This window comes from Thauera sp. SDU_THAU2 (genome assembly GCF_038260575.1).
GTDB lineage: Bacteria > Pseudomonadota > Gammaproteobacteria > Burkholderiales > Rhodocyclaceae > Thauera.
Genome location: NZ_JBBWUN010000003.1, coordinates 4,460,056 through 4,515,311, shown reverse-complemented (window position 1 = coordinate 4,515,311; position 55,256 = coordinate 4,460,056). Strand labels below are relative to the sequence as shown.

Annotated in this window: 53 protein-coding genes, 3 tRNA genes, 2 pseudogenes and 1 riboswitch (1 of these 59 running past the window's edge); of the genes and pseudogenes, 36 read left to right on the top strand and 22 right to left on the bottom strand. The window is 67.0% G+C overall.

Annotated elements, in window-relative coordinates; all coding sequences use genetic code 11:
- Positions 1-5 precede the first annotated feature (5 nt).
- The 6 genes from AAFL97_RS22830 to AAFL97_RS22805 form a co-directional block, all read right to left on the bottom strand.
- Positions 6-1,829 carry a hypothetical protein gene (locus tag AAFL97_RS22830; RefSeq protein WP_341646872.1) on the bottom strand — a complete coding sequence of 608 codons (1,824 nt, stop codon included), beginning with the start codon at positions 1,827-1,829 and terminating at the stop codon, positions 6-8.
- Entirely contained in the window at positions 1,826-3,766 is a 1,941-nt protein-coding gene (locus AAFL97_RS22825) for a hypothetical protein (RefSeq protein ID WP_341646871.1), read from the bottom strand. Before AAFL97_RS22825 ends, AAFL97_RS22830 begins: the two co-directional genes overlap by 4 nt.
- On the bottom strand, positions 3,759-4,745 hold the full coding sequence (locus AAFL97_RS22820; RefSeq protein WP_341646870.1) for a glycosyltransferase family 2 protein: 987 nt from the start codon (positions 4,743-4,745) through the stop codon (positions 3,759-3,761). The genes AAFL97_RS22825 and AAFL97_RS22820 overlap by 8 nt, the downstream gene beginning before the upstream one ends.
- Positions 4,746-4,755: 10 nt before the next feature.
- Positions 4,756-5,106 carry an EamA family transporter gene (locus AAFL97_RS22815; RefSeq protein WP_341646869.1) on the bottom strand — a complete coding sequence of 117 codons (351 nt, stop codon included), beginning with the start codon at positions 5,104-5,106 and terminating at the stop codon, positions 4,756-4,758.
- Positions 5,107-5,174: 68 nt separating this feature from the next.
- Positions 5,175-5,393, bottom strand: a complete 219-nt coding sequence (locus tag AAFL97_RS22810; protein WP_068635754.1) for a hypothetical protein — start codon at positions 5,391-5,393, stop codon at positions 5,175-5,177.
- Entirely contained in the window at positions 5,390-8,662 is a 3,273-nt protein-coding gene (locus AAFL97_RS22805) for a glycosyltransferase (RefSeq protein ID WP_341646868.1), read from the bottom strand. Before AAFL97_RS22805 ends, AAFL97_RS22810 begins: the two co-directional genes overlap by 4 nt.
- A 3-nt stretch (positions 8,663-8,665) precedes the next feature.
- Between AAFL97_RS22805 and AAFL97_RS22800 the strand changes: the two genes are divergently transcribed.
- The 4 genes from AAFL97_RS22800 (at position 8,666) to AAFL97_RS22785 (ending at position 13,754) form a co-directional block, all read left to right on the top strand.
- Positions 8,666-9,649 (top strand): glycosyltransferase family 2 protein, encoded by a 984-nt coding sequence (locus tag AAFL97_RS22800; protein ID WP_341646867.1) that lies wholly within the window; start codon positions 8,666-8,668, stop codon positions 9,647-9,649.
- 150 nt (positions 9,650-9,799) lie between these two features.
- Positions 9,800-10,750 carry an NAD-dependent epimerase/dehydratase family protein gene (locus AAFL97_RS22795; RefSeq protein ID WP_341646866.1) on the top strand — a complete coding sequence of 317 codons (951 nt, stop codon included), beginning with the start codon at positions 9,800-9,802 and terminating at the stop codon, positions 10,748-10,750.
- On the top strand, positions 10,747-11,775 hold the full coding sequence (locus AAFL97_RS22790; protein ID WP_341646865.1) for an MraY family glycosyltransferase: 1,029 nt from the start codon (positions 10,747-10,749) through the stop codon (positions 11,773-11,775). The genes AAFL97_RS22795 and AAFL97_RS22790 overlap by 4 nt, the downstream gene beginning before the upstream one ends.
- A gap of 143 nt (positions 11,776-11,918) precedes the next feature.
- Positions 11,919-13,754, top strand: a complete 1,836-nt coding sequence (locus AAFL97_RS22785) for a polysaccharide biosynthesis protein (RefSeq protein WP_341646864.1) — start codon at positions 11,919-11,921, stop codon at positions 13,752-13,754.
- 45 nt (positions 13,755-13,799) lie between these two features.
- On the opposite strand, the gene rfaE2 is transcribed toward AAFL97_RS22785, so the two are convergent.
- Both rfaE2 and polA read right to left on the bottom strand, forming a co-directional pair.
- Complete coding sequence (gene rfaE2, locus AAFL97_RS22780; protein WP_341646863.1) at positions 13,800-14,855, bottom strand: D-glycero-beta-D-manno-heptose 1-phosphate adenylyltransferase; 1,056 nt, start codon at positions 14,853-14,855, stop codon at positions 13,800-13,802.
- A gap of 227 nt (positions 14,856-15,082) precedes the next feature.
- Positions 15,083-17,833, bottom strand: a complete 2,751-nt coding sequence (gene polA, locus AAFL97_RS22775) for a DNA polymerase I (protein WP_341646862.1) — start codon at positions 17,831-17,833, stop codon at positions 15,083-15,085.
- 66 nt (positions 17,834-17,899) lie between these two features.
- Here polA and AAFL97_RS22770 point away from each other — a divergent pair, with 66 nt between their 5' ends.
- From AAFL97_RS22770 to AAFL97_RS22710, 13 genes are all read left to right on the top strand, one after another.
- Positions 17,900-18,640, top strand: a complete 741-nt coding sequence (locus tag AAFL97_RS22770; protein ID WP_341646861.1) for an LOG family protein — start codon at positions 17,900-17,902, stop codon at positions 18,638-18,640.
- A 58-nt stretch (positions 18,641-18,698) separates the two neighbouring features.
- Entirely contained in the window at positions 18,699-19,019 is a 321-nt protein-coding gene (locus AAFL97_RS22765; RefSeq protein WP_263461540.1) for a DUF2782 domain-containing protein, read from the top strand.
- 70 nt (positions 19,020-19,089) lie between these two features.
- The gene (locus AAFL97_RS22760; protein ID WP_341647225.1) at positions 19,090-19,563 is read left to right on the top strand and encodes a DNA-deoxyinosine glycosylase; all 474 of its coding nucleotides are present in this window, start codon (positions 19,090-19,092) and stop codon (positions 19,561-19,563) included.
- A 39-nt stretch (positions 19,564-19,602) separates the two neighbouring features.
- Positions 19,603-20,559 carry a homoserine kinase gene (locus tag AAFL97_RS22755; protein ID WP_341646860.1) on the top strand — a complete coding sequence of 319 codons (957 nt, stop codon included), beginning with the start codon at positions 19,603-19,605 and terminating at the stop codon, positions 20,557-20,559.
- On the top strand, positions 20,556-21,374 hold the full coding sequence (locus AAFL97_RS22750; protein ID WP_341646859.1) for a BPSS1780 family membrane protein: 819 nt from the start codon (positions 20,556-20,558) through the stop codon (positions 21,372-21,374). Before AAFL97_RS22755 ends, AAFL97_RS22750 begins: the two co-directional genes overlap by 4 nt.
- 10 nt (positions 21,375-21,384) lie before the next feature.
- Positions 21,385-22,152 carry a BPSS1780 family membrane protein gene (locus AAFL97_RS22745; RefSeq protein WP_263461536.1) on the top strand — a complete coding sequence of 256 codons (768 nt, stop codon included), beginning with the start codon at positions 21,385-21,387 and terminating at the stop codon, positions 22,150-22,152.
- Complete coding sequence (gene nadD / locus AAFL97_RS22740; protein ID WP_341646858.1) at positions 22,149-22,850, top strand: nicotinate-nucleotide adenylyltransferase; 702 nt, start codon at positions 22,149-22,151, stop codon at positions 22,848-22,850. Before AAFL97_RS22745 ends, nadD begins: the two co-directional genes overlap by 4 nt.
- On the top strand, positions 22,850-23,212 hold the full coding sequence (rsfS, locus tag AAFL97_RS22735) for a ribosome silencing factor (RefSeq protein ID WP_341647224.1): 363 nt from the start codon (positions 22,850-22,852) through the stop codon (positions 23,210-23,212). The genes nadD and rsfS overlap by 1 nt, the downstream gene beginning before the upstream one ends.
- Complete coding sequence (rlmH, locus tag AAFL97_RS22730; RefSeq protein ID WP_341646857.1) at positions 23,213-23,683, top strand: 23S rRNA (pseudouridine(1915)-N(3))-methyltransferase RlmH; 471 nt, start codon at positions 23,213-23,215, stop codon at positions 23,681-23,683.
- Between the two features lie 4 nt (positions 23,684-23,687).
- Positions 23,688-24,299 carry a Maf family protein gene (locus AAFL97_RS22725; RefSeq protein WP_341646856.1) on the top strand — a complete coding sequence of 204 codons (612 nt, stop codon included), beginning with the start codon at positions 23,688-23,690 and terminating at the stop codon, positions 24,297-24,299.
- Positions 24,300-24,383: 84 nt separating this feature from the next.
- The gene (gene rng, locus AAFL97_RS22720) at positions 24,384-25,838 is read left to right on the top strand and encodes a ribonuclease G (protein WP_341646855.1); all 1,455 of its coding nucleotides are present in this window, start codon (positions 24,384-24,386) and stop codon (positions 25,836-25,838) included.
- An 8-nt stretch (positions 25,839-25,846) separates the two neighbouring features.
- Positions 25,847-26,791, top strand: a complete 945-nt coding sequence (locus tag AAFL97_RS22715; protein ID WP_341646854.1) for a prenyltransferase — start codon at positions 25,847-25,849, stop codon at positions 26,789-26,791.
- A gap of 70 nt (positions 26,792-26,861) precedes the next feature.
- Positions 26,862-27,782: a DUF4351 domain-containing protein gene (locus AAFL97_RS22710; RefSeq protein ID WP_341646853.1), complete on the top strand. Its 921-nt coding sequence runs from the start codon at positions 26,862-26,864 to the stop codon at positions 27,780-27,782.
- Positions 27,783-27,809: 27 nt separating this feature from the next.
- On the opposite strand, the gene AAFL97_RS22705 is transcribed toward AAFL97_RS22710, so the two are convergent.
- The 6 genes and pseudogenes from AAFL97_RS22705 to AAFL97_RS22680 form a co-directional block, all read right to left on the bottom strand.
- On the bottom strand, positions 27,810-28,523 hold the full coding sequence (locus AAFL97_RS22705) for an ABC transporter ATP-binding protein (RefSeq protein WP_341646852.1): 714 nt from the start codon (positions 28,521-28,523) through the stop codon (positions 27,810-27,812).
- Between the two features lie 69 nt (positions 28,524-28,592).
- Positions 28,593-29,240, bottom strand: a complete 648-nt coding sequence (locus AAFL97_RS22700; RefSeq protein WP_341647223.1) for an ABC transporter ATP-binding protein — start codon at positions 29,238-29,240, stop codon at positions 28,593-28,595.
- 97 nt (positions 29,241-29,337) lie between these two features.
- Positions 29,338-29,865 carry a branched-chain amino acid ABC transporter permease gene (locus tag AAFL97_RS22695; protein ID WP_341646851.1) on the bottom strand — a complete coding sequence of 176 codons (528 nt, stop codon included), beginning with the start codon at positions 29,863-29,865 and terminating at the stop codon, positions 29,338-29,340.
- Positions 29,866-29,963: 98 nt separating this feature from the next.
- Positions 29,964-30,206, bottom strand: a pseudogene (locus AAFL97_RS22690) (ABC transporter permease subunit); the annotation flags it as partial.
- 208 nt (positions 30,207-30,414) lie between these two features.
- The gene (locus AAFL97_RS22685; RefSeq protein WP_341646850.1) at positions 30,415-31,335 is read right to left on the bottom strand and encodes a branched-chain amino acid ABC transporter permease; all 921 of its coding nucleotides are present in this window, start codon (positions 31,333-31,335) and stop codon (positions 30,415-30,417) included.
- A gap of 111 nt (positions 31,336-31,446) precedes the next feature.
- A complete protein-coding gene (locus AAFL97_RS22680; protein ID WP_341646849.1) occupies positions 31,447-32,607 on the bottom strand; it encodes an ABC transporter substrate-binding protein in 1,161 nt (386 codons plus the stop codon).
- Positions 32,608-32,878: 271 nt separating this feature from the next.
- On the opposite strand from AAFL97_RS22680, the gene ruvA reads away from it, so the two are divergent.
- The 4 genes from ruvA (at position 32,879) to AAFL97_RS22660 (ending at position 35,963) form a co-directional block, all read left to right on the top strand.
- Entirely contained in the window at positions 32,879-33,478 is a 600-nt protein-coding gene (ruvA, locus tag AAFL97_RS22675; RefSeq protein WP_341646848.1) for a Holliday junction branch migration protein RuvA, read from the top strand.
- Positions 33,479-33,624: 146 nt separating this feature from the next.
- Positions 33,625-34,443: a THxN family PEP-CTERM protein gene (locus tag AAFL97_RS22670; protein ID WP_341646847.1), complete on the top strand. Its 819-nt coding sequence runs from the start codon at positions 33,625-33,627 to the stop codon at positions 34,441-34,443.
- A 92-nt stretch (positions 34,444-34,535) separates the two neighbouring features.
- Entirely contained in the window at positions 34,536-35,591 is a 1,056-nt protein-coding gene (gene ruvB, locus AAFL97_RS22665; protein WP_341646846.1) for a Holliday junction branch migration DNA helicase RuvB, read from the top strand.
- Between the two features lie 12 nt (positions 35,592-35,603).
- Positions 35,604-35,963, top strand: a complete 360-nt coding sequence (locus tag AAFL97_RS22660) for a hypothetical protein (protein ID WP_341646845.1) — start codon at positions 35,604-35,606, stop codon at positions 35,961-35,963.
- A 42-nt stretch (positions 35,964-36,005) separates the two neighbouring features.
- On the opposite strand, the gene AAFL97_RS22655 is transcribed toward AAFL97_RS22660, so the two are convergent.
- The 6 genes from AAFL97_RS22655 to AAFL97_RS22630 form a co-directional block, all read right to left on the bottom strand.
- Entirely contained in the window at positions 36,006-36,554 is a 549-nt protein-coding gene (locus tag AAFL97_RS22655; protein WP_445954549.1) for a hypothetical protein, read from the bottom strand.
- A gap of 189 nt (positions 36,555-36,743) precedes the next feature.
- Positions 36,744-37,685: a tyrosine recombinase XerC gene (gene xerC, locus AAFL97_RS22650; RefSeq protein ID WP_341646843.1), complete on the bottom strand. Its 942-nt coding sequence runs from the start codon at positions 37,683-37,685 to the stop codon at positions 36,744-36,746.
- Positions 37,686-37,706: 21 nt separating this feature from the next.
- Positions 37,707-38,345, bottom strand: a complete 639-nt coding sequence (locus tag AAFL97_RS22645) for a DUF484 family protein (RefSeq protein WP_341646842.1) — start codon at positions 38,343-38,345, stop codon at positions 37,707-37,709.
- A 114-nt stretch (positions 38,346-38,459) separates the two neighbouring features.
- Positions 38,460-39,293 (bottom strand): diaminopimelate epimerase, encoded by an 834-nt coding sequence (dapF, locus tag AAFL97_RS22640; RefSeq protein ID WP_341646841.1) that lies wholly within the window; start codon positions 39,291-39,293, stop codon positions 38,460-38,462.
- Positions 39,294-39,387: 94 nt separating this feature from the next.
- Positions 39,388-40,260: a lysophospholipid acyltransferase family protein gene (locus AAFL97_RS22635; protein WP_341646840.1), complete on the bottom strand. Its 873-nt coding sequence runs from the start codon at positions 40,258-40,260 to the stop codon at positions 39,388-39,390.
- The gene (locus AAFL97_RS22630) at positions 40,257-41,108 is read right to left on the bottom strand and encodes a lysophospholipid acyltransferase family protein (protein ID WP_341646839.1); all 852 of its coding nucleotides are present in this window, start codon (positions 41,106-41,108) and stop codon (positions 40,257-40,259) included. Before AAFL97_RS22630 ends, AAFL97_RS22635 begins: the two co-directional genes overlap by 4 nt.
- Before the next feature lie 314 nt (positions 41,109-41,422).
- On the opposite strand from AAFL97_RS22630, the gene metK reads away from it, so the two are divergent.
- Together metK and AAFL97_RS22620 are read left to right on the top strand one after the other, a co-directional pair.
- Positions 41,423-42,586, top strand: a complete 1,164-nt coding sequence (metK, locus tag AAFL97_RS22625) for a methionine adenosyltransferase (RefSeq protein WP_341646838.1) — start codon at positions 41,423-41,425, stop codon at positions 42,584-42,586.
- Between the two features lie 96 nt (positions 42,587-42,682).
- Positions 42,683-43,762, top strand: a complete 1,080-nt coding sequence (locus AAFL97_RS22620; protein WP_341646837.1) for a calcium/sodium antiporter — start codon at positions 42,683-42,685, stop codon at positions 43,760-43,762.
- Between the two features lie 28 nt (positions 43,763-43,790).
- Here AAFL97_RS22620 and AAFL97_RS22615 read toward each other — a convergent pair whose 3' ends face one another.
- Entirely contained in the window at positions 43,791-45,425 is a 1,635-nt protein-coding gene (locus AAFL97_RS22615) for a methyl-accepting chemotaxis protein (protein WP_341646836.1), read from the bottom strand.
- A 323-nt stretch (positions 45,426-45,748) separates the two neighbouring features.
- Positions 45,749-45,851: riboswitch (S-adenosyl-L-homocysteine riboswitch) on the top strand.
- Positions 45,852-45,964: 113 nt separating this feature from the next.
- Between AAFL97_RS22615 and ahcY the strand changes: the two genes are divergently transcribed.
- From ahcY to metF, 3 genes and pseudogenes are all read left to right on the top strand, one after another.
- Complete coding sequence (gene ahcY, locus AAFL97_RS22610; protein ID WP_341646835.1) at positions 45,965-47,374, top strand: adenosylhomocysteinase; 1,410 nt, start codon at positions 45,965-45,967, stop codon at positions 47,372-47,374.
- A gap of 21 nt (positions 47,375-47,395) precedes the next feature.
- A complete protein-coding gene (locus tag AAFL97_RS22605; RefSeq protein WP_341646834.1) occupies positions 47,396-48,253 on the top strand; it encodes a TlyA family RNA methyltransferase in 858 nt (285 codons plus the stop codon).
- A pseudogene (gene metF / locus AAFL97_RS22600) lies at positions 48,250-49,084 on the top strand (methylenetetrahydrofolate reductase [NAD(P)H]). The gene AAFL97_RS22605 and the pseudogene metF overlap by 4 nt, the downstream one beginning before the upstream one ends.
- A 131-nt stretch (positions 49,085-49,215) precedes the next feature.
- Here metF and AAFL97_RS22595 read toward each other — a convergent pair.
- Entirely contained in the window at positions 49,216-50,715 is a 1,500-nt protein-coding gene (locus AAFL97_RS22595) for a helicase HerA-like C-terminal domain-containing protein (protein ID WP_341646833.1), read from the bottom strand.
- Between the two features lie 204 nt (positions 50,716-50,919).
- Between AAFL97_RS22595 and AAFL97_RS22590 the strand changes: the two genes are divergently transcribed.
- From AAFL97_RS22590 to AAFL97_RS22545, 10 genes are all read left to right on the top strand, one after another.
- Positions 50,920-51,645: a YebC/PmpR family DNA-binding transcriptional regulator gene (locus tag AAFL97_RS22590; RefSeq protein ID WP_263461507.1), complete on the top strand. Its 726-nt coding sequence runs from the start codon at positions 50,920-50,922 to the stop codon at positions 51,643-51,645.
- 82 nt (positions 51,646-51,727) lie between these two features.
- A complete protein-coding gene (locus tag AAFL97_RS22585) occupies positions 51,728-52,621 on the top strand; it encodes a DMT family transporter (RefSeq protein WP_341646832.1) in 894 nt (297 codons plus the stop codon).
- Positions 52,622-52,654: 33 nt separating this feature from the next.
- The gene (locus tag AAFL97_RS22580; protein ID WP_341646831.1) at positions 52,655-52,972 is read left to right on the top strand and encodes a heavy metal-binding domain-containing protein; all 318 of its coding nucleotides are present in this window, start codon (positions 52,655-52,657) and stop codon (positions 52,970-52,972) included.
- Entirely contained in the window at positions 52,969-53,523 is a 555-nt protein-coding gene (gene ruvC / locus AAFL97_RS22575; RefSeq protein WP_341646830.1) for a crossover junction endodeoxyribonuclease RuvC, read from the top strand. The genes AAFL97_RS22580 and ruvC overlap by 4 nt, the downstream gene beginning before the upstream one ends.
- Before the next feature lie 96 nt (positions 53,524-53,619).
- Positions 53,620-53,695, top strand: a tRNA-Lys gene (locus AAFL97_RS22570).
- Positions 53,696-53,772: 77 nt separating this feature from the next.
- Positions 53,773-53,847: transfer RNA gene (locus AAFL97_RS22565), tRNA-Thr, on the top strand.
- Positions 53,848-53,877: 30 nt separating this feature from the next.
- A tRNA-Gly gene (locus AAFL97_RS22560) sits at positions 53,878-53,953 on the top strand.
- Between the two features lie 190 nt (positions 53,954-54,143).
- Complete coding sequence (locus AAFL97_RS22555) at positions 54,144-54,518, top strand: antitoxin Xre-like helix-turn-helix domain-containing protein (RefSeq protein ID WP_341646829.1); 375 nt, start codon at positions 54,144-54,146, stop codon at positions 54,516-54,518.
- Positions 54,519-54,565: 47 nt separating this feature from the next.
- Positions 54,566-55,216: an RES family NAD+ phosphorylase gene (locus AAFL97_RS22550; RefSeq protein WP_341646828.1), complete on the top strand. Its 651-nt coding sequence runs from the start codon at positions 54,566-54,568 to the stop codon at positions 55,214-55,216.
- Positions 55,216-55,256: the start of a hypothetical protein gene (locus AAFL97_RS22545; RefSeq protein ID WP_341646827.1), read on the top strand. It continues 286 nt past the right edge of the window; 41 of the gene's 327 nt are visible here — the first part of the coding sequence; it begins with the start codon at positions 55,216-55,218; its stop codon lies off the right edge, out of view. Before AAFL97_RS22550 ends, AAFL97_RS22545 begins: the two co-directional genes overlap by 1 nt.

The following is a 55,256-nucleotide window of genomic DNA, read 5'->3' as shown; positions in this document are numbered from 1 at the left end:
CTCCGTCACGCCGTACCGCGAAGACGCTTCTTCGCCCCCCCGACAATCCGCCCTCTGTTCAGGATCAGGAACATGCCGAGCCGCGAATAAAGTAGTCGGTGCAGCAGCCTGAGCCAGGCGTTGCCGGCCACATAGGCAGAACGCCAATAGGCGTTCCGGTAGCCGATCAAGCTCTTCCTTTCCTCGGACAGCAGACTGCCATACTTCGAACCGCCGAAGCCTTCGGCATGGCCGATGCCATCGAAAACACGGATGAACTCCGCCGAAGGCCGCTTCAGGTGGGCATTCAGGATTGGATCGAGATCCACCGCACCGCAGCAGTCGCTGTTTTCCAGCATCGGCAGCAGGCCGGCGATGTCGGCGAAGAAGCGGCGCGCGCCGGCAGCCACCTGATGGCGAAGCGCGACCTGTGAATCCGGCTCGTCGGCGACGAACTCATGTTCGAAGCCTTCGCCCTGCCCGCTGCGGCGTATCCGCCGCAGCGTGTGGATCGGTTCTGTGAACAGGAACTCGAAGACCGGCAGCGCCTGGAAGACGATCGCGCAGCGCGCCAACGGCCGGCCATTCTGGAAGTAGAAGGCCCGGTGCTCGACCGTATCAGTGATGCTGCCGAAATAATAGCCGTGGATGCGGCAGTCCTCGCCGCAGAGGTCCTGCACCGCAGCTTGCAGACTGCCGCGCCAGCCGAGATCGACAAAGCCCACCTTGCCAGCAAAACCATGCGCCTGCAGATAGTCCCGCATGATGGCGGCTTCTTCGTGCGCGGCGGCTTCGAAGCCGAGGCGCTTCAGGGCGTCGATGAAGGCCTGCCGGTGGCGAGCGGGATCGAGCATGGCAAGCTCGCCGGGGCACTCGAAGCCGAGCCGGGCGAAGAAGTCGGCAGCGCTCACCCGGCCCTCGAAGAAGCGCTCGTAATCGCCGTGAAGGGCGAAGCCGGCGACATAGAGCGCCCGCCGCGACAGGCGGACGTAAGCGCTGTCGATGCCGGAGCCCAGGGCATCGAAAGCTTCCTTGAGCAGGTAGCCGTCGCGCGCGGCGAAAACCACCCGCGACAAACCTCGCTGCCTGGCATCCTTGGCGATGAAGCGGGCGAGCGCGACGCTGCACGGACCGACGATCTCATAGCCGGCCTGGTGAAAGCCGCTCTCTTCCGCCGCACGCAGGCAGAACACATCGTAGAAACTCCGCGGCCGGCCCGGTCGATTCAGGCCCGGCAGCAGCACGGTGTCGATGCCGAGGCGGCGCGGCACGTCGTCGTCGGCACCGGGGTTGTCGCCGAAATGCTGGACCTCGGCAGGCGCGAGGCGGTAGCGATCGAGCATGCGGCGGAAAAGACCGCCCGAGCGCTTGGTCAGCCCCTCGCGCGAGGAGACAAGAAAATCGACGTCGCCGACATGCTTGCGGATGATCCTGCCGATCGTGGCGGGCGGCAGGTACATGTCGGAGATGATGCAGCACTGCTTGCCCTGGACGAGCAGTGCTGCCAGCAGCTCGACGTTCGGACCGATGGGCTGGAGCAGCGCGAGCTCGACAGCCAGCTCCCGCTTGAGCTGCGCCGCGGGCGAACGGATGACCAGCGCAAGCACGCGGTAGATGTCGAACAGGCCGATGTCTTCGTGCTGCGACAGGCGGCGCGCCACTCTCTCGGCCAGCACCCGCCAGAACCGAAAGCCGAGCAGACCGATCAGCGGGAAACGGTAGTCCACACCCAGCCTGTCGAGCAGGTAGAAGACCATGCCCGGGCGCTTGACCGGGCGGGCGACCAGGGTGTCGAAGAGGTCGAAACTGTAGAGTGCCTTGCCAGGCAGGACACTGCCGGGCGGGATCATGCTGCGCGCTTCCGGCTGAGACGGAACAGCAAGCCACCGAGCAGCAGCGTCCACAACAGCACGCGGGCCGGCTCGTGCCATGAAGCATGGCGGGGGCGGTCTGCCAGTTTGCCGTGGGGCGGCAGGTCGACCACGATTTCTCCGGGTCTGGCCGCGTGGGTGTCGACGAGGCGGGAGAAAGGACCGTCCTGAATCTGCACGCTGCCGCCGTCGGGGCCGGTCAGAAAGTGCAGCCTGATCGCATGATGCAGGGTGTCGATGCGGGCAACCAGCACGCCGGCGCCGGGCACGGTGCGCAGCAGCGGTCCCTCCTGCCAATGCCAGCCGCCCGTCTCGATCTCGCCTTCGTGCCGCTCCATCCAGCGCGGAGTCGAGGCGGTGCCGAGACGGGTCACGGCGACGACACCGTCGCCCTGCGGCGCGAGCTGGACGACGCGGGTTTCGGTCGGCAGGCGGCCGGCGCCGAAGACGAGGGCGAGCATCAGCGCCGGCAGCACGCCCAGCAGCAGCCGCAGCGGCACGGAGAGCGCCCGTGGCAGAGGCGGCAGTTCGGTGCCCTGGCCTGCCGGCCGCCGCCGCGCCAGCCAGGCCAGCAGCACGAGCAGCAGGCCCAGATACGCGGCGAAGCCGCTCCAGTAGAAGTAGCGGTATTCGGCCGACACATTGATCGGGAAATAGCTGAGCAGATAGATCGTCCCCGACGCCTGCACGGCCAGCGCCAGGGCGCCGAGCGGCGTGCCGCCCAGGCGCAGGACGAGCAGCAATGCGCTGCCGCAGACCAGTACGACGGCGAAGGCCCGGGGCTTGCCGTACTGGAGATTGAACTCGGACTGGATGTAATCCCGTGCGAGCCGGGTGGTCCGGCGGAAAGGCTCGGCCACTTCCCAATTCACCAGCTCCGATGTCGGCGGCGGATAGAGCATCGTCAGCGAATTGGGATCGTGCATGCTCAGCTTGAACGTGGCAGCCATCGCCGACCAGGCGCCGAGCGGGTTGGACGCCAGTGCGCCCAGCCAGGCGCGAGTCATCTCCCCGCTGCCCCACAACTCCTGGCGACGGAGTTCGCGGTAGAGCCCGGCGCAATGCCCCCATCTGGAAACCGTATCCCATTGCACCGGCGAATAGCAGCCTTCGACGATGGTGCGCGCATCGTGCTCGATCCATGTACCGGGAAAGAGGTTGCGATTTTCGAAATAGGACAGCGCCAGCAGGTGGAAGGTCTTGAGGCTGTCGCCGTGGTGCTGCGGCTCTATCCCGAGCGCCCGGCTCTGCAGGGTCTGGACTGCCGGCATCAGGCAGAGCATCACCAGGGCCGCGAGCAGGTTCCGGCGCCAGCCGAAGCGCAGGTTGGCGTAGAGCAGCAGGGGGATGAGGCCGAAAATGGCGTTCGAGCGGGTCAGGAAGACAGCCAGGGCCAGGAGATTGGCCAGCACTTGCCAGACCAGACGCGCACGCGGGCCCGTTTCTGCCTGATTGACCTTGAAGGCACAGGCAAAGGCCGCCAGCATCCAGGCGGCCACCAGGGTGTCCTTGTGGATGTGGCCGAGGAAGTTGAACAGCCCCGGCGCCAGCGGCACGGCCAGCACGAGCAAGCCCCAGGCGCCGGCACGGCGCATCGCTCCGAGCGCGATGAGGGCCAGCCCGCCCCAGATCAGCAGGTTGTCGAGCACGAGGAAGCCCACCGGACCCGGAAACACCCGCAGCAGGCAGGACCAGAGCAGGGTGATGAACGTGGGGTGCCAGTCGTCCAGATTCCCGGTGATGGCCTGGGTGAGCTGCTGAAAAGAGTCTTCGTAAAGATAGCCGGGGTAGCTGGCACGCAGCACGAAGGCAAAGCCGAGCACGGCCAGCGCGATGGCCGAAACCAGGGCCGCTGCCGGGAAGGCAGGTGTTTCCGGACCGGCGCACCCTTGGGCGGGCGTCTTGTCCTCAGGCATCCGCATCTTGCACATGCCCATCCAGCGACAGGCTCAAGGGCTCCGTGGGAAGGTTGTCGACGTCGTAATGCAGGAAGGCGATCAGGCACTGGATGCCGATGAAGATCGGCAGGGCAGCCAGCATCACCGTACCGCTGGTCGCGGGATTGCCGGTGCTCATGCTGACGAACCAGTGCCAGCCGCCGAACAGGCCGCCGGCAAGCAGCAGCAGGCTGCCGCTGATGCTGTAGAGCGTGCCGACGTTGAAGTCGCGCACCAGATAGCTGTAGACGTAGCGGCGCCACAGCCGGGCGCAGTGCTTGCGCAGGAACTCGGGCAGCACGCGGCTGATCTTGAGGTTGGATTTCTCGTCGGCGTATACCGCATCCATCGGCACGTCCCTGACCACCGCGCGCACCGTGTTCAGGCGGAACAGCATGTCGGTTTCGAAGAAGTAGCGCCGTTCCAGTTTGTCCAGCGGCAGTTCGGCCAGTACGCAGGTACGCACGGCGGTATAGCCGTTGGTCGGGTCCATGACGTTCCAGTAGCCGCAGCTGAGCTTGGCAAGGAAGGACAGCACGGCGTTGCCGAACAGCCGCAGCGGCGGCATGCCCTGCACCGATTCGGGGCGGAAGAAACGGTTGCCCTTGGTGTAGTCGGCCTTGCCGCGCAGCAGCGGACGTACGAACTGCGGCAGCAGCGCAGGGTCCATCTGGCCGTCGCCGTCGATCTTGACGACGATGTCCATGCCGTCGGCGATCGCCGCCTTGTAGGCGGTGACGATGGCGCCGCCGACGCCCTGGTTTTCGCTGTGGCGGAGCACGCGCACGCGCGGGTCGCGGCTGTGTTCTTCGATGAGCGTGCCGCTGCCATCGGGGCAGGCGTCATCGACCGCGTAGATGGTGTGCACTTCGGGGCCGATGGCCTCGATCACGCCAAGGACGTGCCGGGTGACCTTGTAGCAGGGGATGGCGACGGCGATCTTCATGGCTGAGGACATGCGGTGAAGCTCAGGCTGCGCGCGAGGCGATGGTGATGCCGAGCAGGATCAGGGCGCCGCCTGCCCACGTGGTCAGGCGCACCGGCTCGCCCATGAACAGCCAGCCCAGGCAGGGCACGATCAGGAAGGCCAGCGCCATGAAGGGGTAGGCCAGATGCAATGGCGCGTGCCGCAGCACCCAGATCCATACCAGGGTGGTGATGCCGTACAACGCCAGCGCCACGATCAGCCAGCCGTTGAAGACCCACTGCTGCCATTGGCTGGCGTCGACGATCGTCATCGCCGCCTTCTTGAACAGGATCTGCCCCAGCGAGATGCCGAGGACGCAGAGGATGGTGATGGTGGTGACGAGAGGGGTCATCGAGAGGCTATCGTGATCGTGTCGGGAGCAGACGCAGGCAACCGGTGATTGTACCGCCGGCCATTTCGTCAACGGCGCGGCAGGCGTTGGCGCAGGCGGACGAGCCGATACTTGAAGCGCTCGTGGTCGAACAGCGCATGCCACAGGACTCGCCGCGTCCAGGCGAGGCTGGCGCGCAAACCGGGGGCAAAGCCGGGGCCGCCGGGACGGCCGAACCTGAAGGGCAAATGCATCAGGAACAATCTGAATGCGGACGGCAGGATGCGGGCCCGGCGTCGCTGGTTCATCCGGCTCTCCTCTTGAGTTGAAGCAGGTGCAGCACACGCGCGGCAGCGGAAGCGAGCGGCGTGCGGAAACGGGCGAAGGGCGCATAGCGCCAGGGCAGCATGGCGAGCTTGCGAGCCAGCAGACGGGGCCGCAGGAAATCGCGCCAGCCGACGTCCTTGCCGGACAGGTCGAGCAGGTGATCGTGGCCGAAGTCTTCCGAATGCGCCAGCTTGCTGATCGCCGCCACTTCGGCACGGGTCGGATAGACCACGGCACGTTCGGCCAGCGCCAAGGCGTAGGGCCGCACGGCATCGAAGCCGAAGCCGGTGAGGCGCTGGGCGGCGAGGTAGTGTTCGAAGCAGAGCATGACGCCTTGCTGCAAGGCCTCGATGTGCGGATTGCAGCGGAGCTCGGCCTGGCGGTCGGGTGCGGCGTCGTCCTTGAGCACCGGCTCGACGCCATCGGCGGTGCGCCGGTAGCCGATGGTGGTGGCGTGAAGGGCACGGGCACCCTGCTCGAACAGTTCCTCGAAGTCGCTGGCGGCGCGCTCCTGCGGCTCGGCGCGGCGCACGTCGAGCATCAGGCCGTCGATGCCGCCGTGGGCGAGCGCGCCCTGGTGCATGCCGTTCATGAAAGCGAAATAGTAGCCATCGACCTGTGGATAGGCAGCATCGGCCTTGCCGGCGAAAGCGTCTTCGAGGAAGCGCTGGATGGTGGCGTTCCAGCCGATGTCGACCAGCGCCACCCGCCGCGCGGCGAAGAAGCCGAGGCCGTCGAAGTAGTCGCGCAGCAGTTCGCGCGCCTGCTGGCCGACCGGCCGGATGCGCTGCTGCACTTCGGCATCGTCGAGAAAGGCGAGCAGGCGGGCGTCGTTCCAGTCGTCGAGCCGCTCGCCGATGTGGGTGAAGCCGTGGCGCCGGGCGAGATCGGCGAAATCGCCGGGATTCAGGCCGTAAGTCTTGAGGATGGATTCGAGGCCATGCTGCTTGGGGTTGTAGAGACCGACGACCGCCCTGGCGTGATCCAGCCCATCGGCAACCGCTGCGCTGGCGACGACCCGGCGGCTGGCATAGGCATAGCAGGCAGGCGGCAGGGTTTCGCCGAGCAGGGTGCCTGCTTCCTGGTACATGCGCATGAACAGCGCGCCGTCGCGGGCGAGGAAGAAGAGCTTTTCGGGGCGATCACGGCGGACGCGCTCGATGAGGCCGTGCACGAAGGTGGAGAAAATCGGCCCGAGCACTTCCAGGCCGTACTGGAAATACACCTCGTCGCGCTTGGCCCGGTCGTCGAGGTACAGGCGTTCGGCCAGCACTTCGGCCATCATGCGGCCCGGCCAGACGCCGCCCAGCACGGACAGCGCAGCGGAAGTCTGCTGGCGGCGGCGGCGGCGGCGCTCGTGGCGCTCGTCGAGGAAGACGCCGCTCATGCCCAGGCGGCAGGGCGCCATCGCGTCGGAGAGGAAGTTGTCGCCGACGTGGAGCACGTCCTGCGGGCGCAGCCCTTCCTGTTCGAGCACGTGGCCGAACAGGCGGCCGGAGTACTTGCCGGCACGGTATTCGGACGAAACGTAGATACGATCGATCAGACCGCGATAGCCGAGTTCGTCGAGCAGGCGACGAAGGTGGCGCTTGCCGAGATACATGTCGGAGACGGCGATGATGCGGATGTCCTGGCCATGCGCCCACTCGAGGAAGAGGCGCGCATTCGGCTTGGCACGAAGGGCAAGACGCTCCAGGCCGAATTCGCAGTCTTCTGCGAACTGCACCAGTTCCGCCCGCGCTGCCGCATCGGCGCAGGGCTGCAGGCCGGCAATCCAGCGTTCGACGATCTCGTCGTAGTGGCATTCGTGGTCGTGCCCGGCGGCCAGCGCCTCTTCGCGCAGCACCTTTTCGGCAAGCCTGCGCTGGGCCAGCACCTGTTCCGCCGGCATTTGCAGGCGCTCGGCGAGCAGCGCGGCGACGCGGTGCACGATCCGCTCGGGCGGTTCGATGCAGCGCGCCAACAAGGTATCGAAAATGTCGAAGGACAGAGCAGCCGGTCTCTGCTCACGGCGCTCGACGAAACGCCGCAGTTCGGAGAAACCGCCCACGCGCCGCACTCGTTCGCCCCCGGGCATCGCCAGTCCGTTCCACCAGGCACGAAAGCGACGCACTCGGTTCAAGCCAGTGCGCGCGCAAGCGCGAGCGGCGGATTTCAGCGGCGTGCGCCGGAAGGCGGCGACTTCGGCCTCGAGCTGAGCGATCCGGGCGTCGCGTTCCGCGATCCAGCCATCACGCTCGGCAATCCATCCGTCTCGTTCGGCGATCCAGCCATCACGCTCGGCGATCCATGCCTCACGCTCGACCAGACTGTGGTCGCGTTCCGCGATCCATTGATCACGCTCAGCGATCCATCTGTCGCGGTCACCGACCAGGCGCCCCCATTCAGCGTCCTTGCGCACCAGCGCCTCGTGCTGCAACGCACGCAGAATATCGACTTCATAGCCTTCGATCCGTGCCCATTGCACGTTCAGACAGGCCGTTCGCTGCGCGGTGTCGCCGCGCTGGGCGAGCAACACGGGCGCATGCTGGCGTAGCAGTGCCGAGGCTTCGAGATTGGCTTCGAGCGGTTTTTCGGAGATCGTATTGCTCGAATGCAGGCGGTAGTCGAGCAAGGCATCGTCGATCCAGCCGAGCCGTGCGCGCCCCGCCAGCGCACGCAGCAGGAAGTCGTAATCATGCACGTAGCGGTGGGCGCTGAAGGAGGCGAGCTGCTGCCACAATCGGCGGGTGAACACGAAGTTGGACGTCGTCATGAAGACATTGCCGGCCAGCAGGGCCGCAATCCAGTCCCCGGTGTCGCGCCAGACGGCTTTCAACTCGCCAAAGGCACGAATCCACCAGTGCTCCTCGATCGGCACGCCGGCGTCATCGATCAGGCGGATGTTGCTGCCGACGAGATCGTAGCCACCGCCCGCAAGCATTTGCAGGCTGCGCGCCAGACGGTCCGATGCGTAGCGGTCGTCCGAATTCAGGATTGCGAGATAGTCACCCCGCGCATCGCTGAGAAGATGTTCCAGCGTGGCATGGGCACCCAGATTGAATTCGTTGTACCAGACACGGAGGCGCGGATCTTGGATACCTTCCAGCACGGCCCGGCTGTCGTCGGTGGAGGCATCGTCCCGCACCAGCAGCTCGAGCTCGAATGACTGCGGACCGACCGTCTGCGCCAGCACGCTGCCGATTGCCTCCCCGATATAACGCGCATGGTTATAGGAAGGAATGACGACACTGACGAGGGGCATGGGCATGCAATGCTCCGGTGCAACGCAGCAGAGGAAAAAGAAAAACCAGTTATGATACTGCGTTCCGCGGCGAGATGCCTCGCCCGCCTTTCCGCAGTGAAGGGTGGGGTGAATTGCCCCGAGCCGCTCATTATGCCCGCCCACCGATCCATCCAGCCCGTGCCTTTCCTTTCAGTCTGTATCGTCACCTACGAACCGGACCCTGGTGTACTGGCGGCAACGTTCGCGTCTCTGGACAAGGCTTTGTCGGCGCTGCAAGCGGAACGCGGCTGCACGGCATCGGTCTGCATCGTGGACAATTCCACCGTCTCCACACTACGGCTGCCGGCGCACCGGTTTGCCGGCCGGCTCCGCCAGATCCACGGCCAGGGCAACGTCGGCTTCGGGCGGGCTCACAATCTGTGCCTTGCCGAAGCAGACGGCATCGGCGAGCTGCATCTCGTACTGAATCCGGATGTGGAGCTTGCCGCCGATGCGCTGGTGGAGGCGGTCGATTTCATGCGCCAGCACGAGGATTGCGTGCTCGCCAGTCCGGCGTCTCGATCCGGCGAAGGCGAGGCGCAGCATCTGTGCAAGCGCTATCCGTCGGTGCTCGATCTTGCGCTGCGCGGTTTTGCACCGACATGGCTGAAGCGCTGCTTCGAAACCCGACTGGCACGCTACGAGATGCGAGAAGAAAAGGGATGCGCAAACGACGGACAGGAAACTCCCGCGCGCGTGCGCTGGGACATCCCCATCATCAGCGGCTGCTTCATGCTGCTGCGGGGTGAGGCTTTCCGGCGGCTGGGCGGTTTCGATCCGCGCTTTTTCCTCTATTTCGAGGACTTCGACCTGAGCCTGCGCGCGGCACGCCTGGGTCGCATCGCCCATGTTCCGTCGATACGCATCGTGCATCACGGTGGACATGCGGCGCGCAAGGGCTGGAAACACCTTGTGATGTTCGCACGCTCCGGCCTGCGCTTCTTCGGCAAGCACGGCTGGAAGCTGTGGTGAACAAGCTCATGTTCATCATCCAAGTACAAGGTGATGGGTTTCGCTGCGCTCTGCCTACGCAGCCCAGCCCATTCTACGGAGCAGAGTCGATAACCGGCGGGATGGATAAAGCGAGGCGAAACCATCGATCGTGGCTGCGGCGGGCCAGCAATGAATAGTGTTGGCTTCACCCTGGTGACGGGCGCCTCGGGTTTCGTCGGCGCCGCCCTGCTCGCCCGCCTGCTGCGGGACGGCGTCGCCGCGCGTGGTGCAGTGCGCGGCACGCTGCTTCCGCCCGGTTGCGTGCACGGGCCTTCGCTGGAGGACGCTGCGGACTGGTCGCTGCTGCTGCGGGGCTGCAAGACGATCGTCCATGCTGCGGCGCGGGTACATGTGATGCGGGACACGACCACCGAACCGCTGGCCGCGTACCGCGCAGTCAATGTGGCTGGCACGCTGAGCCTGGCACGCCAGGCGGCGGCGGCGGGCGTGCGCCGCTTCGTGTTCCTGAGTTCGATCAAGGTGAACGGCGAGCACACCGCACCGGGGCGACCATTCACCGCCGAGGACGATCCCGCCCCACAGGATGCCTATGCACTATCCAAAGCCGAGGCGGAGGCCGCCCTGCTGGAGCTGGCGGCAGACAACGGCATGGAGGTGGTCGTCATCCGCCCGCCGCTGGTCTATGGCCCCGGCGTGAAAGCCAATTTCCTTGCCATGATGCACGCCCTTCAGCGCGGACTGCCGCTGCCCCTCGGCGCGATGACGTGCAACCGCCGCTCGCTGGTGGCGCTGGATAATCTGGTCGATCTGATCGTGTGCAGCATCGGCCACCCAGCCGCGGCCAATCGCGTGCTGCTGGTGAAGGATGGCGAAGATCTTTCCTCCGCCGATCTGCTGCGCCGTACCGCCGCCGCGCTGCAAGTGAAGGCTCGCCTGCTGCCGGTGCCGTCATGGGCGCTGATGGCCGGCGCAACATTGCTCGGCAAGCGCCCGGCGATGGCCCGCCTGTGCGGCAATCTCCAGGTGGACGACTCGGCAACCCGGCAGTTGCTCGGCTGGCAACCGCCGATCGATGTCGACGAAGGCCTGCGCCGCACCGTGGCAGGGCTGCGACGATGAAGGAAATCCTGGATCACGCCTGGCTGCTGGCCGCGGTCGCACTGGCGGCCGGACTGATGACCGGCGGCCTGCGCCGCTACGCGCTGACACGCAGTCTGCTCGACCGACCGAATGCGCGCAGTTCGCATTCGGTGCCGACGCCGCGCGGCGGCGGCATGGCCATCGTGCTGGCCTTTCTGGCCGCCCTGTTCTGGCTGAGCTTCGACGATGCCCTGCCGCAGTCCTGGGCGTGGGCACTGCTGGGTGCGGGCGGCGGCGTTGCGCTGATCGGCTTTCTCGACGACCACGGGCACGTCGCCGCACGCTGGCGCCTGCTGGCTCATTTCTGCGCAGCAGCATGGATACTGGCCTCCTTGGGCGGTGCACCGCCGATCACCGTGCTCAGCGTCGACATTGCACAGAGCTGGATCGGCACAGGGCTGGCAGCAATCTATCTCGTGTGGGTGCTGAATCTGTACAACTTCATGGACGGCATCGACGGCATCGCCGGCGTGGAAGCGGTCTGTACCGGCCTCGGCGGCGCGGCACTGTATCTGCTGGCCGGTGAGCCAGCGCTCGCCCTGCTGCCACTGTCGCTGGCAGCAACAGCAGCAGGGTTCCTGTACTGGAACTTTCCACCGGCGCGCATCTTCATGGGCGATGCGGGCAGCGGCTTTGTCGGCCTGATGCTCGGTGCAATGTCCTTGCAGGCAGGCTGGATCTCACCCGCCCTATTCTGGAGCTGGCTGATCCTGCTCGGCGTGTTCGTAGTGGACGCGACGCTGACCCTGCTGCGCCGCCTGTTCCGGGGCGAGCGCGTGCACGAGGCGCATCGCCGCCATGCCTACCAGTTCGCCGCGCGACAGCTCGGCAGCCACCGCCCGGTGACCCTGGCCGTCAGCGCACTCAATCTCGGTTGGCTGCTGCCGCTGGCCTTGCTGGTCGGCGAAGGCAGACTGGGCGGGATCAGCGGCATGACGATCGCCTATTTGCCCCTGGTGGCACTGGCCCTTCACTTCCGCGCAGGAGCAGTTGAAAATGGATGATGGCGGGGAACACGAACACGGCGCTTTCATGCGCATATAGCAAATTGTTGTTGCAGGACAACATCGCCGCCAAGCAAGAGACTAGAATCGCTCCCGCACGGTAAAACGGCGCTGCCGACCGGTATGCGACTCTGCCGAACAATGTGATCAATATCTCCGCTCGCCCCGCTCTTGTCTTCGCGTTCGATCTGCTCGCCGCAGTCATGGCCTGGGGCGGAGGCTTGCTGCTGCACTTCGATTTCTCCCTGCCCGCTTCCCACACTGGCAAAGCGCTGGTGACCGGCGCTGCACTGCTGCTGGTGCACGGCATAGCATGCAGCCTTGCGGGCCTGTACCGCGGTATCTGGGTGTTCGCCAGCCTGCCTGACCTGAAACGGGTGCTGAAAGCAGTGATCGCTTCGGCCGCTGCATTGGCAGTGATGATGTTGCTGGACCATGGCACGCCGCCACTGCCACGTGCCATGCTGATTCTGTACCCGATGATGCTGCTGCTGATCATGGGTGGTAGCCGCGCTGCGGGGCGCATGTGGAAGGAATACCGTACCTATGGCGATCTGATGGCGGCAGGCAAACCCGTCGTCATTATCGGCGCAGGAACTGGCGGGGCACTGCTGGTGCGCGAACTGGAACGCAGCCCCGATTGGCGAGTCGTGGCTCTCGTCGACGATGATCCGACCAAATGGCGGCGGGATCTACGGGGCCGCCCGATTGCCGGCGGCATCGACGTGCTGCCCCAGGTGTTGAAAGAACACAAGGCTCAGCACGTCATCCTGGCGATGCCATCGGCTGCCATCGGAACACTGAAGCATGCGACCGACGTCGCCATTCGTGCTGGCGCACAGGTATTTACATTGCCAGGACTGGACGACCTGATGAGCGGCAAGGTGGCCATCAACTCCATGCGCCCGGTCAATATCGAGGATCTGCTCGGACGTGAGCCGGTACAGATCGACTCCCTGCATGTCCAGGCCATGGTCACCGGAAAAACTGTGCTGATCACCGGTGCGGGGGGATCCATCGGCAGCGAGCTCTGTCGCCAGTTGGCCCGCTTTTCTCCTGCCCGGCTGGTACTGGTCGAGAACTGTGAATACGCGCTGTACAACATCGAACAATGGTTCAGCGACCACCAGGGAGCGATCGAAATCATCGCACTCGCGGGCGACATCAGGGATGCCTCGCGGATGGACGAAATTTTCTCCACCTGGCAACCACAACTCGTTTTCCATGCCGCGGCCTACAAACACGTCCCGCTGATGGAAGTCGGCAATGCCTGGCAGGCAGTGCTGAACAACGTCCTCGGCACCCGGCTGGTGGCTGCCTGCGCATGCCGGTACCGCGCCGAACGTTTCGTGCTGATTTCCACCGACAAGGCGGTCAATCCGACCAATGTCATGGGCGCGACCAAGCGCCTGGCCGAAATGGTCTGTGAAGCGCTGCAATGTTCGGACGACAACGACACCCAGATGGAGATGGTGCGTTTCGGCAACGTACTGGGCAGCACGGGCAGCGTGATCCCACGCTTCGCCGAGCAGATCGCGCGGGGCGGCCCGGTGACAGTGACCCATCCCGACATTCAGCGCTACTTCATGTCGATCCCCGAGGCAGCGCAACTGGTCCTCCAGGCGGCGTCGATGGGCCAGGGCGGCGAAATCTTCGTGCTCGACATGGGCAAGCCGGTAAAGATCGTCGATCTGGCGCACAACATGATCCGCCTGTCGGGCTACACCGAGGAAGATATCCGCATCGAATTCACCGGCCTGCGCCAGGGCGAAAAACTGTACGAAGAACTGCTCGCCGATGCCGAGGAAACTCGCGAGACCCCTCACTCCAGGCTACGCATCGCGCGCTCGCGTACCGTACAGGCCAACTTCCTGGACGAACTGGAGCAATGGCTGTCGCAGCCAGGACCAATGTCCGACGACGACGTCCGCGCCGAGCTGAAACGCTGGGTGCCGGAATACGAACCGGCGAGGCACTGACGGAGGTTCGGCGGGAGTGGGGCTCGAGCTCAGTAAATTCCGGAATCAGCCGCCGTCGCGGATGCGCTCGATCAACCCGGTGGTGGAGTGCCCTTCGACAAAGCCCAGCACCCTGACGTCGCCGCCGGCGCGGCGGACGCAGTCGCCGCCGGCGATCTGGTCGGGGGTGTAGTCGCCGCCCTTGACCAGCAGGTCGGGCAGCACGGCGCAGATCAGGCGCTCGGGCGTGTCTTCGGCGAACGGCACCACCCAATCCACACAGCCGAGCGCGGCGAGCATGCGCATGCGGTGGGCCAGCGAATTGACCGGACGGCCGTCGCCCTTGAGGCGGCGTACCGAGTCGTCGTCGTTGACGGCGACGATCAGGCGCTGGCCGAGCGCACGGGCCTGCTCGAGATATTCGATGTGGCCGGGGTGGAGGATGTCGAAGCAGCCGTTGGTCATCACCACGCGCTCGCCGGCCTGGCGCGCGGCGCGGACGGTGGCGATGGCCCGGGCTTCGTCCAGCACGCCGGCGGCCGAGGCCTTGGCCGCATCCGCGGTGGCGAGGTGGGCGTCGACGTGGGCGCACCACATGTGGCCGATCATGATGTGGCATTCCTGGATGTGTGCCGTCTCGGCGACGCCGATGACGACTGCCAGGTCCACCAGCTCGCGCAGCTTGCCGCCGTCGCGGCCGAGCAGGCCGATGACTTCGACGCCGCGCCGGCGCGCCGCTTCGACCGCGGCGATGACGTTGGGGCTGTTGCCGCTGGTGGAAATGCCGACCAGCACGTCGCCCGGCTGGCCGAGCGCATCGACCTGGCGCGCGAAGACGTCATCGAAGCCGTAGTCGTTGCCGACCGCGGTGAGGATGGAGGTGTCGGTGGTGAGCGCGATGCCGGGCAGCGCACGGCGTTCGGCGACGAAGCGGCCGACCAGCTCGGCGGCGATGTGCTGGGCGTCGGCGGCGCTGCCGCCGTTGCCGCAGAACAGGATCTTGTTGCCGCGGTTGAGTGCCGCGCTGATGCGCTGCGCGCCGGCTTCGACCACCGGTTCGATGGCGCGCAGGGCCTCGATGGCGGCCAGATGCTTGTCGATGTACTGGGTGAAGAAGCTCATGGATGATCTCGCGGTTCGGCCCCGGCACGGGCCGGGGCAAGCATTCTGGATGCCGGCGATGCTAGCACGCAGCTTTGCCGCGGGCCGCTATCGGGGCGATTGGCTGCAGCGATTTTGTAAGCGCTCTCCGCACGGGCGTACTCGGCGGGCTTTCCGTGTGCTTCGTTCGAGCGCGCGGTCGCTCCTGCGGAAAAACGGGCGGTGCGGCAAAAAAAACGGCGGCGTACTCAGTGCGCCTCGTCCCAATTGTCGCCTGCGCCGACTTCGACCAGCAGCGGCACGTTCAGCTCCGCGACGCCGCCCATCAGCCTGGGCAGTTCGCTGCGGATGGCCTCGAGCTCGTCCTTGGGCACTTCCAGCACCAGTTCGTCGTGCACCTGCAACACCAGCTTCGATTTCAGCCCGGATGCGGCCAGCCAGTCGCTGGTGGCGATCATCGCCTTCTTGATCAGGTCGGCGGCAGTGCCCTGCATCGGCGCGTTGATCGCCGCGCGTTCGGCGCCCTGGCGGCGGCCGGCCTGGGCGGCACGGATGTCCGGCAGGTAGAGGCGGCGGCCGAACACGGTTTCGACGTAGCCTTGCTCGCGCGCTTCGATGCGGGTGCGTTCCATGTAGTCGGCGACGCCGGGGTAGCGAGCGAAATAGCGGTCGATCCAGCCCTGGGCGGCGGCACGTTCGATGCCGAGGTTCCTGGCCAGGCCGTGCGCGCTCATGCCGTAGATGAGGCCGAAGTTGATCACCTTGGCGTAGCGGCGCTGTTCGCTGCTGACTTCGGCCGGCGGCACGCCGAACACTTCGCTGGCGGTGGCGCGATGCACGTCCTCGCCGTGGGCGAAGGCTTCGAGCAGGCGGGCGTCGCCCGACAGGTGGGCCATGATGCGCAGTTCGATCTGCGAGTAGTCGGCGGAGACGATCAGGTGATCCTTGGGCGCGATGAAGGCGGCGCGGATGCGGCGGCCCTCGGGCGTGCGGATCGGGATGTTCTGCAGGTTGGGCTCGGAGCTGGACAGCCGGCCGGTGACCGCGGTGGCCTGCGAGAAGCTGGTGTGCACCCGGCCGGTGGCGGGGTTGACCATGCGCGGCAGCTTGTCGGCGTAGGTGCTCTTGAGCTTGGACAGGCTGCGGTGCTCGAGCAGCAGCTTGGGCAGCGGGTAGTCTTCGGCGAGCTTTTCCAATACTTCTTCGTCGGTGGAGGGCTGGCCGGTGGCGGTCTTCTTGACCACCGGCAGGCCGAGCTTGCCGAACAGGATCTCGCCGAGCTGCTTGGGCGAGCCGAGGTTGAAGGGCTGGCCGGCCAGTTCGTGCGCCTGCAGTTCGAGTTCGTGCAGGCGGCGGCCGAGCTCTTCGGAGTGCTGGGCGAGCAGGAAGGGGTCGATCAGCACGCCGGTGCGCTCCATCTGCTGCAGCACACGCAGCACCGGCAGTTCGATGTCGCGGTAGAGCGCGGCAAGCCGGGGTTCGGCTTCGAGCTGCGGCCACAGGTGCCGGTGCAGGCGCAGCGTGACGTCGGCGTCCTCGGCGGCGTATTCGGTGGCGCGCTCGACAGCGACTTCGTCGAAGCCGATCTGCTTGGCGCCCTTGCCGCAGACGTCGGTGTAGGGAATCGTCGTCAGGCCGAGATGGCGGCGGGCGAGCGAATCCATGTCGTGCGACTTGTCGCTTTCGAGCACGTAGGATTCGAGCAGGGTGTCGTGGGCGATGCCGCGCAGCGTGATGCCGTGGTTGGCAAGCACGTGGGCGTCGTACTTCAGGTTCTGGCCGAGCTTGGCATGGGTATCGGATTCCAGCCAGGGCCGAAGCTTGTCCAGCACCTCGGCCAGCGGCAGTTGCTCGGGCGCTTCGGCGCCACGGTGGACCAGCGGCAGGTAGGCGGCTTGACCCGCTTCGACGGCGAAGGACATGCCGACCAGTTGCGCCGCCATCGGGTCGAGGCTGGTGGTTTCGGTGTCGAAGGCGGTGAGTTCGGCGGCGCCGATCCTGGCCAGCCAGGTCTCGAAGCTGTCCCAGTCGAGGATCGTGGCGTAGTTGCCGCGGTGCGATCCTGCTTCGGCCGGCTCCGCGCCCTTGCTTTCACCATCCGGAGCAAAGCGGCGCGCTTCGGTAGCGGCTTTCGACGCGGCGACGCTGCTGGCGCCGGCATCGATGTCCTTCAGCCAGGAACGGAACTCGAAGCGCTCGTACAGCGCGCGCAGCGCCACCTTGTCGTCGCCGCGTGCGGGCAGTTCGTCCAGCGTCACCGGCAGGTCGACGTCGGTGGCCACCGTCACCAGCTTGCGCCCCAGCGGCAGGAAGTCCAGGTGCTTGCGCAGGTTCTCGCCGACCTTGCCGCCGACCTTGTCGGCGTTGGCGACCAGGTTGTCGAGGTCGCCGTACTCGGCCAGCCATTTCAGCGCGGTCTTGGGGCCGCATTTTTCCACCCCGGGCACGTTGTCCACGGTGTCGCCGACCAGGGTCAGATAGTCGACGATGCGCTCGGGCGGCACGCCGAACTTGGCTTCGACGCCGGCCGCATCCAGCACTTCCTCGCTCATGGTGTTGACCCACTGCACGCCGGGGCGCACGAGCTGGGTGAGGTCCTTGTCGCCGGTGGAGATCACCACTTCCCAGCCGCGTTCCAGCGCCTGGCGGGTCAGCGTGCCGATGACGTCGTCGGCCTCGACGCCCTCGACCGACAGCAGCGGCCAGCCTTCGGCCACCACCGCTTCGTGCAGCGGCTCGATCTGCGCGCGCAGGTCGTCGGGCATCGACGGGCGATGGGCCTTGTATTCGGGATACCAGTCGTCGCGGAAGGTCTTGCCCTTGGCGTCGAACACGCAGGCACGAAATTCCGCCTTGTAGTCGCTTTCCAGCCGACGTAGCATCGACAGCACCCCCCGTATCGCCCCCGTCGGCTCGCCCTGCGAATTGCGCAGATCGGGCAGCGCATGGAAGGCGCGATAGAGATAGCTGGAGCCATCGACGAGCAGCAGGGTCGGCATTTCTGGAAATCCTCGGGAACGGGGTCCGGCCTGGTCCGGCCGATGAACACAGATGAGAACAACAACATGACCGCGAAAGAAAAACTCCCCCGCAGCATCCAGGCCCGCAACGCTCCGGACAGCGGCACACCGCGCTACGACGCGCGCGAGTCCTGGCGGATCTTCGGAATTATGGCAGAGTTCGTCGAAGCCACCGACCGCCTGTCCGCGATCCGGCCGGCGGTGTCGATCTTCGGCAGCGCACGCATACCGCCCGACCACATGTACTACATCCTGACCGAGCAGATCGCGCGCCTGCTGTCGGATTCGGGCTTCACCGTGATCTCCGGCGGCGGGCCGGGCATCATGGAAGCGGCCAACAAGGGCGCCTTCTTCGGCAAGAGTCCGTCGGTGGGGCTGAACATCCAGCTGCCGCTGGAGCAGACCGCCAATCCCTACCAGGACATCTCCCAGACCTTCCGCCACTTCTTCGCGCGCAAGTTCATGTTCGTGAAGTTCGCCGCCGCCTACGTGGTGATGCCGGGCGGCTTCGGCACGCTGGACGAACTGCTCGAGGCGATGACGCTGATCCAGACCAAGAAGAGCCAGAAGATTCCGATCATCCTGGTGCACCGCCCGTTCTGGCAGGGCCTGCTCGACTGGTTCCGCGACCGCCTGGTCGCCGACGGCATGATCAACCCCGAAGACCTCGATCTGGTGCAGGTCATCGACACGCCGGAAGAGGTCGTCGAGGCCATCTTCAAGCATTACGAGCGGCGCGGCTTCCAGCCGGTGCCGGCCGAGCACGACATGATGCTGAACCTGTAGCCGCGGCAGCAGGCTTCGGCCCAAACGGCTAGAATTACGGCATCTTCAGGAGAACACCATGCGCCGCACCCTGATCGCCCTGCTGCTCGCCGCCGCCATGCCGGCCTACGCCCAGCAACCGCCCGACCTCGAACCGATTCCCGAGCCGCCGCCGATGCCGATGGAAGGCGAGATCGACGAGCCGGAAGTCACCATCATCCAGCGCGGCGAGGACACCGTCGCCGAATACCGCATCCGCGGCCAGCTCTACATGGTCAAGGTGACGCCGCCGCACGGCGTGCCCTACTACCTGATCGACAAGGAAGGCAACGGCAAGATGGTGCGCGAGGATTCCCTGCCCGACCTGGCGGTGCCGATGTGGGTGATCAAGTCCTGGTGAGCACGCCCCCCGCGTACGCAGCTTCGCCCCGGCCGTGCGCGCCGACGCGCGGGTGCTGGTGCTCGGCAGCATGCCGGGCCAGGCTTCGCTCGACGCCGCGCAGTATTACGCCCATCCGCGCAACGCCTTCTGGCCGATCATGGGGGCGCTGTTCGGCGCGTGGCCGGAGCTGCCCTACGCCGAACGGCTGGCGCAATTGAACGCGGCCGGCGTGGCGCTGTGGGACGTGATCGCCGCCTGTGAGCGCAGCGGCAGCCTCGACAGCGCCATCGCCCCCGCCAGCATCGAGCCGAACGACTTCGCCGGCCTGTTCCGGAGCTGCCCGCAGATCCGGCACGTCTTCTTCAACGGCACCACCGCCGAAACGGCTTTCCGCCGCCATGTGCGAGGCCGTGTCGCGCTGCCGCCCGGCCTGGCTTTCACCCGCCTGCCGTCGACCAGCCCGGCGCATGCCGCGCGCGGCTTCGATGCCAAGCTCGCCGCCTGGCAGGCCGTGCGCATGGCGGCGGCCGCTGCCAACCCTGCCGCCGCGCTGGCGGCCTGACCCGAGCCACCCAGCAACCCCCGCCCCTCCGGAGTCCGCATGTCCGTCTTCACGCACGTCCCCGAAACCACGCTCGCCGAATGGCTGAAAGGCTATGCCGTCGGCCGGCTGGTGGAGCTGAAAGGCATTTCGGCCGGCGTGCAGAACAGCAACTTCTTCGTCACCACCACGCTCGGCCGCTATGTGCTGACGCTGTTCGAAGATCTGTCGCGCGCCGAACTGCCCTACTACCTGCACCTGATGGCGCACCTGTCGCGCCACGGCCTGCCCGTGCCCGGGCCGATCGCCGACCGCGACAACGAATACCTCGGCACCCTGCAGGACCGGCCCGCTGCGCTGGTGGTTCGGCTGTCGGGTTCGTCCGAGATGGACCCCGGCGTCATCCACTGCGAAAAGATCGGCGCCATGCTCGCCGGCCTGCACCTCGCCGGCCAGTCCTACGGCCGCCGCCAGGACAACCCGCGCGGTGCCGCCTGGCGGGCGGACACTGCGCAGTTGGTGCGCCCCTTCCTGCCGGCCGACGAGCAGGCGCTGCTCGATGCCGAAATCGCCTTCCAGGCCACCGTCGATGCCGCCGCCCTGCCCCAGGGCGCGATCCACGCCGACCTGTTCCGCGACAACGTGCTGTGGGACAAGGACGAGAACGGCACGCCGCACATCGGCGGCCTGATCGACTTCTACTTCGCCGGCTACGACGCGCTGCTGTTCGACGTCGCGGTGACGGTCAACGACTGGTGCAGCCAACCCGACGGCCAGCTCGACCCGGTCCGCAGCCAGGCCCTGCTCGACGCCTACCATGCCGAACGCCCGTTCACCGCCGAGGAGCGCGCCGCCTGGCCGGCGATGCTGCGCGCCGCGGCGTTGCGCTTCTGGCTGTCGCGTGCGGCCGACTTCCACCGTCCGCGCAGCGGCGAGATGGTGTCGGTCAAGGACCCCGACGAATATCGCGACATCCTGCGCCTGCGCGCCGCAGGCGTGCCGCCGCTGCCGCTATGACCAAGCCAGGACCGACCCCGCCCGTTCCCGCCCCCGGCGACGTCGCCCCGGGCCATGCCCTGCAATGGCTCGCCGACGGCTGGCGGCTGTTCATGAAGTCGCCGGTGGTGTGGGCGATCCAGGCCTTCATCGTGTTCGTGATCCTCGCCGCGCTGGGCATGCTGCCCATCCTCGGCTGGGCGGCGGCGCCGATCGCGCTGCCGGTGCTGCTGGCGGGCATGCTGTCCGGCGCCCAGGCGCTCGACCGCGGCGAGGCGCTGCGCATCGACCATCTGTTCGACGGCATCCGCCGCCACGCCGGTAACCTGCTGCTGGTCGGCACCTTCCACCTGCTGGGCGCGCTGCTGGCGGCGCTGGTGGCAGCCGCGATCAGCGGCAGTGCGATGCTGACCGGCATGGTCGTCGGCAGCGTACCCGGCGCGGGCATGGCCGCCGGCGGCGTGATGTTCGGCGCCCTGGTGTTCACCGTGTTGTGGGTGCTGCTGCTGATGGCGCTGTGGTTCGCCCCGGCGCTGGTGATGCTGCACGGCGTCGCCCCGCTCGAGGCGATGATGCTGTCCGCCCGCGCCTGCTTCCACAACCTGCTGGCCTTCATCGTGCTCGCCGCGCTGCTGTACGTGCTGGCCTGGGTGGCGCTGATTCCGGCCGGGCTGGGCATGCTGGCGCTGTTGCCGGTGACGGCCGGCGCGCTGTACGCCGCCTGGCGCGAAACCTTCGCACCGCAACTGCCTGCGCTGCCGACTCCGGCCGAGCGCTCCACCGGCGAGGACACCGCCGGCGGAGGCGCACCCGCCCCCGGCCCCGATTCCGACTGAAGATCCAACGATGCAAGCAAATACCCTTCGTTCCTCGCGTGGCTGGAACTGGCTGCGCGAAGGCCTGCAGCTCTGGCGCAAGAACCCCGCGCTGCTCAGTTTCGCCGCCTTCGGCTACCTGCTGGCGCTGCTGGTCGTCAGCATCTTCCCCTTCATCGGCCAGATCGCCGCCTCGCTGATCATGCCGGCGCTGTCGGTGGGCGTGCTCAATGCCTGCCGGGCGATCGATGCCGGCAGGAAGGTCGGGCCGGACGTGCTGTTCTCGGGCTTTCGCGGCAACCTGCCGTCGCTGCTGGCCATCGGCGGCCTGTACCTGGCAGGCTCGGTGCTGATCCTGCTGGTGGTGTCGATGGTCGACGACGGCACGCTGGCGGCGATCATGCGCGGCGACGGCGACCTCGACGAAGCCGCGCTGTCGAATTCCAATCTCGGCACCACGCTGCTGGTGGGGACGCTGCTGTCCACGCCGCTGATGATGGCCTACTGGTTCGCGCCGATGCTGGCTTCGTGGTGGAAACTGCCCGCCGCCAAGGCGATGTTCTTCAGCTTCTACGCCTGCCTGCGCAACTGGCGCCCCTTCCTTGCCTACGCGATCGGCGTGCTGCTGTTCGGCGCCCTGTTGCCCGGCCTGCTCATCGGCATCCTGGGCCTGGTCTCGCCCACGGTTGCCACGCTGGCTTCCTTCCCGCTGCCGCTGATCCTGGTGCCGGTGCTGTTCGCCAGCTTCTACATCAACACCCGCGACGTGTTCGGCCTGCCCGGCGATCCGCGCCAATGAGCGCTGCAACGGATACCGCGCCACTCGGCCTGCTCGGCGGCACTTTCGACCCGATCCACTTCGCCCACCTGCGCCTGGCGGAAGAAGCGCGCGAGGCGCTGGGCCTGCACCGCGTGCGTCTGGTCCCCGCCGGCCAGCCGCCGCACCGCGGCGAACCCGGCAGCACCGCCGAGGACCGCCTGGCGATGACGCGCCTGGCCGCAGCCGGCAACGACGGCCTCGAAGTCGACGACGGCGAAGTGCGCACGCCGCAGAAGAGCTATACCGTGCCGACGCTCGAGCGCCTGCGCGCCGAACTCGGTCCGCGGCGTCCGCTGGTGCTGATCCTCGGCGCCGATGCTTTCGAAGGCCTGCCCCAGTGGCACCGCTGGCAGGAGCTGTTCTCGCTGGCCCATATCGCCGTCGCCAACCGCCCCGGCCATGCGCCCCATGCCCGCCGCTGGCCGGCGACGCTGTCCCCCGGGCTCGCCGCGCTGTGCGAAGGCCGCCACGTCTCCGACCCGGCCGAACTGCGCGCGGCACCCGCCGGACGCATCATTCCCTTCGACATGACGCCGCTGGCGATTTCGGCCACGCTGATCCGCGATCTGATCGGCCACGGCCACAGCGCGCGCTATTTGCTGCCCGATTCCGTTCTCGACTATATTGGGGCGAATGGGCTCTACACCCGCAACCTGACTGGACATACCTCCTCTTGATGGACACTTCCGCCCTGCAGCACCTCGTCGTTTCCGCCCTCGAAGACATCAAGGCGCGCGACATCGAAGTCATCGACACCTCGCACAACACCCCGCTTTTCGACCGCATCGTCGTCGCCAGCGCCGACTCCGGCCGCCAGACCCGCGCCCTGGCCCGTAACGTACACGACAAGGCACGCGAAGCCGGCGCCGACGTCCTCAGCATCGAGGGCGAGGACAGCGGCGAATGGGTGCTGGTGGACCTGGGCAGCATCGTGGTCCACATCATGCAGCCCGCCATCCGCGCCCACTATCGCCTGGAAGAGCTGTGGAACACCGCACCCGCTTCGCGCAAGCCGGCACAGGCCGCGGCGGGAAAGTGAATGAAGCTTTTCCTCGTCGCCGTCGGCCATCGCATGCCCGCCTGGGTCGAGGCCGGCTTCGACGAGTTCGCCCGGCGCATGCCGCGCGAAATGCCGCTGCAACTGATCGAGGTCAAAGCCGAACCGCGCACCAGCGGCAAGACTGTGGACGCGATGATGACGGCCGAAGCCGCGCGCATCGAAGCCGCACTGCCGCCGCGCTGCCGCCGCGTCATCCTCGACGAGCGCGGCGCCGACCTGAGCACGCTGGCGCTGTCGCGCCGGCTGGAAGCCTGGCAGGGTGAAGGCCAGGACGTGGCCTTGATCGTCGGCGGCCCGGACGGGCTGGCGCCGGCGCTCAAGAGCACCGCCCAGGAGGCCATCCGCCTTTCCAGCCTGACCTTGCCGCACGCCCTGGTGCGCCCGCTGCTGGCCGAGGCGCTGTACCGCGCCTGGACGGTGCTGCGCAACCACCCCTATCACCGCGAATGAGCCGATGAACCCACGCATCTACCTGGCCTCGAAAAGCCCCCGCCGACGCGATCTGCTGCGGCAGATCGGCGTGCAGTTCGACGTGCTGACCTTCCGCGGCGGCGAACGCGGCGAAGATCCCGACGTCGATGAGAGCACCCTCCAGGGCGAAGGCGTCGAGCGCTACGTCGAACGCCTGGCACTGACCAAGGCCCAGGCCGGCGTACGCCGCATCCAGTGGCGCAAGCTGCTGCGCCATCCCGTCCTGGCAGCCGACACCGCGCTGGAACTGAACGGCGACATCATCGGCAAGCCGACCGACGCCGCCGACGCCCAGGCCATCCTGCGCCGCCTGTCCGGCCGCCGCCATCGGGTGCTGACGGCGCTGGCGATCAGCGACGGCGAGCGCACGCGCAGCAAGCTGTCGATCAGCACGGTGAAATTCCGCGAACTGACCGACCTCGAGATCCGCCACTACATCGCCACCGGCGAGCCGATGGACAAGGCCGGCGCCTACGGCATCCAGGGCAAGGCGGCAGTCTTCATCGAGGAGATCCACGGCAGCTACTCCGGCATCATGGGCCTGCCGCTGTTCGAAACCGCGCAACTGCTGGAGACCTTCGGCTATCCTCTGTAACCCGCGCGAGATGAGCAATACGCAAGGGCGGCCCCAGCAGGAAAGCGGGCCGCCCTTGCGCATTTCCCATTGACGCAGGCTTTCATGAGCACGGAGTTCCTCATCAACTTCACCCCGCAGGAAACGCGGGTGGCAATCATCGAACAGGGCGTGGTGCAGGAACTGCACATCGAGCGCACCGCCAGCCGCGGCATCGTCGGCAACGTCTATCTGGGCAAGGTCGTAAGGGTGCTGCCGGGCATGCAGTCGGCCTTCATCGACATCGGCCTGGAGCGCACCGCCTTCCTGCACGTGGCGGACATCTGGAGCGAGCGCCAGAACGGCGAACCCGCGCGTCCGATCGAACGCATCCTGACCGAAGGCCAGAGCCTGATGGTGCAGGTGCTGAAGGACCCGATCGGCACCAAGGGCGCCCGGCTGTCGACGCAGATCAGCCTGGCCGGCCGCCTGCTGGTCTACTTGCCGCAGGAGAAGCACATCGGCATCTCCCAGCGCATCGAGGACGAAGCCGAGCGCGAAGCCCTGCGCGACCGTCTGGGCGCGCTGGTGCCTGCCGACGAACCCGGCGGCTTCATCGTGCGGACGATGGCCGAATCGGCCTCCGACGCCGAACTGGCCGCCGACATCGCCTACCTGCGCAAGCTGTGGGGCGAGATCCGCAACAGCACCACCGGCCTGTTTCCGCCCAGGCTGCTGCACGAGGATCTCGGCCTCGGTCAGCGCGCACTGCGCGACCTCGCCAACGACGACACCGCGCGCATCCGCGTCGACTCGCGGGAGAACTTCCAGAAACTCACCGCCTTCGCCGAGGAATACACGCCCAAGGTGCTGCCGCTGCTCGAACACTATGCCGGCGAGCGACCGCTGTTCGAGCTGTACAACGTCGAGGAAGAGATCCAGAAGGCGCTCGCCCGCCGCGTGGATCTGAAGTCCGGCGGCTACCTGATCATCGACCAGACCGAGGCGATGACCACCGTCGACGTCAATACCGGCGGCTTCGTCGGCGCGCGCAACTTCGACGACACCATCTTCAAGACCAACCTCGAAGCCACCCAGGCGATCGCCCGCCAGCTGCGGCTGCGCAACCTCGGCGGCATCATCATCATCGACTTCATCGACATGGAGAACACCGAGCACCGCGAGATGGTGCTCGACGAGTTCCGCAAGGCGCTGTCGCGCGACCACACCAAGATGAGCATCAACGGCTTCACCGCGCTCGGCCTGGTGGAGATGACGCGCAAGCGCACGCGCGAATCGCTCGCCCATCTGCTGTGCGAACCCTGCCCGACCTGCGACGCCCGCGGCGAAGTCAAGACCGCCCGCACCGTGGCCTACGAGGTCCTGCGCGAGCTGCTGCGCGAAGCCCGCCAGTTCAATGCGCGGGAATTCCGCGTGCTCGCCGCGCCGCAGGTGATCGACCTGTTCCTGGACGAGGAAAGCCAGTCGCTGGCGATGCTGTCGGACTTCATCGGCAAGAAGGTCTCGCTGCATGCCGAGGCCAGCTACACGCAGGAACAGTACGACATCGTGCTGCTGTGAGCCCGCCGATGCCCGCCCCGCACCCGGCCGAACCGCAGCCCGGCCGCTTCGGCAGTTCATTCGCCTGCTACTTCGCCGCGACCCGGCCCGCCTTCCTGTCGGTGACGCTGGTGGCCTGCCTGATCGGGCTGGTCAGCGCCTGGCGCAGCGGCGTCGGCATCGATGCCGCGACGGCGGTGCTCACCGTCCTGTTCGCCCTCGTCGCCCATGCCGGCGTCAATGTCATCAACGATTACCACGACGCCCTGAGCGGCGCCGACGCGGCCAACAGCGAACGCCTGTTTCCCTTCACCGGCGGCAGCCGCTTCATCCAGAACGGCGTGCTGACGGCCCGCCAGACCGGGCTATTCGGCTACGTGCTGCTGGCGGCGGTGATTCCAGCCGGGCTGTGGCTGACCTGGCAGACGGGACCGGGCCTGCTGCTGATCGGCGCCGGCGGGCTGTTCGCCGGCTGGGCCTACTCTGCACCGCCGCTGAAGCTGATGAGCCGCGGCCTCGGCGAACTGGCGATCGCCGCCGGCTGGCTGCTGGTGGTGGTCGGCACCGACTACGTGCAGCGCGGAAGTTTCGCCGCATTGCCCGCCGCCGCCGGCCTGTCGTATGCGCTGCTGGTCGCCAACCTGCTGTTCATCAACCAGTTCCCCGACCACGCCGGCGACGCCGCGGCGGGCAAGAACACGCTGGTGGTGAAGCTCGGCCCGCAGGTGGCGAAATGGGGCTACCTGCTGATCGCCATCGTCGCCTACGGCTGGCTGATCGGCATGAGCAGCAACGGCACCCTGCCGCAAAAGACCGCCGCCGCCGCAATGACGCTGGTGCTGTCCTTCTCCGCCGGCCGCGAACTGCTGCAGCACGCCGAAGAGCCCGCCGAACTCGGCCCGGCGATCAAGCGCACCATTCTTGCGGCCAACCTGCACGGCTTGATCCTGGCCGGGGCACTGGCGTTCGGCTGAGACAAGCACACGCGATTAAAACGAATCAATTGGCATATAATCCCATTCGTCATGAAATCGGGATTGTGTGATGCCAGCGCCGAGCCACGACCAGAACTTCAAGAACCTGATCCTCGACTACCCTCGGCAGGCGCTGGCCTTCTTCGCACCCGACGAAGCCCACGACCTGGATGACGCGGTGCGCATCACCCCGATCCGGCAGGAGCAGTTGAAGGATCGGCTCGGTGACCGCTTCCACGAGCTGGACGTGCCGTTGCTGGCCGAATGGCCCGACGGCCGCCGCGAAGCGCTGCTGTTCGTGCTGGAAGAAGAAAGCACACCGGGGAGGTTTTCGATCCATCGTCTTGTGTCCTATTGCGCCACACTGGCCGAGCTGATGGAAACCGATCGCGTGGTGCCGGTGGTGATTTTCCTGCGTGGCAGCGAGCGCGTGCGACGCCACTTGGATTTGGGCAGCGAACGCCACATCTATCTGCGCTTCGACTACCTCGCCTGCATCCTCGCCGACACCCCGGCCGAGGCCTGGCTGGACAGCCCCAATCTGGTCGCCCGGCTCAATCTGCCCAACATGCGCTGGCCGCGCGAGCGCAAGCTGGAGATTTACGCGCAAACCGTGCGCGGCCTGATCGGGCTCGAACCGAGCATCGAAAAACGTATCAAATACATGGACTTCATCGACATCTACAGTCCGCTTGACGATAATGAACGGCGGCTGTACCAACTACGCTACCCGCAGGAGAACGAAGAAATGCTGACCTGGAGCGAACGCGCCCGCCATGCCGGAATACAGCAAGGCTTGTTGCAAGGTCGTGAAGAAGGCCGCGAGGACGGTGAGCGTGAGCTGCTGACCCGCCAGCTTTCCCGCCGCTTCGGCCCGCTCGACCGCCAGACCTCCGAACGGCTGCAGCGTGCCACTCGCGCCGATCTCGAACGCTGGGCGGACAGCATCCTGGATGCGCAAACGCTGGAAGACGTCTTCGGCGAACACTGAGCACAGCGTCAGACCTTCCTCCGCCGCTCACACCCCCAGATAACGGCTCCACAACTCCCGCTGCACATCCAGTTCGGCCGAGCTGCCCTGCCAGACGATGCGGCCGCGCTCCAGGATCAGGTTGCGGTCGGCGAGCAGCAGCAGTTTTTCGACGTATTTGTCGACCACCAGTGTTGTCTGGCCCTGGACCTTCAGCAAGGCCAGGCAGCGCCAGATTTCGTCGCGGATCACCGGCGCCAGGCCTTCGGTGGCTTCATCCAGGATCAGCAGGCGCGGATTCGTCGATAGCGCGCGGGCAATCGCCAGCATCTGCTGTTCACCACCGGAAAGCTGGTTGCCCATGTGGTCGGCGCGCTCGGCCAGGCGCGGGAACAGCGCGTACAGGCGATCCAGCGTCCAGGGCTCGGCTGCACCGTTGCGGCGGTCGGCGAAGGCGACGAGGTGTTCGCGCACGCTCAGGTTCGGAAAGCACTGGCGGCCTTCGGGCACGATCGCGACGCCGAGGCGGGCGATGTGGTCGGCGCGCGCGGCATGGATGGGCCGGCCGTCGAACAGGATCTGACCGCGCTGCGGGCGCAGGCCGCCGACCAGGGTCTTGATCGTGGTGCTCTTGCCCATACCGTTGCGGCCCATCAGGGCGACGACTTCGCCCGGGCGGATGTCGAAGTCCAGCCCGAACAGCACCTGACTGGCACCGTAGCCGGCCTCGAGGCCGCGACAGCTCAACAGCGGCGTGTTCATCGCACTACCCACGCGACATCCTCCCCACGGGAGGAAGAGCCCCCTCTTCGGATAGCCGGACGAGGGCGCTCATGTCTGCGCCTCCGTACCGAGATAGACCGACTGCACTTCGGCATGGCCCTTGACGTGCGCAGCGTCGCCCGAGGTCAGCACCCGGCCATAGACCAGCACCGAAATGCGGTCGGCAAGCCGGAACACCGCGTCCATGTCGTGCTCGATCAGCAGGATGGCGGTTTCGCAACGCAGGCGGCCGATCAGTTCGATCATCTGCACCGAATCCTCCGGCCCCATGCCGGCCATCGGCTCGTCGAGCAGCAGCAGCCTGGGGTGCGCGGCCAGCGCCAGGGCGAGGTCGAGCCGCTTCTGCATGCCGTGCGGCAGCACGCCGGCGAGACGGTCGAGCACCGCGGCGAGGCCGGTCCTGTCGGCCAGTGCCAGCGCCGCATCCATCAGCGCGGTCTCGGCTTCGCGCCGCCGCAGGCAGCGGAAGCTGGAGCCGGCCTGGGCCTGCACGGCCAGCAGCAGGTTGTCGCGCACCGAATCGTTGCGGAACACGCTGGTGATCTGGAAGCAGCGCGCCAGGCCGTGGCGCACGCGCTGGTGCGGCGCCAGCGTGGTCAGGTCGGTGCCGTCGAGCACGATGCGGCCGGCGTCGGCCGGCAGCAGGCCGGAGATCAGATTGACCAGGGTCGACTTGCCGGCACCGTTGGGGCCGATCAGGGCGTGGATCTCGCCGCGCTCGACGGCGAGGTCACATGGTCGGTGGCGAGCAGGCCGCCGAAACGCTTGACCAGGCCTTCGGCCACGAACAGGCTCATCGGCCGCCCTCCCGGCGCTCGAACAGCGCCGCCAGGCCCTCCCGGCGCTCGAACAGCGCCGCCAGGCCCTGCGGGGCATGGAACACGGCGAACAGCAGCAGCACGCCGAGCGGCCAGTGCCAGTAGTCGGTGTGCATCTTCAGCGTTTCTTCCAGCACCAGCCACAGCGCAACACCGAGCGGCGCACCCCAGCGCCGGCCGAGGCCGCCGAGCATCACCATCACCAGCAGCAATGCCGACTGCGTCCAGTGCATCATCGCCGGGCTGACGAAGGCGTTGTGGCTGGCGAGCAGGCCGCCGGCCAGCCCAGCCACCGCGCCGGCGGCAACGAAGCCGGCGAGCTTGAGCCGATACACCGGGTAGCCGAGCGCGACCATGCGCGTCTCGTTGTCGCGAATGCCGCGTAGCGCATGGCCGTAGCGCGAATGGGCGACGCGGCTGAAACACGCGAACACCAGCGCGGCGATGACCAGCACCACCCAGTAGAAGACGTCCGGATGCACGCCGTCCAGCCAGGCGCCCATTTCCAGCGGGTGTACAGGCCGTAGCCGTCGTCGCCGCCATAGGTGCGCAGCGACACCGCCAGGTAGTACAGCATCTGGGCGAAGGCCAGCGTGATCATGATGAAATACACCCCGCGCGTGCGCAGCGACACCGCGCCGATGAGGGCGGCGGACAGGCCGGCGACGACCAGCGCGCCGCCCCAGGCCAGCCAGGCGGACGAGAAGCCGGCCTCGACCAGCGCGACCACGGTGTAGGCGCCGACGCCGATGAAGCCGGCATGCCCGAGCGCGGCCATGCCGCCGTAGCCGAGGATGAAGTTGAGGCTGCTGGCGGCGATGGCGACGATCAGCAGCCGGCGCACGAAGCCGACGTAGTATTCCAGTCCGAACACCGGCGCCAGCAGCGGGAACAGCGCCAGCACCACCAGCACCAGCCAGGGCAAGCGGCGGACGAAGCCCGGGAAGCGCACCGCGAAGGGCCGATGTGGGTGTTCGGCCACGGCGCCGGCAGCACCTGTGGTGGCGGCCACGCGCGACGAATCGGCAGCGGGGCGATTCACGTTGTCCGCCTCATGCCCGGGCCGGGAACAGGCCGGCGGGTTTCAGCGTCAGCACGGCGGCCATCAGCACGTACATGGCGATGCCGGCCAGCGCCGGCCCCAGGTCCGCCGCCACCGAAGGCGGCAGCACCGCGCGCAGCGCCGGCGGCAGGAAGGCACGCCCGGCGGTATCGACCAGGCCGACCAGCAGCGCGGCGACGAAGGCGCCGCGGATCGAGCCGATGCCACCGATGACGATGACCACCAGCGCCGGGATCAGGATCGCTTCGCCCATGCCGATCTGCACCGAGCTGATCGGCGCCATCAGCGCGCCGGCCAGCGCCGCCAGTCCGGCGCCGAGCGCGAACACGAAAGCGAACACCGCGCCCACGCGCACGCCCATGAACTCGGCCATCTGGCGGTTCGAGGCGCCGGCGCGCACCAGCATGCCGATGCGCGTCTTGTTGACCAGCAGGTAGAGCCCGAGCGCGACCAGCAGGCCGGCAGCGATCAGCAGCAGGCGGTAGGACGGGTAAGGCAGGCCTTCGGCGAGCTGCACCGGCCCGGCCAGCGCCGCCGGCGTCGACGCCATCAGCGGCGCCACGCCCCAGATCGCCTTCACCGCGTCGTCGGCGATCAGGATGATGCCGAAGGTCGCCAGCACCTGCACCAGGTGGTCGCGCCGGTACAGGCGGCGAATCACCACCGCTTCGAGCAAGGCCGCGACCGCAACGGTGACCAGCACCGCGGCCAGCACCGCGAGCGCGAACATGCCGCTGGCCTCATGCACGCGCGCGGCGACATAGGCGCCGGCCATGTACAGCGAGCCGTGGGCGAGGTTCATGGTGTCCATGATGCCGAACACCAGCGTCAGGCCGGCGGCGATCAGGAACAGCATCAGACCGTAGCCGAGGCCGTTGAGCAGTTGCTCGAAGACGAAGATGGCATCCATCGAAGGGAAGGGAAGAAACGAAGCACTACATGGCCGGCGCCATGGCACGGACGCCCGGCCCGCACCGGGCGCCCGTCGAAGCAAGGCAGCGGGAACACTGCCCCGCCCGGATCACATCCTGCAGGCGCCGACGTAGGCATCCCGGTGGTTTTCCAGCGTGGTGCCGACCAGCTTGTTGGTCAGGCGGCCGTCGGCATCCTTGCCGACCTCGCGCAGGTAGTAGTTCTGCACCGGGTAGTTGTTGACGCCATAGGTGAAGTCGCCGCGCACCGACTTGAAGCTCGGATTCTTCAGCGCCTTCAGCACCGCTTCGCGGTCGCCCACCTTGCCGCCGACGTCGCGCACCGCGGCATCCATCGCCATCAGCGTATCGTAGGCCATCGCCGCATACACCGAGGGGTAGCGGCCGTCGTATTTCTGGCGGAAGGCGGCGACGAATTCGGCGTTGGCGGGCACGTCGAGGTCGTGCGTCCAGTGCGCGGTGTTGAGCACGCCGAGCATCGGCTCGCCGACGGCCTGGATCACGTCCTCATCGGCCGAGAAGCCCGGCGCGATCAGCGGCACGTCCTTCAGGCCGCCGCCGACGAACTGCTTGACGAAGTTGATGCCCATTGCGCCCGGCAGGAAGAAGAACACCGCGTCGGGCTTGGCGGCGCGGATCTGGGCGATTTCGGGCGCGTAGTCGATCTGGCCGAGCTTGGTGTAGATCTCGTCCTTCACCGCACCCTTGTACAGGCGCTTGAAGCCATTCAGGTGATCCTTGCCCGCCGGGTAGTTGGGCGCGATCAGCACGACGTTCTGGTAGCCCTTCTCGTTGGCGACCTTGCCGGCGGCCTCGTCGTAGGTGTCGTTCTGGTACTGGGCGAAGAACCAGGGACTGCACTTGTCGCCGGCGTAGGCGCTGGGGCCGGGGTTGCTCGACAGGTAGGGCACCTTGGCGGCGAACAGCGCCGGACCGACCGCCAGCGCGGCGTTCGAGCCGATCGGGCCGGTGAAGAAGTCGATCTTTTCACGCTGCAGGTAGCGGGCGACGAGTTGGTTGGCCTGCTCGGGGCTGCCGCCGAAATCGGTGCGCAGGAACTGCGCCGGCTGGCCGCCGAGTTTGCCGCCGAGCTTCTCGATGGCCAGCTCGAAGCCGTCGCGCGCCTCCGCGCCCAGCGCCGAGAACGGGCCGGAAATGTCCAGCGCGATGCCGACCTTGATGTCGGCGGCGTGGGCGGTGGCAGCGGCGCACAGCGCCAGGGTGGCGGCCAGGAACTTCATCTGCGGCATGGGGAATCTCCTCGATCGTTTCGACGGGACGGCATCTGTGCAGCACAAGGCAGCTCAGGCCGGGCGCAATTGCGCGAACGGGCCAGATTCTAGCCCGAGCGCACCGGCCGGCAGAAGGAAAATACCCGCCAGGCGGGCCTGAACCCATGGCCGCCCCGTTCATGGGCCCTGCGAATCGAGCTGTATGAATTTTCACCCATGGGAACAGGCACTGGCAGGCGCCACTGGTGGACTTGCCACGTTCTCATCCGCCCCGCCTGGAAGCTCGCTCATGATCGGACGCATCACCGGCACCCTGCTCGAAAAGAACCCGCCCCAGATCCTCGTCGACGTGCATGGCGTCGGCTACGAGATCGACGTGCCGATGAGCACTTTCTACGGCCTGCCGGCCACCGGTGCCCAGGTCAGCCTGCATACGCACCACGTGGTGCGCGAGGACGGCCATTTCCTGTTCGGCTTCGCCACCGACGAGGAACGCACCACCTTCCGCCAGTTGCTGAAAGTGTCCGGCGTCGGCGCGCGCATGGCACTGGCGGTGCTGTCGGGGCTGTCGGTGAACGACCTCGCGCAAGCGGTCGCGCTGCAGGAAACCGGCCGCCTGGTGAAGATCCCCGGTATCGGCAAGAAGACCGCCGAACGCCTGCTGCTGGAGTTGCGCGACAAGCTCGGCAAGGCGCTGCCGAATCTGTCCGGCGCCCGGCTCGCCGCCGCGCCGGACAGCGCACCCGACGCCCGCAGCGACATCCTGAATGCACTGCTGGCACTGGGCTACAACGAGCGTGAGGCCCTGGGGGCGATGAAAGGACTGGCTGAGGGCATCAGTGTGTCGGAGGGCATCCGGCTGGCGCTGCGCCATCTATCGAAGAGCTGAAGCGACACAAAACAACAAATTCACGAATGTCGACAAATTTTACATATAAAAGTTAATCGATAAATTTACCTAACAAAATCAATAACAAAAAATTTGGCACAGGTTGTGCTAGATGGCCTCGCAACTTCTTCCATGAGGACCACACCATGCACAAGCACGCCATTCGTCATCTCGTCACTGCCTGCGCACTGGCCCTGACCGCATCCGCTTCGTACGCAGCTCCCGTCAGTTCCTGGGACTTCGATATCGGCCTGCGCTGGGACACCACTTCCGGCGCCACCGTGTTCGGCAGCGGCAACGGTTCGCAGACCGTCAACGGTTCCCTGATCAGCTGGGGCGCTACGGGCGGCAACCACCTCAACTCCACGGCATCGAGCAGCAATGCGCGCAGCGCGCTGCAAATCGGCAATTCACCCGCGACCGGCAGCGTCGCCACCGACGGCAGCACGGCGTTGACCAACACCATCACGCATTACAACAACGCGCTGTCCAGCAGCTTCGCGACGCTGCGTTCCGCGACCCTGATCGCCGACATCCTGCTGACTCCCGAAGGCAACAGCTCCATGCCGGCGATGCAGAACGTCTTCGAGATCAACTTCGTCGAAACCACCAACACTGCAGGCACCTGCCTGCCGAACAGCAGCACGGTCTGCGACGACGTCTTCGTGCTGGCCTTCGGCGCGCTCAACTATGAGTTCGAGTTCGGCGGCTACAGGTACTACGCGAGCATCTTCGAGGCATCCGGAAACCTCAGGGCGCTGTCGGACGAAGCTTGTCAAGCCGCCGGCGCCGCCATCGGCTGTACCGGCTTCATGACCGAAGAAGGCAAGGCCACCGAAGCGCAATTCGGCTTCAAGGTCACCACGGAACCGGTGGTCGTGAGCCAGGTTCCCGAACCCGGTGCGCTCGCCCTGCTGGGCATCGGTCTGGTCGGCCTGGGTGCCATGCGCCGCCGCCGCGCCTGATCACCGCTGCGCTCGTAGCAACGAGGACGGGGAGCTTCGGCTCCCCGTCCTCGTTTTCTGTCGCCGAAGCGGCCATCGGCTAAACTGCCACCATGATCGAGACCGACAAACTGCGCGCCGGCAGCCCCGAGCGCCTGATCTCCGCCCAGCCCGCCGACCGCCAGGAAGACGCGATCGAGCGCGCGCTGCGGCCCAAGCGGCTGGCCGAATACGTGGGCCAGGCCAAGATCCGCGAACAGCTCGAAATCTTCATCCAGGCCGCGCGCCGCCGCGGCGAGGCGCTGGACCACGTGCTGCTGTTCGGTCCGCCCGGCCTGGGCAAGACCACGCTGGCCCACATCGTCGCCGCCGAAATGGGCGTCAACCTGCGCCAGACGTCCGGCCCGGTGCTGGAACGCGCCGGCGACCTGGCCGCGCTGCTGACCAATCTCGAACCGCACGACGTGCTGTTCATCGACGAAATCCATCGCCTGTCGCCGGTCGTCGAGGAAATCCTCTATCCCGCACTGGAAGACTTCCAGATCGACATCATGATCGGCGAAGGACCGGCGGCACGCTCGGTCAAGCTCGATCTGCCGCCCTTCACGCTGGTCGGCGCCACCACCCGCGCCGGCATGCTGACCAACCCGCTGCGCGACCGCTTCGGCATCGTGTCGCGGCTGGAGTTCTACACGCCGGAAGAGCTCGGCTTCATCGTCGGCCGCTCGGCACGGCTGCTCAACGTCGAGATCGACGATCCGGGCGCGCTGGAGATCGCCCGCCGCGCGCGCGGCACGCCGCGCATCGCCAACCGCCTGCTGCGCCGCGTGCGCGACTATGCCGAGGTGAAGGCAAACGGCCACATCAGCGCCGCGGTGGCCGACGCTGCGCTGGGCATGCTGGACGTCGACGCCCTCGGGCTGGACCTGATGGACCGCAAGCTGCTATCGGCGATGCTGGAAAAATTCGGCGGCGGCCCGGTCGGCCTCGACAACATCGCCGCCGCGATCGGCGAATCCACCGACACCATCGAGGACGTCATCGAGCCCTACCTGATCCAGCAGGGCTATCTGCAGCGCACGCCGCGCGGGCGCATGGCGACGCATTCGATCTGGCAGCATTTCGGCCTGGCACCGCCGCGCATCGGCGGCGATCTGTTCGGCGCCTGAGCGGCATCCGGCATGCGCTCGCTGCAGGTAGCGATGTTCATGTTGTGCCTGCTCGGCGGCCTGTTCCTGCTGACGCAGGCGCCGGCCTTCTTCATGCCCGGCCGCAACCCCGCCATCGGCCTGCAGTTCGACGCAGCATCCTCGCGCCTGCTCGGCGCCGGCCTGCTGGTGCTCGCTGCAGCGGGCGGGCAATACCTGCGGGCCATGTATTATCACGGCACAAAACGCAGGCCGGCCGGCACAGCTGCGCAGCAGCGCCGCTATTCAGCCGTGCTGCTGCTTGCAGTGGCGCTGATCGGCAGCGCGCTCTGGAATGCGGAACCCGGCGCCAATCCGGACTACCGGGCGCCTGCCGCCGTGACCGCACCGTGATCGGGGCATACACACGCACACGCCGGCCCATCCCCGACAGGCTCAGGCATCGGCGCCGATGCCCGCCGCCTTTCCCTGCGCGGCCTTGCGCACTCCGCCGTATGCGGGCATCAGCTTGCGGGCACGGTCGGCGGCATCCATCAGTTCGACCAGTTCACGCGAACTGAGAAGCGAGCCGAAATGCTTGATGGCAGCTTTGGTGATGAACAGGTGGCCATTCTCCCGGCGCTCGATCCATCCCAGTTCGACCAGGCGGCCGATCTTCCTTCTCACCGTCTCGCGCGGCAGATCGGTCGCCGCCGCGATGGAATAGGCATTGCACGGGCGCATACGGCAGCCGTCGAACCAGAACGAGTCGAGCGCAGGGTTCGAAGATGCCTCCGGCATGTCGTCGACCCACTTGCTGTCGTGCTCCAATACCCCTATATTATGCAAGGCGATTTCGCCCAACAGTATCGGCAGCAGGATGTCGCGATCGAATTCCTCGAACCAGCGACGCAAGTTACGAATCTGATGACGGACGAGCAGCAAGGCCACGGCGCGCGTGGCGCAAAGCGAAGATTCCAAGGTCGGCTTCCCGGCATCGGCCATACCTTCCCGGATGAAGAGCGCCTTGGGGACGGCTTTGTTTGACATGAACTCCTGAGCCAACGGACGTTGCCGGATTGGCTATATACCGTTCTTATAATAACCGGTGGAGCATAACCCAGCGCTTTGCCAGCAACATATCCAAAAGTCCCCAATTTGGGTAAATGGGCAAGAACTGGCACCTACGTCCGTTTATTTGCGTGCGCGCGGATGTGCCTTGTCGTAGACCTGTGCAAGATGCTGGAAGTCAAGATGAGTATAGACCTGCGTGCTCCGAATGCTGGCATGGCCGAGCAATTCCTGGACGGCCCGCAGGTCCCCGCTCGATTGCAGCAAGTGGCTGGCGAAGCTGTGCCGGAGCATGTGCGGATGGACATGCACGCCCAGCCCGCTCTGTCTGGCCCGCTCTGAAAGGCGGCTGCGGATGCCGCCCGGCGACAAGCGCGAGCCCGTGCGCGAAACGAAGACGGCACGTTCGTGCCGCGGGGCGATGGAATCCCGCACCGCCAGCCAGGCGCGCAAGGCGTCCAGCGCCTTGCCTCCCACCGGCACGCTGCGCTGGCGCTGGCGCTTGCCGGTCACGGTGACCATGGCCTCGGCGAGATCCAGCCCACCCCCGACATCGAGCGACGCCAGTTCGGCGAGCCGCAGGCCGGACGAGTAGAACAGCTCGAACATCGCCTGATCGCGGATGTCGAGCACGCCATCGCCTGTCTCGCCGTCGAGCAAGGCCTGCGCCTGATCGGGAGACAGCGCGCGCGGCAGGGTCGCAGCCGATTTCGGCGCCTGGATGCCGTCCACCGGATTGGCCGCCAGCCCCTGGCGGCGGACGAGCCAGCGATAGAAACCGCGCCAGGCGCTGAGGTGGCGCGCAATCGAACGCCCCGTCAGCCCTTCGCCATGCAGGCGGGCGACGAAGCGCCTGATGTCGTGCGGAGCAAGCGCGGTCGCCTCCCTACCGTCGGCGAGGCGCAGCAAGGTCTGCAGATCGCGGCGATAGGCCCGCAGCGTCAGCGGCGCCGCGCGGCGCTGGCTGGCAAGCCAGTCCAGCCAGGCTTCCACTTCGGGCGGCAGCGGCACGCAAACCTCTACCGGCCCGGCCTCCACGCTCGCATCCTGGCGCCCGTCGGCCATCTTGCCGCCTTGCCGGCCTGGTCAGGCGCGCCCGGCCGACAAGGCGGCAGCCGCCAGATCGCCGAGACGGCCCAGGTAAAGCGTGCCCATGTCGGCATAGAAGCGTTCGGCTTCGGCGCTGCCCAGCGCGAGCACGCCGAAAGCGGCGCCCCCGCGCCGCAGCGGAATCAGCGCGACCGAACGCACATGCGGCGCGACTTCGCCGAAGCAGGCCAGCAATTCCATGTTCTCGGGCGCACCGCAATAAGGATTGCGCAGGGCGTCGAGCTGGCGGCGCAGCGGCTCGCCGAGACTGGAAGCATCACCGTCCAGGCCCCAGGTCTCGAGTGCGACGTGCGGCACCGAAAAATCTTCCTGCAGGCTGCCGACCAGCACGCGGCGAACGGCATCCGTACTGCCGGCCTCCATCAGGGCGAGGGCAAGGCGATGCACCTTGGCGCTGATGTCGTCGTTTTCCTCGCCGAAACGGATCAGTTCGGCGAGCTTCAGTTCGAGCTGGCGAATCTTGTCGCGCAGTGCGTGCAACTGGCGCTCGGCGAGCGAGATGGCCTGGCCGCCGTGCTGCGGATGCGGCACGGTGAGCCGAGTGAACAGCTCGCCGTGCTGGGCGAGGAAATCGGGGTTGTCGCGCAGATAACGGGCGACGTCGTCAGCATTCATGTCCATCACTCCGGCCGGGCGTACGAGCCGCCCGGCATCAAGGATTCGGCAAACCATGGCGGGCCTTCGGCCACGCCTGTAGTCGGGAGCGCCCGGCCGGGGGAGCCGGTTCCCTCAGTCCAGTTCCATCTCGCCTTCGAAAACGCTCACCGCGGGTCCGGTCATCAGCACCGGCGTATCCGGCCCGGCCCAGGCGATCTCGAGCTCGCCGCCCCGGGTCTCGACCCGTACCGGCGACTCCAGCAGGCCGCGCAGCAGGCCGGCGACCACCGCCGCGCAGGCCCCGGTACCGCAGGCCAGGGTTTCGCCGGCACCGCGCTCGAACACGCGCAGGCGCACGCGATGCGGCTCGAGCACCTGCATGAAGCCGGCGTTGACCCGCGCCGGGAAGCGCTCGTGGCGCTCGATCAGCGCGCCCTGTTCCGCCACCGGCGCGGCATCGACGTCGGCGACGACCTGTACCGCGTGCGGGTTGCCCATCGACACCGCGGTGATCGCCACCGTGACCTCGCCCACCGGCAGCGGCTGCACGACCGCGTCGGAATCGGACAGGAAGGGAATCCGGGCCGGCGCCAGCTCGGGCACGCCCATGTCGACGGTGACCAGGCCGTCTTCGCGCAGGCACGGGGCAATGATGCCCGAGCGCGTCTCGACGCGGATCTCGCGCTTGTCGCTGAGGCCCTTGTCGTGCACGAAGCGGACGAAGCAGCGCGCGCCATTGCCGCACTGCTCCACTTCGCCGCCGTCGGCATTGAAGATGCGGTAGCGGAAATCGACGCCCGGCTGGCTCGCGGGCTCGACCACCAGCAACTGGTCGCAGCCGACGCCGAAATGGCGGTCGGCAATCGCCCTGACACGGGCCGGCGTCAGCTCGACCGGCGCCCGCGTGGCGTCGATGACGACGAAATCGTTGCCGAGGCCGTGCATCTTGGTGAAACGCAGCTTCATCGCAATCCAAAGGGAGAGAAAATAAAGAGGCAGCAAGACGCCCCTGGCCGGCGATTGTCCTCCAGCCCGCCGCTCAGCGTCCACCGGCGATGTGTCAGTAGATGCGCGGCTCGCCTTCGGGCCGGGTCTTGAAGCGGCGATGGACCCAGTAGTATTGCTCGGGCATCGTGCGCACCACGCCTTCGAGCCAGGCGTTCATGCGCCGGGTATCGGCCTCGACGTCGTCCGAGGGATAGTCCGCCCACGGTTCGCCCAGTTCCAGCACGTAGCCGGCGCCGCCGGGCAGCATGCGCACCACGCTCGGCATCACCGCCGCGCCCGCCAGCCGCGCCAGCCGCGGCAGGCCGGTGATGGTGGCTGCCGGGACGCCGAAGAAAGGCACGAAGATCGACTCCTTGCGACCGTAGTCGAGGTCCGGCAGGTAATACAGCGGCCGGCCGGACTTCATCGCCTTCACGGTGGCGCGCACACCGTCGGTGCGGGCGAGCAGCAACTGGTCGTTGAAGCGGCTGCGGCCGTGATGCAGCCAGTGGTCGAAGACCTTGTTCTTCTGCGGCGCATAGACGCTGACGAAGTCGCCTTCCATCGACAGCCGCGTGCCCGCCATGTCGAGGCCGACGAAATGCGGCGTCAGCAGGATCACCGGCCTGCCGGCGTCCTTCAGTGCCTGCAGGCGCTCCAGCCCGTCGATGCGCACCAGCCGGCGCAGGCGCTCGGGGCTGGCCCACCACGCCAGGCCGCGTTCGAGCACGCTGCGGCCGTTGACGGCGAAATGGCGCCGCGCCAGCGTGCGGCGTTCGCCGTCGGACAGCTCGGGAAAGCACAGCCTCAGGTTGGTCAGCACCACCTTGCGCCGCGGCGCCACCACCACGTAGAGCAACAGGCCGAAGGCTTCGCCGATGCGCGACAGCAGCGACAGCGGCAGCCAGTGCAGCAGCCAGAACAGGCCGATGGCGAGGCGGCTCATGCTTCCCCCTCGCCGCCCCGCGGCTGCTTGTAGCGGTTGTAGCCCCACAGGTACTGCTGCGGGCACTGCAGGATGATGCGCTCGACTTCGCGGTTGATGATCGCCGCATCCGTATCCGGGTCGCCGGTCAGCGCCTCGGTCGGTGCCTGCAGGCGGAACAGGTAGCCTTGACCGTGCGGCAGACGTTCGGCCCAGGTATAGATCACGCGCACCCCCTTCACCGCCGCCAGCCGCGCCGCCAGCGTCATCGTCCACGCCGGCTTGCCGAAGAAGGGCGCCCACACCCCTTCGCCTTCGCCCGGCACCTGGTCGGGCAGCATGCCGACCGCCTCGTGGCTGCGCAGCGTCTTCACCAGCTTGCGCACGCCCGACAGGTCGGCCGGCGCGGTGCGCATCTGGCCGCGTGCCCGGCCCGCCTCCATCAACGGCTGCAAGGCGGACTTGCGCGGCGGACGATAGAGCACGGTGATCGGAATCTTCGCCGCGATGCACTGCGCGGTGATCTCGAAGCAGCCCAGGTGCGGCGTGATGAACAGGATGCCGGCGCCGTCCGCGCGTGCCTGCTCGACCAGTTCCCAGCCTTCGGTGCGCACCGCACTGGCGACGACTTCCTCGGCCGGGCGCAGCCAGATCCACGGCAATTCCATCGCCTGGCGGCCGGCTTCGGCGACCGCGGCGCGCAGCACCGCCTCGTCCTCGCGGCCGAGCGCATTGAACAGGTTGGCACGCAAGCGCCGCGCATAGGACGGCGAGGTGCGATAGACCAGCCAGCCGGCCCAGCCGCCCAGGCGGTGCAGCCAGGACAGCGGCAGGCGCGACAGAAGACGAAACGAAAGATCGACCAGCACGTCGGAATCGGGTCCGGAAACAGGGAAGAAGGAGCAGGCGCGAAGGCTTCGCGCCCAGGCGTGTGCATGCGGTCACGCCGCACGCAGGGCCGAATGCTTACATACCCGGCGATCCCGGTCTATAATCGCGGCTCACCGCCGAGTTAAATCGACAACTTGCAGGGCGGGCGCAACGACCGGGCAAACGGGCCCGAAACAGGTCGACCTTGCGGAAATACTGCTAAAGCGTCGGCTGCCCGACAAAATCCCCGGAGCTGGCCGCAGACGCAAGTCATTGGCTGATCGGGGATTTTTTGTTTGTGGAGCAGTACGACATGGCTGAATTTCTGTTTACTTCCGAGTCTGTTTCCGAAGGCCATCCGGACAAGGTGGCGGACCAGGTGTCCGACGGCGTGCTCGACGCCATCCTGGCCGAAGACCCGAAGGCGCGCGTCGCCTGCGAAACCCTGGTGTCGACCGGCCTGGTGGTGATCTCGGGCGAAATCACCACTTCCGCCCACCCCAACTACCGCGAGATCGCGCAGGAAGTCATCCGCCGCATCGGCTACGACAACTCCGACATCGGCTTCGACTACAAGAGCTGCGCGGTGCTGGCGGCGATCAACCGCCAGTCGCCCGACATCGCCCAGGGCGTGGATAACGCCAACGACGACCCGCTCGACCAGGGCGCCGGCGACCAGGGCATCATGTTCGGCTACGCCACCACCGAAACCCCCAGCCTGATGCCGCTGCCGATCTATTACGCGCACCGCGTCATGCAGCGCCAGGCCGAAGTGCGCAAGGACGGCCGCCTGCCCTGGCTGCGGCCGGATGCCAAGAGCCAGATCACGGTGAAGTACGTCGACGGCAAGCCGGTGGCGATCGACACCGTGGTGGTGTCGACCCAGCACGACCCCGACGTCAGCCAGTCGCAGATCCACGAGGCGGTGGTCGAGCTCATCATCAAGCCGGTGCTGCCCAAGGAGCTGCTCCAGGGCAACGTACGCTACCTGGTCAACCCCACCGGCCGCTTCGTCGTCGGCGGCCCGCACGGCGACTGCGGCCTGACCGGGCGCAAGATCATCGTCGACACCTACGGCGGCGCTGCGCGCCACGGCGGCGGCGCGTTCTCGGGCAAGGATCCCTCCAAGGTCGACCGCTCGGGCGCCTATGCCGGCCGCTACGTGGCGAAGAACATCGTCGCCGCCGGCCTCGCCGAGCGCTGCGAAGTGCAGGTCGCCTACGCCATCGGCGTCGCCCGCCCGGTGTCGCTGATGGTCAACACCTTCGGCACCGGCAAAATTGCCGACGAGAAGATCGTCGAACTGGTCGGCAAACACTTCGACCTGCGGCCGAAAGCGATCATCCAGACGCTCGACCTGCTGCGCCCGATCTACTCCCGCACCGCCGCCTATGGCCACTTCGGCCGCGACGAGCCGGAGTTCGGCTGGGAGCAGACCGACAAGGCCGCCGCGCTGAAGGCCGACGCCGGGCTGTAAGGGTGTAAGCAATTACAAGCAACGGCCGCCCCGCACGGGTGGCCGTTGTTATTCTTGCGCCCAGCCCACCTCGCCATCCTAGTCCCGCAGTTGCCCATGCTCGACCACCTCCTTCTGCTCGCTCTCGGTCTCGTCATCCTCGTCGTCGGCGCCGACCTCCTGGTGCGCGGCGCTTCGCGGCTGGCAGTGTCGGTGGGCATCTCGCCGCTGGTCGTCGGCCTCACCGTGGTCGCTTTCGGCACCAGCGCGCCGGAACTGGCAGTGTCGATGGGCGCCACGCTCTCCGGTTCACCCGATCTGGCCATCGGCAACGTGGTCGGCAGCAACATCGCCAACGTCCTGCTCATCCTTGGCATATCGGCGCTCATCACCCCCTTGATGGTCGCCGAACAGATCATCCGCCAGGAAATCCCCATCATGATCGGCGCCTCCCTGCTGCTGCTGGTGATGGCACTGGACGGCGGCATCAGCCGCGTCGAAGGCGGTGTGCTGTTCGCGCTGGTCGTAGCCTACACGGTGTTCCTGATCCGCCAGTCGCGCAGCGCATCAGCGGCAGCGGAAGACGAATTCGCCGGCGAGATCCCCTCATCGAACTGGGACCGCCACTGGAGCGTGCAGATCGCGCTCATCGCCGTCGGCCTGGGGCTGCTGGTCCTCGGCGCCGACTGGCTGGTGGAGAGCGCGGTGGCACTGGCCAAGGCCTTCGGCGTGAGCGACCTGGTGATCGGCCTGACCATCGTCGCGGTCGGCACGTCGATGCCGGAGATGGCAACCTCGGTGGTCGCCGCGCTGCGCGGCCAGCGCGACATCGCGGTGGGCAACGTGGTGGGCAGCAACGTTTTCAACATCTTCGCGGTCATCGGTGCCTCCGGCCTGGTGGCATCGGGCGGCTTGCCGGTACCGGAAGCGGCACGCAACTTCGACCTGTGGGTGATGCTCGCGGTGGCTTTCGCCTGCCTGCCGATCCTGATGACCGGACGCGAGATCGCACGCTGGGAAGGCGGCGTGTTCCTTGCCTACTACGCCGCCTACACCGCCTGGCTGGTGCTGTCAGCCCAGCAGCCCACCGCGCTGCCGGCCTTCTCCGGCGTCATGCTCGGCTACGTGATACCGCTGACCGTCATCACGCTGATCGTATCGGTGGTGCGCCACAATGGACGCACGCCGCAGGCCTGAACCCGGTTCGGACGCCGGCCTCGCGACTTCAGGCCTGCACGCGAAAACGCCCCACCGTCCGTTCGAGCGCACCGGCCAATGCGGCCAACTCTTCCGCGCGATCCAGCGAATCCCGGGTGGCGCCGTGATTGGCCTCGCTCATGCGGGCGATCTGCTCGACACTGCCGGCGATGTTCGTACTGACCTGACGCTGCTCCCCCAGCGCCACATCGATCGAGCCGACGGCCTCGCGCACGCGAACGGCACCGCCTTCGATCGCCGCCACGGCGACCCACGCCCGTTCGGCGCTCTCGGCCCCCTCGCCCGCCAGCTTGCACCCTTCCTCCATCGTCTGGACGGCCTGGCGCGCACTGGCCTGAACACGCTCGATCATGGAATTGATTTCGTGTGTCGACTGCTGCGTCCGTTCGGCGAGCTTGCGCACCTCATCCGCAACCACGGCAAAACCCCGCCCCTGTTCGCCCGCCCGCGCCGCTTCGATCGCGGCGTTCAACGCCAGCAGATTGGTCTGCTCGGCGATCCCCTCGATGACCTGCGCGATGTTGGAGATGCTCTCGGCGCTGACGCCGAGATCCGCCACCACCGCCGCAGAGTCGCTCATGCGCTGGGCAACCTGGCCGATCACCGTCACGGCCCCGTTGATGATCGCGACGCCGTCCCGCACCTGCCGCTCGGAATCTCCGCTCAAGCGACCCGCATCCCCGGCATGCTCCGCAACCACGGCAATGCTGGTGCTGAGCTGTTCGACCGCGGCAGCGATCGACTGCGCCGCATCGGTCTGGGCCAGCGACGCCGTGGCGACTTTCTCTTCGTTGTCGCGCAGCAGCGCCGTGGCACGCACGAGGCGCACGGCATCGGCGCGGATGTTGCATATGGTGGTTTCTAGTCCGGCCTGCATCTCCCGCATCGCTGCGAGCACGCTCTGCGCGCTGCGGCCTTCCACCGCGACCGGCTGCTGCAAGTCGCCATCGGCAATGCGACGGGCGACCTGCGCCGCATAGACCGGCTCCCCACCCAGGCGGCCGAGCAGGCTGCGAGTCACCAGCACCGACGCCAGAACACACACCAGTAACGCTGCCCCGCCCAGCGCCGCCACGACCATCCGGCTGCGCTCCAGCGCCTGGACCGATTCGACCCGCATGCCGGCCGTCAATTGCTCGAGGTGCGCGATCTGCTTCAGCAGCCCGGCGCGGATCTCGCGCCAGACCGGCGTCTCGCTGCGCACCAGCAGCTCGCGCGCGCCTTGCGAATCGCCGGCGCGCACGCTTTCGATCACCTGCGCCTGCAAGGGCGCCCAGCGCTGGGCGATCTTCTGCATCTCCGCCGCGGCTCCGGCGCCGCCATCGAGCACCCGGGCGTGCTGCACGACACGGCCGAAGGCCTCGTCGAACTGCTTCCTCGCGCCGTCGAAGTTCTCATAGGCCTTCGGGTTGGCGGGATCGAGCACGATGTTGCGCAGCGCCTGCCCCATCTGGAGCCCGTTCGCATACGCGCGCATGACGTCGCGCTCGACCGCCAGCTCGGTATCGATGAAGCCGGACAGCCGCGCGCCCCCTGCCTGCATCTGCCACAGCGCGGCGCCCAGGGCGAACAGCAGCAAGCCACAGGTTGCCGCCGCCAGCAGTACCAGCTGCGACCGGACGGAAAGTGTCTTCAGTGCCATGTGTCTCCTCTCATGCCTCCGCCAATGGCGATCCGATGCCACTGGAGCGGAGGCTCAAGAATGATGAAATTAGGAAATTCTGATGGGCGATATCGGCAGACCGGGCAGAATCTGTAGGCGCGGCATGGCTGCGCCCTTGCACACCGCGCAGAATCCGGCGCCAATCCGGCGATCGCCGAGCCTCCGGACGAGAACGCCAGGGCATCCACCTCGATGTGCGAACCGGTCTTCGTCAATGGGCGGGCGCTGGCGGATCATCTCGCTCGCCTTGCCCGAGACACCAGGCGCGCACTCCCCCGCCAGTCGCCGTATAATGTTGTCCTTGTTCCGAGGAGCGCTGCGAGGCGCCGGGCCGTCCAGCCCAGGCCCCCAGGCTCGGAAACCCGCGGCTCGCTGCCGCGGCGGTTTGAACGGCGCTCGCCCGAAACACCTTCGTGTGTCGTCCGAAGGCGTTTCTCCCCATAACCCTGCCGGGTTCGGGATGCCGGGTGAGCCGCACGCCATGCCCCTTCCCTCCCGGCCATAGCACGGAGCATCACATGAACGCTGTGGCTGATTTCAAGGATTTCGTCGTCGCCGACCTGTCGCTTGCCGACTGGGGCCGCAAGGAAATCCGCATCGCCGAAACCGAAATGCCCGGCCTGATGGCGATCCGCGAGGACTACGCCGCCAGCCAGCCGCTGAAGGGCGCGCGCATCACCGGCTCGCTGCACATGACGATCCAGACCGCGGTGCTGATCGAGACGCTGACCGCGCTCGGCGCCGAAGTGCGCTGGGCCTCGTGCAACATCTTCTCGACCCAGGACCATGCCGCCGCCGCCATCGCCGCCTCGGGCGTGCCGGTGTTCGCGGTCAAGGGCGAATCGCTCGAGGACTACTGGAACTACACCCACCGCATCTTCGAATGGGCCGACGGCGGCTACTCGAACATGATCCTCGACGACGGCGGCGATGCCACGCTGCTGCTGCACCTGGGCGCGCGCGCCGAGCAGGATCTGTCGGTGCTCGACAAGCCGGACAGCGAAGAAGCCGAAGTGCTGTTCGCCAGCATCAAGGAAAAGCTGAAGACCGATCCGAGCTGGTATTCCACCCGCCTGGCGCAGATCAAGGGCGTCACCGAGGAAACCACCACCGGCGTGCACCGCCTGTACCAGATGCACGCCCGCGGCGAGTTGAAGTTCCCGGCGATCAACGTCAATGATTCGGTCACCAAGTCCAAGTTCGACAACCTGTACGGCTGCCGCGAATCGCTGGTCGACGGCATCAAGCGCGCCACCGACGTGATGATCGCCGGCAAGATCGGCGTGGTGCTGGGCTACGGCGACGTCGGCAAGGGCTGCGCCCAGTCGCTGCGCGGCCTCGGCGCCACCGTGTGGGTCACCGAGATCGACCCGATCTGCGCGCTGCAGGCGGCGATGGAAGGCTTCCGCGTCGTCACCATGGAAGAAGCCGCCGCGCTCGGCGACATCTTCGTCACCACCACCGGCAACGTCGGCGTGATCACCCACGATCACATGAAGGCGATGAAGAACAACGCCATCGTCTGCAACATCGGCCACTTCGACTCCGAGATCGAAGTCGCCAGCCTGCGCCAGTACCAGTGGGAGAACATCAAGCCGCAGGTCGACCACATCATCTTCCCCGACGGCAAGCGCATCATCCTGCTGGCCGAAGGCCGCCTGGTGAACCTGGGCTGCGCCACCGGCCACCCCAGCTTCGTCATGAGCAACTCCTTCGCCAACCAGACGCTGGCGCAGATCGAGCTGTTCGCCAAGACCGCCGAGTACCCGGTCGGCGTCTATGTGCTGCCCAAGCAGCTCGACGAAATGGTCGCCCGCCTGCATCTGAAGAAGATCGGCGCCAGGCTGACCGTGCTGAGCCAGGCCCAGGCCGACTACATCGGCGTGCCGGTGGCAGGGCCGTACAAGCCCGAGCACTACCGCTACTGAGCACATCGTGGGGCCGTCCGCATGAGCATGAACTCCTTCCATGCCCGCCAGGGACGGCCGCGCCAGCCGGCGGAAGCCAGGACGCCGGCCGAGCGCCACGGCATGCTGCGTGCCGACCAGTTGCTGGTGGCGCGAGGGCTTGCGCCTTCGCGCACCGCCGCGCGGGCACTGATCGAGGCAGGCCTCGTCAGCCATGAAGGCCAGCCGCTGGCCAAGCCGGCGCAGGTACTGCCGCCCGATGCCCAATTGACGGTGGCAGCGGACGACAGCGACCGCTTCGTCTCGCGCGGCGCGCTGAAGCTCGAAGGCGCGCTGGCGCACAGCGGACTCGACGTGCATGGCGCAATCTGCCTCGACGTCGGCCAGTCGACCGGCGGCTTCACCGACTGCCTGCTGCAGGCCGGTGCGGCGAAGGTGGTCGGCGTCGAAGTGGGCCACGGCCAGCTTCACCCGCGCCTGGCGGCCGAGCCGCGCTGCGTCACGCTCGAAGGCATCAATGCCCGCCATCTGGACGCCGCTGCGCTGGGCGAGCATTTCCCGCCGCAGGGTTTCGACCTGCTGGTGTGCGACGCCAGCTTCATTTCGCTGACGCTGCTGCTGCCGCAATGGCCCGCGCTGCTGTCGCTGGACGGCCATGTGCTGGCGCTGGTGAAGCCGCAGTTCGAAGTCGGCCCGCAAGGCCTCGGCAAGGGCGGCATCGTGCGCGATGCCGCGCTGTATGCCGGCGTCGAGGCCAGGCTGCGCGCCGCCGCGCACGAGGCCGGGCTGATCGTGCTCGACTGGTTCGATTCACCGATCACCGGCGGCGACGGCAACCGCGAATTCTTCTTCCACGCCATCCGTGCATCCGGTGGCAAAACCGATTCCGACACAGCATGAACCACACTGAAATCTCGATCGAGTTCTTCCCGCCCACCACCGCCGAAGGCGCGGGAAAAACTGCGCACCACGCGCGACCGGCTGGCAGCGCTGAAGCCGGCCTTCTTCTCCGTCACCTACGGCGCCGGCGGCTCCACCCGCGAACGCACTTTTGCCACCGTAAAGGAAATCGCCGCCGCCGGTTTCGAGGCCGCGCCGCACCTGTCCTGCGTCGGCTCGACCCGCGACAGCATCCGCGAGATCCTGCAGGAGTACGCCGAGGCCGGGATCCGCCGCATCGTCGCGCTGCGCGGCGACCTGCCCTCGGGCGTGGGCGATGCAGGCGAGTTCCGCTACGCCAACGAACTGGTGGAATTCATCCGCGCCGAGACGGGCGACCGCTTCTCGATCGAAGTGGCGGCCTACCCCGAATGGCATCCGCAGGCGCGCAGCCCGAAGGACGACCTGCTCGCTTTCAAGCGCAAGGCCGAAGCCGGCGCCAATTCGGCGATCACGCAGTATTTCTACAACTTCGACGCCTACCTGCACTTCGTCGACGAGGTCCGCAAGATGGGGCTCGACCTCCCCATCGTGCCCGGCATCATGCCGATCGGCAGCTTCAGCAAGCTGGCACGCTTCTCCGATGCCTGCGGCGCCGAGATTCCGCGCTGGATGCGCCGCAAGTTCGAGGCCTTCGGCGACGACAGCGGCTCGATCCGCGCCTTCGGCCTCGACGTGGTCACCGAGCTGTGCAGCAAGCTGATCGCCGCCGGTGCGCCCGGCCTGCACTTCTACAGCATGAACCAGGCGGCCCTGACCACCGAGATCTGCAAGCGGCTGGATCTGGCCTGAAGCCGGGGCGCCCAGCCGCAATAAGCTTTCCGGAGCGACTTTACGCTCAGCGCGGCAACACGGCCGTTTTCGCGGCTAAAGCCGCTACGAAAGCTTGGCCGGCATGACAGTACTTCAGCCAATCGGACTCGTCAGCGCTTGCCGCCGAGCAGCGAGCCGAGCAGGCCGCGCACGATCTGGCGACCGAGGTTGCTACCCACGGTACGCGTCACCGTCTTGGCGGCGATCTGCACCAGGCCGTCACGCTGGCCGCCACGCGGACCGGTGGTGCCGAACAGGATGTCGTTGAGCATGTTGCCGTTGTCGTCGCTGCCGGCAGCGCCCGGTTTCGCCGGTGCCGCCGCGGTCTTGCTGTCGGCCTGGGCACGCAGGATTTCGTAGGCCGATTCGCGATCGACCGCCTTCTCGTAGTGGCCGTAGATGACCGAGCCGGCGATCGCCGCCCGGCGTTCGGCTTCGCTCAGCGGTCCGAGGCGCGAATCCGGCGCGATGACGAAGCAGCGCTCGGTGATCTGCGGCCTGCCCTTTTCGTCGAGGAAGGACACCAGCGCTTCGCCCACGCCCAGCTCGGTGATCGCCGCCGCGGCGTCGAAAGCCGGGTTCGGCCGCATGGTGTCGGCGGCGGTCTTCACCGCCTTCTGGTCGCGCGGGGTGAAGGCGCGCAGCGCATGCTGGACGCGGTTGCCGAGCTGGCCGAGCACGGTCTCGGGCACGTCGAGCGGGTTCTGGGTGACGAAATAGACGCCGACGCCCTTGGAGCGGATCAGGCGCACGACCTGCTCGATCTTCTCGATCAGCGCCTTGGGCGCATCGTTGAACAGCAGGTGGGCTTCGTCGAAGAAGAACACCATCTTCGGCTTGTCGGGATCGCCCACTTCCGGCAGCTGCTCGAACAGTTCGGACAGCATCCACAGCAGGAAGGTGGAGTACAGCTTGGGCGAGTTGTACAGGCGGTCGGCGGCGAGCACGTTGATGACGCCGCGGCCGTCGGCATCGGCCTGCATCAGGTCGGCGATGTCGAGCATCGGCTCGCCGAAGAACAGGTCGCCGCCCTGCTGCTCCAGCGCCAGCAGGTTGCGCTGGATGGCGCCGATCGACGCGGTGGAGATGTTGCCGTACTCGGTGGTGAAGCGCTTCGCGTTCTCGCCGACATGCTGCACCATCGCGCGCAGGTCCTTGAGGTCGAGCAGCAGTAGGCCGTTGTCGTCGGCGACCTTGAACACCAGCGTCAGCACGCCGGTCTGGGTATCGTTGAGATTCAGCAGGCGGGAGATCAGCAGCGGCCCCATGTCGGAGATGGTGGCGCGCACCGGATGGCCCTGCTCGCCGAACACGTCCCAGAACACCACGGTGTTGGCGCGCGGCGTGTATTCGTCGATGCCGATCGCGGCCAGGCGCTGCATCAGCTTGTCGGATTTGGTCCCCGCCGCGCCGATGCCCGACAGGTCGCCCTTGACGTCGGCCATGAACACCGGCACGCCGATGGAAGCGAAGGATTCGGCCAGCTTCTGCAGCGTCACCGTCTTGCCGGTGCCGGTCGCGCCGGTGATCAGACCGTGGCGGTTGGCCAGGCGCGGCAGCAGGTGGACTTCCTTGTCGGCGGTCTTGGCAATCAGCAGCGCTTCGGTCATCGCATCACTCCGGAGTGGTCATGTGGTCGGCGGGGCACCCGCATCGCGCCCGAGTTTATCAGGCCGCCAGCGGCACCGGCGACGGCCGATGGCAAGCCGAAACAGCACAGCGACGAGCGCAGGTGATGCGCGGCGTGCGGCCGGGCGCCAGCGGGTTGGACTACTGCGCAACTTTCAACCGCTTACGGCAGTATCGAGGGTCTTATGGCTGGTCATTCGAAGTGGGCCAATATTCAGCACCGCAAGGGGCGCCAGGACGAGAAGCGCGGCGCCGCGTTCTCCAAGCTGGCGAAGGAAATCACCGTCGCCGCCAAGATGGGCGGAGGCGACCCCAGCTTCAACCCGCGCCTGCGCCTGGCGGTGGACAAGGCCAAGGGCATCAACATGCCCAAGGACAAGATCGACAACGCGATCAAGAAAGGCACCGGTGAACTCGAGGGCGTCAGCTACGAGGAAACCCGCTACGAAGGCTACGGCATCGGCGGCTCGGCGGTGATGGTCGACTGCCTGACCGACAACAAGACCCGCACCGTCGCCGACGTGCGCCACGCCTTCTCCAAGTACGGCGGCAACATGGGCACCGACGGCTGCGTGGCCTTCCAGTTCAAGCACTGCGGCCAGTTGCTGTTCGCCCCGGGCACCGACGAGGACACGCTGATGGAAGCGGCGCTCGACGCCGGCGCCGAGGACGTTCTCACCAACGACGACGGCTCGATCGAAGTCATCACCGGCCCGTGGGAGTTCACCACGGTGAAGGAAGCGCTGGAACAGGCCGGTTTCACCGCCGAATTCGGCGAAGTGACGATGAAGCCGGAGAACGTCATCGAGCTGTCCGGCGACGAGGCCGTGCGCATGCAGAAGTTGCTCGACGCACTGGAGTCCCTCGACGACGTCCAGGAGGTCTATACCTCGGCGGAGATCGGCGAGTAAGCTGGCGGCCTTCGACCGCACGCACCCGACAGCGGCGCCCGGCGCCGCTTTCTTTTCCGCTGCCCCAGCCCCCCCTCCGACCATGCCGTCCACCGCCTTTTCTTCGCCCTGGGTCCAGCGCCTGACGCCGCTGCTGTTCGTGCTGCTGTGGAGTACCGGTTTCATCGGCGCCAAGTTCGGCCTGCCCTATGCCGAGCCGCTGACCTTCCTGGCCGCCCGCTACGTGCTGGTGATCGCGCTGATGACGGCGCTGGCGCTGCTCATGCGCGCGCCCTGGCCCTCCAGTCCGAGCGAAGCTTTCCACATCGGCGTCACCGGCCTGCTGGTGCATGCGCTGTACCTGGGCGGCGTGTTCATGTCGATCGACCGCGGCCTGCCGGCCGGCGTGTCGGCGCTGGTGGTCGGCATGCAGCCGCTGCTGACCGCGGCCTGCGCCGGGCTGCTGCTGGGCGAACGCGTGTCGCCGCGCCAATGGGCAGGACTGGCGCTGGGCTTCGCCGGCGTCGGCCTGGTCGTCGGCAGCAAGGCGACGGTGGACGGCGTGACATCCGAGGCCCTGCTGCACATGCTGACACCGGCGCTGGCGGCGCTGCTCGGCATCACCGCCGGCACGCTGTACCAGAAGCGCTTCTGCCCGCGCTTCGACCTGCGCACCGGCTCGGTGGTGCAGTTCGTGCCGACGCTGGCGGTCACCGCGCTGCTCGCCAGCCAGACCGAAACGATGGCCATCGACTGGAGCGGCGACTTCATCTTCGCCCTGCTGTGGCTGGTGCTGGTGCTGTCGCTCGGCGCGATCAGCCTGCTCAACCTGCTGATCCGCAGCGGCAGCGCGGTCAATGTCGCCAGCCTGTTCTATCTCACGCCGCCAACCACCGCACTGATCGCCTGGGCGATGTTCGGCGAGACGCTGAGCGCCATCGCGCTCGCCGGCATGGCCGTGGCAGTGGCTGGCGTCTGGCTCGCCCGCAAGGGCTAGAATGCGGTTTCCCCCCAAAGCGGAGAACAGATCATGCTGATGACCACCACGTCCACGCTCGAAAACCGCCCGGTGCGCCAGTATCTGGGCGTCGTAAACGGCGAAGCCATCATCGGCGCGAACATCTTCAAGGACATGTTCGCGTCGATCCGCAACGTCGTCGGCGGCCGCGCCGGCGCCTACGAACGCACGCTGTCCGACGCCCGCCGCATCGCGATGAACGAGATGGAAGCGGAAGCGAAGAAGCTCGGCGCCAATGCGGTCATCGGCATCGACGTCGATTACGAAGTGCTGGGCGCGGACAACGGCATGCTGATGGTGTGCGTCAGCGGCACCGCCGTGCAGATTTGAGCAAGGCCGCCGCCTCGCGCAGCGTCACCACCCGCATCCTCGGGCTGGACCCGGGGTTGCGCATCACCGGCTTCGGCCTGGTTGACCAGCTCGGCAGCCAGCTCCGCTACGTCGCCAGCGGTTGCATCAAGACCGCCGACGGCGAACTGCCCGGCCGCCTCAAGACCCTGCTCGACGGCGTGCGCGAGGTCATCGCCACCTACCAGCCCGACGTCGTCGCGGTCGAGAAGGTCTTCGTCAACGTCAACCCGCAGTCCACGCTGCTGCTGGGACAGGCGCGCGGCGCGGTGATCTGCGGTGCGGTGTCCTGCGAACTGCCGGTGGCCGAATACACCGCGCTTCAGGTCAAGCAGTCGGTGGTCGGCTACGGCAAGGCGGCCAAGGAACAGGTTCAGCACATGGTGCAGCGCCTGCTCGCGCTCGATGCCTGCCCCAGCCCCGACGCCGCCGACGCGCTCGCCTGCGCCATCTGCCATGCCCACGGCGGACAGGGGCTCGCCGGCCTGGCAGGCGTCGGTACGCGGCGGCGTGCGGGCCGCATCCTCGCCTGAGCAAAAAATATCCGCGCGGATGTTGCGCCGGGCAGGAAGCCTCTCTATAATTCGCGGCTCTTGATCGACGGAAACGCCGATCCGCCGCAAGGCACCGGGGGTATAGCTCAGTTGGTAGAGCAGTTGACTCTTAATCAATTGGTCCAAGGTTCGAGTCCTTGTGCCCCCACCAGACAACATGAAAGGCCGATTCGCAAGGGTCGGCCTTTTCAATCCCGGCTCTGAACGAGCCGGGAACAGGCAGGAACTGCCCATGTGGCTCAGTGGTAGAGCACTCCCTTGGTAAGGGAGAGGTCGGCAGTTCGATCCTGCCCATGGGCACCAGGCAACTGCCTGGCCAGCCAGAGGTTTTACGCGGGAATAGCTCAGTTGGTAGAGCGCAACCTTGCCAAGGTTGAGGTCGCGAGTTCGAGACTCGTTTCCCGCTCCAGTACGGCGCAGCCGCAGGGTTGCAGAAAAAAGGAGCTTCGGCTCCTTTTTTCGTTTCCGGACACTGCGAGCCAGATTATCTCCTCGTACGAAGCGCACACCGGCTGCAAGGCTTCAATTTTCCGTGAAAATATTCGGCATCTGATCAATAATATTTCCACAGAAATCGCCGCACCCAAAAGGGGAACGCCATGAAGCAAGGCATCGTGACAAAAGCCGATCCCGGTGAAGTGCTGGCAAAAGCCACGGCCAGAGCGGGCCGCTTGCTCGGGCTTTCAGGCGCGGCGCTCGCGCGTACCATCGGCGTCAGCGAACCGACCGTCTCACGCATCCTGAAGGGCGACAAGCGCATCGACCCGGAATCGAAGGAGGGCGAGCTGGCGCTGCTTCTGGTGCGCGTGTACCGGTCGCTGGATGCGCTGGTGGGCACGGACGACCAGAAGCGCCTCGCCTGGATGAACAGCCCGAATGATGCGCTCGGTGGAGAGCCCCGCAAGCTGGTCCAGAAGGCCGAAGGGCTGGTCGCCGCGCTGAACTACCTCGACGGCATGCGGGCACCCTCGTGACGTCCTGGGACTCGCGGTGGTTCGACGGCTCGATAGCCGTGCGCAGCATGAATGCGTGGCGCGGTGTCGAAGCGCAGCACGTGGTATCGACGATGCGCCTGGTGGATACGCCGGAAGAACAGGACCTGCTGGAATCGCTGCTGGAAGGCAGCAAGCCGGCGCTGCCGCACACGGCCCGTCCCAAGCATTACCTGCTGATCACCCCGTTCCGCTACAACCCCGCCCACGCGAGCCGCTTCCGCCCGCCGAGGTCGAAGGGCCAGTGGTACGGCGCCGAAAACATCTACGGCGCCTGCGCCGAAGTCGCATACTGGCGCCACCGCTTCATCATCGACAGCATGGGCCTGCAGGACGAAGTACTGCTCACCGAGCATAGTTTCTTCCGGGCCAGGATCGAGGGAACATCGATCGACCTGATGTCCGAACCCTGGGTACGGGCGCACACCGCATGGACGCATGGCAGCGGCTACGGCGCCACCCACGCCGTGGCCGCCGCTGCCCGGGAACGCGAGGTGCAGTGGCTGAGCTACGAGTCGGCGCGGGCTCCGGCGGAGCGCTGCGCCGTGGTATTCGACCCGGATTGCCTGTTCGAACCCGGCGCCTCGCTCGACCGAACGATCCAGCGCTGGGCCTGCAAAGCCTCCCGGAGCTCGGTGATGCTCACCGGGAACGGCCAAAGCTTCGTCTGGAATTTCTGATGCCGACCAACGAGGACTGGAACTGGGTGCAGCTCATGCT

What these genes read in the sequence shown, in the direction of transcription:
- ruvB (WP_341646846.1), top strand. Translation starts at nt 34,536, where the DNA reads ATGATCGAGACCGACAAACTGCGCGCCGGCAGCCCCGAGCGCCTGATC.
- AAFL97_RS22680 (WP_341646849.1), bottom strand. Translation starts at nt 32,607, where the DNA reads ATGCCGCAGATGAAGTTCCTGGCCGCCACCCTGGCGCTGTGCGCCGCT.
- AAFL97_RS22585 (WP_341646832.1), top strand. Translation starts at nt 51,728, where the DNA reads ATGCCGTCCACCGCCTTTTCTTCGCCCTGGGTCCAGCGCCTGACGCCG.
- AAFL97_RS22710 (WP_341646853.1), top strand. Translation starts at nt 26,862, where the DNA reads ATGCCAGCGCCGAGCCACGACCAGAACTTCAAGAACCTGATCCTCGAC.
- metK (WP_341646838.1), top strand. Translation starts at nt 41,423, where the DNA reads ATGGCTGAATTTCTGTTTACTTCCGAGTCTGTTTCCGAAGGCCATCCG.
- AAFL97_RS22685 (WP_341646850.1), bottom strand. Translation starts at nt 31,335, where the DNA reads ATGGATGCCATCTTCGTCTTCGAGCAACTGCTCAACGGCCTCGGCTAC.
- rlmH (WP_341646857.1), top strand. Translation starts at nt 23,213, where the DNA reads ATGAAGCTTTTCCTCGTCGCCGTCGGCCATCGCATGCCCGCCTGGGTC.
- AAFL97_RS22765 (WP_263461540.1), top strand. Translation starts at nt 18,699, where the DNA reads ATGCGCCGCACCCTGATCGCCCTGCTGCTCGCCGCCGCCATGCCGGCC.
- AAFL97_RS22790 (WP_341646865.1), top strand. Translation starts at nt 10,747, where the DNA reads ATGAAGGAAATCCTGGATCACGCCTGGCTGCTGGCCGCGGTCGCACTG.
- AAFL97_RS22760 (WP_341647225.1), top strand. Translation starts at nt 19,090, where the DNA reads ATGCCGGGCCAGGCTTCGCTCGACGCCGCGCAGTATTACGCCCATCCG.
- AAFL97_RS22800 (WP_341646867.1), top strand. Translation starts at nt 8,666, where the DNA reads ATGCTCCGGTGCAACGCAGCAGAGGAAAAAGAAAAACCAGTTATGATA.
- nadD (WP_341646858.1), top strand. Translation starts at nt 22,149, where the DNA reads ATGAGCGCTGCAACGGATACCGCGCCACTCGGCCTGCTCGGCGGCACT.
- AAFL97_RS22705 (WP_341646852.1), bottom strand. Translation starts at nt 28,523, where the DNA reads ATGAACACGCCGCTGTTGAGCTGTCGCGGCCTCGAGGCCGGCTACGGT.
- AAFL97_RS22620 (WP_341646837.1), top strand. Translation starts at nt 42,683, where the DNA reads ATGCTCGACCACCTCCTTCTGCTCGCTCTCGGTCTCGTCATCCTCGTC.
- AAFL97_RS22745 (WP_263461536.1), top strand. Translation starts at nt 21,385, where the DNA reads ATGCAAGCAAATACCCTTCGTTCCTCGCGTGGCTGGAACTGGCTGCGC.
- AAFL97_RS22810 (WP_068635754.1), bottom strand. Translation starts at nt 5,393, where the DNA reads ATGAACCAGCGACGCCGGGCCCGCATCCTGCCGTCCGCATTCAGATTG.
- polA (WP_341646862.1), bottom strand. Translation starts at nt 17,833, where the DNA reads ATGCCGACCCTGCTGCTCGTCGATGGCTCCAGCTATCTCTATCGCGCC.
- rsfS (WP_341647224.1), top strand. Translation starts at nt 22,850, where the DNA reads ATGGACACTTCCGCCCTGCAGCACCTCGTCGTTTCCGCCCTCGAAGAC.
- AAFL97_RS22815 (WP_341646869.1), bottom strand. Translation starts at nt 5,106, where the DNA reads ATGACCCCTCTCGTCACCACCATCACCATCCTCTGCGTCCTCGGCATC.
- AAFL97_RS22670 (WP_341646847.1), top strand. Translation starts at nt 33,625, where the DNA reads ATGCACAAGCACGCCATTCGTCATCTCGTCACTGCCTGCGCACTGGCC.
- AAFL97_RS22695 (WP_341646851.1), bottom strand. Translation starts at nt 29,865, where the DNA reads ATGGGCGCCTGGCTGGACGGCGTGCATCCGGACGTCTTCTACTGGGTG.
- ruvA (WP_341646848.1), top strand. Translation starts at nt 32,879, where the DNA reads ATGATCGGACGCATCACCGGCACCCTGCTCGAAAAGAACCCGCCCCAG.
- AAFL97_RS22580 (WP_341646831.1), top strand. Translation starts at nt 52,655, where the DNA reads ATGCTGATGACCACCACGTCCACGCTCGAAAACCGCCCGGTGCGCCAG.
- AAFL97_RS22795 (WP_341646866.1), top strand. Translation starts at nt 9,800, where the DNA reads ATGAATAGTGTTGGCTTCACCCTGGTGACGGGCGCCTCGGGTTTCGTC.
- rng (WP_341646855.1), top strand. Translation starts at nt 24,384, where the DNA reads ATGAGCACGGAGTTCCTCATCAACTTCACCCCGCAGGAAACGCGGGTG.
- ahcY (WP_341646835.1), top strand. Translation starts at nt 45,965, where the DNA reads ATGAACGCTGTGGCTGATTTCAAGGATTTCGTCGTCGCCGACCTGTCG.
- AAFL97_RS22660 (WP_341646845.1), top strand. Translation starts at nt 35,604, where the DNA reads ATGCGCTCGCTGCAGGTAGCGATGTTCATGTTGTGCCTGCTCGGCGGC.
- rfaE2 (WP_341646863.1), bottom strand. Translation starts at nt 14,855, where the DNA reads ATGAGCTTCTTCACCCAGTACATCGACAAGCATCTGGCCGCCATCGAG.
- dapF (WP_341646841.1), bottom strand. Translation starts at nt 39,293, where the DNA reads ATGAAGCTGCGTTTCACCAAGATGCACGGCCTCGGCAACGATTTCGTC.
- AAFL97_RS22715 (WP_341646854.1), top strand. Translation starts at nt 25,847, where the DNA reads ATGCCCGCCCCGCACCCGGCCGAACCGCAGCCCGGCCGCTTCGGCAGT.
- AAFL97_RS22555 (WP_341646829.1), top strand. Translation starts at nt 54,144, where the DNA reads ATGAAGCAAGGCATCGTGACAAAAGCCGATCCCGGTGAAGTGCTGGCA.
- AAFL97_RS22605 (WP_341646834.1), top strand. Translation starts at nt 47,396, where the DNA reads ATGAGCATGAACTCCTTCCATGCCCGCCAGGGACGGCCGCGCCAGCCG.
- AAFL97_RS22830 (WP_341646872.1), bottom strand. Translation starts at nt 1,829, where the DNA reads ATGATCCCGCCCGGCAGTGTCCTGCCTGGCAAGGCACTCTACAGTTTC.
- AAFL97_RS22750 (WP_341646859.1), top strand. Translation starts at nt 20,556, where the DNA reads ATGACCAAGCCAGGACCGACCCCGCCCGTTCCCGCCCCCGGCGACGTC.
- xerC (WP_341646843.1), bottom strand. Translation starts at nt 37,685, where the DNA reads ATGGCCGACGGGCGCCAGGATGCGAGCGTGGAGGCCGGGCCGGTAGAG.
- AAFL97_RS22805 (WP_341646868.1), bottom strand. Translation starts at nt 8,662, where the DNA reads ATGCCCATGCCCCTCGTCAGTGTCGTCATTCCTTCCTATAACCATGCG.
- AAFL97_RS22725 (WP_341646856.1), top strand. Translation starts at nt 23,688, where the DNA reads ATGAACCCACGCATCTACCTGGCCTCGAAAAGCCCCCGCCGACGCGAT.
- AAFL97_RS22820 (WP_341646870.1), bottom strand. Translation starts at nt 4,745, where the DNA reads ATGTCCTCAGCCATGAAGATCGCCGTCGCCATCCCCTGCTACAAGGTC.
- AAFL97_RS22825 (WP_341646871.1), bottom strand. Translation starts at nt 3,766, where the DNA reads ATGCCTGAGGACAAGACGCCCGCCCAAGGGTGCGCCGGTCCGGAAACA.
- AAFL97_RS22550 (WP_341646828.1), top strand. Translation starts at nt 54,566, where the DNA reads ATGAATGCGTGGCGCGGTGTCGAAGCGCAGCACGTGGTATCGACGATG.
- AAFL97_RS22645 (WP_341646842.1), bottom strand. Translation starts at nt 38,345, where the DNA reads ATGAATGCTGACGACGTCGCCCGTTATCTGCGCGACAACCCCGATTTC.
- AAFL97_RS22655 (WP_445954549.1), bottom strand. Translation starts at nt 36,554, where the DNA reads ATGGCCGATGCCGGGAAGCCGACCTTGGAATCTTCGCTTTGCGCCACG.
- AAFL97_RS22615 (WP_341646836.1), bottom strand. Translation starts at nt 45,425, where the DNA reads ATGGCACTGAAGACACTTTCCGTCCGGTCGCAGCTGGTACTGCTGGCG.
- AAFL97_RS22770 (WP_341646861.1), top strand. Translation starts at nt 17,900, where the DNA reads ATGACCGCGAAAGAAAAACTCCCCCGCAGCATCCAGGCCCGCAACGCT.
- AAFL97_RS22595 (WP_341646833.1), bottom strand. Translation starts at nt 50,715, where the DNA reads ATGACCGAAGCGCTGCTGATTGCCAAGACCGCCGACAAGGAAGTCCAC.
- AAFL97_RS22635 (WP_341646840.1), bottom strand. Translation starts at nt 40,260, where the DNA reads ATGAGCCGCCTCGCCATCGGCCTGTTCTGGCTGCTGCACTGGCTGCCG.
- AAFL97_RS22755 (WP_341646860.1), top strand. Translation starts at nt 19,603, where the DNA reads ATGTCCGTCTTCACGCACGTCCCCGAAACCACGCTCGCCGAATGGCTG.
- AAFL97_RS22590 (WP_263461507.1), top strand. Translation starts at nt 50,920, where the DNA reads ATGGCTGGTCATTCGAAGTGGGCCAATATTCAGCACCGCAAGGGGCGC.